We start from the raw sequence: 57,671 nt of genomic DNA on the forward strand, positions 1-57,671 counted from the left end.
GCGCTGAGAGGCTCGAACTCCCGACCTAAGCCTTGTAAGGGCTCCGCTCTACCAACTGAGCTAAGCGCCCATCTGGAACACTCCGACGTTTGTCAGTACGTCTGAAGGAGGCCGAATTATAGACGCCTCTTTTTTATTGCGCAAGATTTTTTTATGGGCCCGCCCCGCGCCTGCTCCGCATTTACTCTGAAATGCCCCATTGCGACAGCATCCAGGCCTGCAAGAATGCCGTTTCGCCGATGGCGTTGAAGCGTCCGGAGGCGCCGCCATGGCCGGCGCCCATATTGGTCTTGAGCAGCAGCGGCTGCTCGCCGGTCTTGTGCGCGCGCAGCTTGGCCACGTATTTGGCCGGCTCCCAGTACATCACCTGGCTGTCGTTCAGGCCGGTGGTCACCAGCATGGACGGGTAGGCCTTGCGCTCGATATTGTCGTAGGGCGAGTAGCTGCGCATGTAGTCGTAGGCCGCCTTCTGGTTCGGGTCGCCCCATTCCAGGTATTCGCCGGTGGTCAGCGGCAGGCTGGCGTCCATCATGGTGTTCATCACGTCCACAAAGGGCACGCCCACGTGGGCCGCGCGGAACAGGTCGGGACGCATATTCAGCACCGCGCCCATCAGCAGGCCGCCGGCGCTGCGGCCGTCGATCACCAGGCGCTCCGGACTGGTCCATTTTTCGCGCACCAGGTATTCGGCGCTGTCGATGAAGTCGGTGAAGGTGTTTTTCTTCTTCATCAACATGCCGTCCTTGTGCCACTCCTCGCCCAGGTCGTTGCCGCCGCGAATCTGCGCGCCGGCGTAGACCACGCCGCGTTCAAGCAGGCTCAGGCGAGCCAGCGAGAAGCCCGCGTCGTTCGGCACGCCATACGAGCCGTAGCCGTACAGCAGCAGCGGCGCCTTGCCGTCCAGCGGCGTGCCTTTTTTGTAGACGATCCACAGCGGCACCTGCACGCCGTCGCGCGCCGGCGCCCACAGGCGGCGGCTTTCGTACTGGCTGAAGTCGAAGCCGCCCACGATCTGCTGCTGCTTGAGCAGGGTGCGCTTGCCGCTGTCCATGTCGACGTCCAGCACTTGCGGCGGCGTGATCGGGGACTGGTAGGAAATGCGGAACTGGCGCGCGGTGAACTCCGGCGTGCCGGCATTGGTGGCGGCGTACACGGCGTCGTCGAACTGCACCGTTTTCCAGCTCTTGCTGGCGAAGCTGTACAGGCGGATGCGCGCCAGCGCGCGCGACTTTTCGTTCACCACCAGGTGCTGCTGGAACACGTCGGCCGAGTTGATCAGCACGTCCTTGTCGTGCGGCACCAGCTCGACCCAGTTCTTCTGCTGCGGCGCGGCCAGCGGGGCCACCACGATGCGGAAGTTTTTCGCGTCCTTGTCGGTGCGGATGTAGAGCATGCCGTTGCGGTGGCTCACGCTGTAGCGGTGGCCTTTCTCGCGCGGCAGCACGGCGCGGAAAGTACCGTTCGGCTTGGCCGCGTCCAGCAGGCGCACTTCGGTGGTGTCGGTGCTGCGCATGGACAGCATCAGGTGCTTGCCGTCGCGGTCGCGGTTCACCTGGATGTCGAACTGCTCCACCGGCTCGTGGTAGCGCTGCACCGGGGCGCCGCCGCCCACCGCCAGCGTGAACAGGCGGTCCGAGCGCTTGGTGGTGGCGTCTTCCTGGGTCACGAACAGGGTCTGGTTGTCGCTGGCCCAGGCGATGGATGTGGTGCGCGGCATGGTGGCCGGCAGCAGCTTGCCGGTTTTCAGGTCCTTCACATGCATTTCGTACTGGCGGAAACCGGTCACGTCCGTGGTGTAGGCCATCAGGCGCTCGTCCGGGCTGACCACCATGGCGCCCACGGCGAAGTACTTCTTGTCCTGCGCCAGCTCGTTCTGGTCCAGCAGGATTTCCTCCGGCGCCTTCTCGTCGTAGGCCAGGTCCGCGCCCGCGCGGCGGCGGCAGTTGAGCTGGTACTGCTTGCCCGCCTCGATGCGCGAATAGTAGTAGTAATTGCCGCGCCGGGTGGGCACCGACAGGTCGGCCGGCTGCATGCGGCCCTTGATTTCCGCGTACAGCTTGTCCGCCAGCGGCTTGCTGGCGGCGGTGGCCGCTTCGGTGTAGCTGTTCTCGGCGTTCAGGTAGGCGATGACGGCCGGGTCTTCCTTTTTTTGCAGCCAGCGGTAGTCGTCGGTCACGACTTCGCCGTGGCGCGTTTCCTGCCATGGGGTCTTGGCGGCCACGGGCGCCACATCGGCGGCAAAGGCCGGGACTGCGGCAAGCGCGCAGGCCGGCAGGATGCGGGACAGTTTCAAGGTCACTCCTTTATGGTTATTTGTGCAATGATTCTACACGGAGCGAGCCCTCCCGCGTAAGCGGTAAACCAGGCCCAGGCCGGCCAGCAGCATCAGCCCGGCGCCCGGCTCGGGGACCGGGCTGAGCAGCATGCCGAAGCAGCCCGCGCCCGCGCCGCAGGCGGTGCCGGTGATCTGGCCGCTGTCGTTGATGTCGTAGACCGCGCTGACGTAAAAGCCGCTATTGGCCGGCAGCAGGCTGTTCAGGTTGTAGGTGGCGCCGTCGCTGACCAGGAAGCTGAAGCTGCCGTTGCCTACTACCTGTCCGGCATTGTTGACCGCCATCGCCCAGCTGTTCAGGCCGGGCGCGAAGCTGCCCAGGGGCTGCAGGATCCCGTCCTGGAAAATGACGGCGCGGTAGTGGGCGTCCGAACCCTCGCCCACCTCGTCCGAGCCGACCACCACGCCGGCCTCGTTGATGTCGTTGGCGTCGATATAGCGGCCGTCGCTGAGGGCGCCCAGGTCCACCATGCCGCTGCCGTCGTGGCGGAACAGATGGAAGTCGCCGTTGGCAAGCTGCGCCGAGCCTGCCACCACGCCGGCCTCGTTCATGCCGCCGACGTAGCTGTGCGTGCCGCCCAGCGCGCCCAGCAGCGTGGTGACGCCGTTGACCGAGGTGTAGGCATAGCCTTCGCTGTTGATGTATTGGGTGCCCGCCACCTTGCCGGCGTTGTTGATGCCGCTCAGGTAGTTGTAGCGGTCCAGCGGCGCGATCGGCGCCGGCACCATGGTGGTGGCGCCGTTGGCGTACACCGCCGGCCGCGCCAGATAGCTTTCGGGGCTGAAGTCGATCACTTCGCCGGCGATCTTGCCGTCCGCGCTGATGGCGCCCACGCGGTTGATGGGCGTGTCGAGCATGGTGTAGACGCCGTTTTTCCACAGATAGCTGTGCAGCGTATTGTCAACCGGGTCCTGCAGCACGCCCACCACCAGGCCGTCGTTGTTGATGCGCGTGGTGCTGGTGTTGCCGCTGCCGAGCAGGGTCATTTTGTAGTGCGGCGCGGCGGCCAGCGCGGGCGCGGAAAACACAGGGCAAAGCAGTAGCAGCAGCAATCTTTTTGATAGTTGCATGGTAAGCCTCGTAGCGGATGGGGTTGGCGCCGGACGGACATCCGGCATGCCGATGCTAGACCGGAAGCCGGCACAACAGCGCCACGCTGACTTGGTGCAATATCGCGAAAATGGCGCGCGGCATGCAATCGTGTGCAATCATTGCTCATGGATAAAATCAACCCCGACACCCTGTACGGCAAGGTCAGCCTGCGCCTGCTGCCCTTCCTGTTCCTGTGCTACGTGGCCGCCTACCTGGACCGCGTCAACGTCGGCTTCGCCAAGCTGGGCATGCAGGCCGACCTGCGCTATTCGGATACCGTGTACGGCCTGGGCGCCGGCATCTTCTTCATCGGCTATTTCCTGTTCGAGGTGCCGTCCAACCTGCTGATGGCGAAGGTGGGCGCGCGCCTGTGGATCGCCCGCATCATGGCCAGCTGGGGCCTGATCTCGGCCGCGCTGATGTTCGCCACCACGCCGGCCAGCTTCTACGCGCTGCGCTTCCTGCTGGGCGTGGCCGAGGCCGGCTTCTTCCCCGGCATCATCCTCTACCTGACCTACTGGTATCCGGCCGGCCGCCGCGCGCGCATCGTGGCGCTGTTCATGAGCGGGGTGGCGGTGGCGGGCGTGGTGGGCGGGCCGCTGTCGGGCTGGATCATGCGCGCCCTGGACGGCGAACTCGGCCTGAAAGGCTGGCAGTGGCTGTTCCTGCTCGAAGGCCTGCCTTCGGTGCTGCTGGGCGTGTGGACGCTGTTCTACCTGGACGACGGCATCCGCAGCGCGCGCTGGCTCAGCGCAGACGAGAAGCGATACCTGGAAGCCGCCATCGCGGCCGACGGCGGCGGGCGGCAGCACCTGCCGCTGGGCCGGCTGTTCGCCAGCGGCGCGGTGTGGCTGCTGGCGCTGGTGTACTTTTTGTTTGTGATGGGCTTGTACGGCGTGAGCTTCTGGCTGCCGCAGCTGGTGCGCAACACCGGCGTGCAGGACGTGTTCCAGATCGGCCTGCTCACCGTCATACCCTACGGCGTGGCGGCGGTGGCCATGGTGCTGGCCGCGCGCCATTCGGACCGCAGCGGCGAACGGCGCTGGCACGCCGCCATCGCCGCCTTCCTGGGCGCGGCGGGCCTGGCGCTGTGCACCTGGTACGGCCACGACACCCTGCCGGCCATGCTGGCGCTGAGCCTGGCCACGGCCGGCATCCTGAGCACCTTCCCCATTTTCTGGAGCCTGCCCACCGGCATGCTGGGCGGCGCGGCGGCGGCGGCCGGCATCGCGCTGATCAACTCGGTGGGCAACCTGGCCGGCTTCGCCAGCCCCTACCTGGTGGGGGCGGTGAAGGACGCCACCGGCAGCCCCGCCATCGGCATCTACCTGGTGGCGGCCAGCGTGGCGGCGGGCGGCGTGCTGGTGCTGGCCTGCGGACGGCGCCCGCCCGTGGCCTGACTATTTGCGGCTGGTCTGCCGCTTTTCATCGTGGTACTGCCACAGCACGTTGATGATCTTCCATTCGCTGCGCTGGTTCTTGTACAGGTGCATATAGTCTATCCACTCGTCGGCGGTCAGCTTCACGGTGGCGACCCGCTTGTCGATGTCCAGGATCTTGATTTCCACGCGCGGCGGCTGCGGGAATTTATTGCCGTCCTTGTTGAAGGTCCGGGCCACTTTCAGCATGGTGGCGTAGTCCGTCTGCATGACGAATTCCGTCCCGTCCGCCGCCTGCCAGTAGGTGCGCTTGGCGAGCTGCTCGTCCAGGCCGCGCGCCATCAGCGCCGGGTCCGCCTTGTGCTGCGATTCGATATAGTCCAGCACCGCCCGTTCTATCGCCTGCTGGTCCGCCGCAGCGGCGGTATCGGCGGCGTGGGCAAGGAAGGGCAGCAGCGCCAGGGTCAACAACAGCAGGGTACGTTTCATATGGTCCAGCCCTTTTTGGCAAGTTGGCAAGAGAGCCCCATGAGAACACGAAGCCGGCCGCCGTGGCAATGATGTTGAATACTGTATATAATTACAGTATCGCTATATCTGTCCCGTTCCGCCATGGCCGAAACGCGCCGCATTGCCCACCTCGACATGGACGCCTTCTACGCGTCCGTGGAGCTGCTGCGCTATCCGGAACTGCGCGGGCAGGCGGTGGTGATAGGCGGCGGCGCGCGCCACCAGCCGGTGCTGCTGCCGGACGGCACGCGCCAGTTTTCGCGCCTGCGCGACTATGTGGGCCGGGGCGTGGTCACCACCTCCACCTACGAGGCGCGCGCGCTGGGCGTGTTTTCCGCCATGGGCACCATGAAGGCGGCCGCGCTGGCGCCGGACGCGGTGCTGCTGCCGACCGATTTCGATTCCTACCGCCGCCTGTCGCGCCTGTTCAAGGCCGCCGTGGCCGAGATCGCTCCCCATATCGAGGACCGGGGCATAGACGAAATCTATATCGACCTGAGCGAGCATCCGGAGGAGACGCGCGCGCTGGCGCTGCGCATCAAGCAGGCGGTGCGCGACGCCACCGGGCTGTCCTGCTCGATCGGCGTGGCGCCCAACAAGCTGCTGGCCAAGATCTGCTCCGAACTGGACAAGCCGGACGGCGTGACCATCGTGTCGCACCAAGACATCCCCAGCCGGGTCTGGCCGCTGGCGGTGCGCAAGGTGAACGGCATCGGCCCCAAGGCGGACGCCAAGCTGGCCGCGCTCGGCATCGCCACCGTGGGCCAGCTGGCCGCCGCCGACGAGGCGCTGCTGCAGGAGCACTTCGGCCTGAACTACGCCAGCTGGCTCAAGCGCGTCGCGCACGGGCAGGACGAGCGCGCCGTGGTCACCAGCCACGAACCGAAGTCCATCAGCCGCGAAACCACCTTCGAGCGCGACCTGCACGCCAAACACGACCGCGAGGCGCTGTCCGACATCTTCACCCGGCTGTGCCAGCGCCTGGGCGAGGACCTGGCGCGCAAGCGCTATGTGGGCCGCACGGTGGGCATCAAGCTGCGCTACTCGGATTTCAGCCGGGCCACGCGCGACGTGACCCTGCCCGTGCCCACGGCGGACGCGGCCGCCATCCGGCGCGCCGCCGGCGAATGCCTGCGGCGGGTGCCGCTGGACCAGCGCCTGCGCCTGCTGGGCGTGAAAATCAGCGCGCTGTCCAGCCTGGACGACCCCGGACTGGACCTATCCGCAACACCCCGGCCCAGGCAGGGCGAACTTTTCGCGGACCTGTAACGCGCGCGTGTAAAATGTCGTTCCCCCAGAATTTAGTTGAACAAAGGCAAACTCAAATATGTGGTTCAAGAATCTGCAAATCTACCGTCTGCCCGCGCCCTGGGCATTTACTCCTGAACAACTCGAAGCAGCGCTGAGCACCAACGCTTTTTCGCCGGCCAGCAGCAATGAATTGCTGCGCCAGGGCTGGGACAAGCCGCGCCCGAACGGCGGCCTGGTGCACGTGGTGAACAACCAGATGCTGATCCTGCTGGGCACCGAGAAGAAGCTGCTGCCGGCCACCGTCATCAACCAGGTGGCCAAGGCCCGCGCGGCCGAGATGGAAGAAGCGCAAGGTTTCGCTCCCGGCAAGAAAGCCATGAAGGAGCTGAAGGAACGCGTGGCCGACGAGCTGCTGCCGCGCGCCTTCTCGATCCGCGGCAATGTGTGGACCTGGATCGACCCGGTCAACGGCTGGCTGGTGGTGGACGCCGCCAGCCCGGCCAAGGCCGACGAAGTGATCAAGCTGCTGCTGAAGGCGGTCGACCGCATGCCGCTGGAAAGCCTGCGCGTGCAGCGCTCGCCGGTCGGCGTGATGACCGAATGGCTGCAGGCCGACGATTCCCCGTCCGGCTTCACGGTCGACATGGACACCGAGCTGCGCGCCACCGGCGAGAGCAAGGCCGCCGTGCGCTATGTGCGCCACACGCTGGAAGCGGACGAAGTGCGCCGCCACATCGCCGCCGGCAAGCAGTGCACCCGCCTGGCCATGACCTGGGAAAGCAAGATCTCCTTCACCCTGACCGAGTCGCTGGCGCTGAAAGGCATCAAGCCGCTGGACGTGCTGAAGGAAACCGAATCGAGCACCCGCAACGACGACGAGCGCTTCGACGGCGACTTCATGCTGATGACCGGCGAGCTGAGCAAGATGATGGCCGACGTGGTCGAAGCCCTGGGCGGCGAAGCGAAAGCCTGATACCCCGCCGCACCGAAAAACCCGCTCTCTTGAGCGGGTTTTTTTTATTGCCTAGCTGGCGATGCCCAGCGCCTTCAGGATGGGCAGGACTTGCTCGGAAAAAATGCCGGCCAGGCGCTGCAATTCGGCCGCCTGCGCTTCGCTGTCCATCACCGCCCCGTCTTTCTGGATGCGCTGGCCCTGGCTGTTGAGGATGGCGATCACGAATGCCGCCCACTCGGCAGGATGCTTGCCTTGCATCTGCGCCAGCAGGAACAGCTGGTTGAAGCGGTCCAGCTGCATGCCGCTGCCGGTCACCGGCGAGGCCAGGTAGTTCACCTCGGTGCCGGTCTGGGCGAGCTGGCACAGGTGGCGGTTCAGGCGCTCGGTCTGCGGCCGGGCGCCGGCGATGGCGTGGTCGTCCTGGACCGCGGCCAGGCTGCCGGCGCCGGCCAGCAGGAACACGGCCTGAATGATTTGCTCCGGCGCCAGGCCCTGCGGCCGGCAAGCCGCCTCGATCTCGGCGATGCTGCGGTGCTGGTGGTCGGCCAGGAAGTCCAGCACCGGCTTGTATACCGCCTCCTGCAAGGTGACGTCGCCCAGCGGGCCGGCCATCTTCAGTTCGACGCTGCTGCGGGGCAGCGTCAGAACGACTTTTTGCTTGCGCAACAGATCCTGCTGCGCCGCCGGCGCCAGGCGGCGCGGTCCGCGCACCCAGTAGTCCTTGCGGAACTGCTGGTTGACCATGAAGTCGCGCACCGTCTGGCGGAACATCGCATCCGGGATCTCTGCCACCAGCGCCTGCTGCTCGGCGGTCAGATTGACCTGGTCGATATGGTCCAGGTAGTTGGCGGAGCAGGCGAAGCTGAGCTTGGCGTCGGCCAGGTGCTCGGCCATGGCCGCGAAGGACATCGGCACCCAGTCGCGGTTGAAATATTCATGCGCCAGATAGTTGCGGTTCATGCCTTTGAGGCGCTCGATGCGGGCCCCGACGCCCGGGTTGGCCGTAACAAAGGAAGGCTTGGTGGCGAACAGCCGCTCGACGAAGGCCAGCGAGTCGTCGATGCGCGGCACGATGCCTTTGCCGGGCGCGCCCATCACCTGGCTGTGTTCGGTGAGCAGGTCGCGCACCGGCGCCATGGCGGCCCAGCCCGGCTGGGTGTTGTAGCTGATGTAGAGCACGCCGCCCGGCTTGAGCTTGCGGCGCACGAAGTCGACGATGACGGCGCGGTTGGCGTCCGAAATCCAGCTCCAGATGCCGTGCAGGCCGATGAAGTCGAAATCGGGCAGGCCGGGGCGGCTGCAGAATTCCTCGAAGGCCTGGTCGTGCAGCTGCGCATGCGCGTCCGAGGCGGTGGCCAGTTCCTGCGCGAAGGCCGCCTGCGACGGGTTGAAGTCGGTGCCGTGCCATTCCGTCACCGAGGCGGCGGCGTGCATATTGACGCTCACGCCCTGGCCGAAGCCCAGTTCGCAGGCGGTGCCCACTTCGGGGCAGGCCAGCCCGGCGTACAGGAAGGCCAGCTTGATGCGCAGCGGATTCAGTTCGGGGTACAGGCCATAGGTATAGCCGATGTCGGCTACGTAGCCGGCGGACCAGTCAGACATTGCGACTCCTTGGTGGATTATTAAGTATTTTACAGCGGCTGGAATACGCCGGCGGCACGGTTCTTCTGCACATTGTCCCAGCTGAAGATGCGGCCGTTCATGGCCACGTAGACGCCGGCCGGCAGGGTCTGCGCCACGCCGCAGGCAAAGCCCAGGTTGAACAGCGCGTCCGAGTTGGCGATTTCGTAGGGGATCATGGCGCCGGTCAGCACGATGGTCTGGTTCAAGGCGGCGGCGCCGAGCACGGCGGCGGTTTCCTTCATGGTGTCGGTGCCGTGCACGATGACGATGGCCTTTTCGGCGGCGGCGCGGCAGGACGCCAGCACGCGCGCGCGGTCGGCGTCCTGCATGTCGAGCGAGTCGAGCAGGGGCAGCTGCTCCAGGGTGGCGCCCACCGTCATGCGCGAGCGGGCGATGGCCTGCGGCAGATGGCTGTCGGCGAAGGCCAGCGTACCGTTCAGTTCGTTGTAATGCTTGTCGAAAGTGCCGCCGGTGGCGATGATGCGCAGGGTCATGATGGAGTCCAGTAAAGTGGGAGGGCGTCAAAAGCGGAAAAACGCCGAAGCAGCGCATGATAACGTGTGTCGCGCGCGGAAGGAATGGACACACTCATCTGGAAACTTCGGCATACTGCTACTACACTGGTTTCTTTTGCCCGGCCCCTACGATGAAAGCGCTCGCCCCCGGTACTGTGATTTTCCACCGCCATCGCGGCTATGGCGTGATTACGGCCGTCAATTTGCTGACCGGCTGGATTGCGGCGCGCTTCGGCAGCGAGTCGCGCACGCTGGACCTGAACCTGTCGACCGACGAAGTGCAGTTCGCCGACGGCGAAGCCATCCTGTTCCGGCGCGCGCCGCCGGACCGCATGCCGCACGCGCGGCTGATGGCGATGGTGCGCGAGCTGCACCGGGCCGGCTATCAAAAGCTGTATCTGTACGCCTGGCCCAAGCCGTCCGGGCTGCACTGGCGCTGGCATCTGTTCACCGGCCAGCGCGACTGGATGCAGCGCTCCTGGCGCGAAGGCTGGTATGGCTCGGGGGCCGACTACAACGTCAATCCGGTGATGGGCTGGGGCGACATGCCGGGCGCCGGGACGGGCGAACTGATCGACGCGCTGGCGCGTTTTGACCCGCAGGGCCTGGCGCAGGCGCTGGGCCGGGACGAGGACCACACGGCCTGGTTCGAGCAGGTCTGCGAGCAGTTGCTGCCGGGCTATATGTACAGCCTGGACATGGCGCGTCCGGACGGCGGCCCGCTGACGGACATGCCGCCGGTGCCGGTGATCCCGGTGCGCGCCACGCTGCCGCCGTACAGCGGCCCCGACCTCGCCTGGCCGCCCGGCTGGGCCGGGCTGTGGAGCAAAGTCCACGCCGCGCCTACGCCGCGCCCCAACTTCACCGGCATCCCCGAAACCTGAGCCCCGCCAGCCGTTCCCCGCGCGGCGAGCTGAGCCGCATTCGGGGTCTGACCCCGAATGCGGCTCAGCTCGCTTGGCTTGGCGGGCGGTGGTGGGCGGCGTAGCCGGGGTTGAGGATGGTCTTGCAGGCGCCTTGGGTGAAGTCCACCAGGTTTTGGAAGGCGTGCTGGAAGTACAGCTCGTAGCTGTCCTTTTCCACATAGCCCAGGTGGGGCGTGGCCAGCACGTTGGGCATGCGCAGCAGCGGGCTGTCCGGCGCCAGCGGCTCGCTGGTGAACACGTCGAGCGCGGCCGCGCCGGGCGCGCCCAGCTGCAGCGCCGCTTCCAGCGCGCCCTCGGCGATCAGCTCGGCCCGGCTGGTGTTGACCAGCAGCGCCGTCGGCTTCATGCGCGCCAGGTCGGCCGCCGTGACCACGCCGCGCGTCGCCTCGGCCAGCCGCAAATGCAGGCTGAGCACGTCCGCCTCGGCGAAGAACTGCTCGCGCGAGGCCGCCGCCGTGTAGCCGTCCGCCACCGCCGCGTCGCGGCTGGCCTGGCCGCCCCACACCATCACCTGCATGCCGAAGGCCTTGCCGTAGCCCGCGATCAGCTTGCCGATCTTGCCGTAGCTCCAGATCCCCAAGGTGCGGCCCTTGAGCACCGTGCCGACCGTGTTGTATTGCGGCAAATTGGACACCGTCTGCCACAGTCCGGCGCGCAGATTGGCCGCGTAGGGCACGAGCTTGCGCTGCGCCGCCATGATCAGCGCCCAGGTCAGCTCGGCCGGGGCGGTGGGCGAGCCCACGCCCTCGGCAATGGCAATGCCCAGCTCGGTGGCGGCCGCCACGTCGATGTGGCCGCTGACCTTGCCGGTCTGCGAAATCAGCTTCAGATTGGGCAGCCTGGCCAGCAGCGCCCGCGTGAATTCGGTGCGCTCGCGTATCAGCACCACCGCGTCGAACGGCGCCAGCCGGGCCGCCAGCTGGCCCGTGCCGCGGCTGGAATTGTTGAATATTTTGACTTCATGCCCGTCCAGCAGGCGGAAGCAATCCAGGCTGCGGGTGGCGTCCTGGTAGTCGTCCAAGATTGCTATCTTCATAAGGTACCAAGTAATTTTGACAGGGTTTCGTAGCGAAATAACGGCTTTGCTAAATCCGGAAATAGCTTACTACTTTACTCAACCAATTTTCCTACAATTTTGACGAAACGGCGGGGGCCCGGGTGTACAATCCCCAGCACTTTGAAGCCCGACAGTGGGTTTCCGCAATACGTTCCATCAGCACTGTTACATGATAGATGCTGCGCGCCCGGCCAACGGGTGCACCGACATGACCGCCGTACCGCCGAAGCATTAAAGAATGCCTTTCCGAGCGCAAGCCATAAGCTGACGACGATCTGCCGTGCCGGGACAAGACAAGAATTCTTTATTGGCATTGGAGGTAACATGAATCAGCCCGTTATGACTGGCGTTGCAGCACTGAACGTACCAGCTTACATCAAACACCAGAAACTCATCGACTGGGTGGCGGAAGTGGCCGCGCTGACCCGTCCGGCCCGCATCTACTGGTGCGACGGCTCGCAGGAAGAGTACGACCGCCTGTGCGCCGAGATGGTGGCGGCCGGCACGATGAAAAAGCTGAACCAGGACCTGCGTCCGAATTCCTACCTGGCCTGCTCGGACCCGACCGACGTGGCCCGCGTGGAGGACCGCACCTTCATCTGCTCGAAAACCAAAGAGGAAGCCGGCCCGACCAACAACTGGATGGCGCCCGCTGAAATGCGCACCACCCTGAACGGCCTGTTCGACGGCTGCATGGCCGGCCGCACCCTGTACGTGGTGCCGTTCTCGATGGGCCCGCTCGGTTCGCCGATCGCCCACATCGGCGTCGAGCTGTCCGATTCGCCTTACGTGGCCGTCAACATGCGCATCATGACGCGCATGGGCAAAGCCGTGTACGACGTGCTGGGCGCCGACGGCGACTTCGTGCCCGCCATCCACACCGTGGGCGCGCCGCTGGCCGCCGGCCAGCAGGACGTGGCCTGGCCGTGCAACGCCACCAAATACATCGTGCATTTCCCTGAAACGCGCGAAATCTGGTCCTACGGCTCCGGTTACGGCGGCAACGCGCTGTTGGGCAAAAAATGCTTCGCGCTGCGCATCGCCTCCAACATGGGCTTCCAGGAAGCGCAGTCCGGCCAGGGCGCCGGCTGGCTGGCCGAGCACATGCTGATCCTGGGCGTGGAATCGCCGGAAGGCAAGAAGCACTACGTGGCGGCCGCCTTCCCGTCGGCCTGCGGCAAGACCAACTTCGCCATGCTGATCCCGCCGAAGAGCTTCAACGGCTGGAAAGTGACCACCATCGGCGACGACATCGCCTGGATCAAGCCGGGCGCGGACGGCCGCCTGTACGCCATCAACCCGGAAGCGGGCTACTTCGGCGTGGCCCCCGGCACCAACACCAAGACCAACTCGAACTGCATGGCCTGCCTGGGCGAGAACACCATCTTCACCAACGTCGCACTGACCGACGAAGGCGACGTGTGGTGGGAAGGCCTGACCAAGGAAGCGCCCGCGCACCTGATCGACTGGCAGGGCAAGGACTGGACCCCGGCGTCCGGCACCAAGGCCGCCCATCCGAACGCGCGCTTCACCGTGGCCGCGACCCAGAATCCGGTCATCGATTCGGCCTGGGACGACCCGGCCGGCGTGCCGATCTCGGCCTTCATCTTCGGCGGCCGCCGTTCGACCACCGTGCCGCTGGTGACCGAGGCGCGCAACTGGGTGGAGGGCGTGTACATGGCCGCCACCATGGGTTCCGAAACCACCGCCGCCGCAGCCGGCCAGATGGGCGTGGTGCGCCGCGATCCGTTCGCCATGCTGCCTTTCATCGGCTACAACATGAGCGACTACTTCCAGCACTGGCTGAACCTGGGCCAGAAGATCGGCGCCGCCAACGCGCCCAAGATCTACTGCGTGAACTGGTTCCGCACCGACGCGGAAGGCAAGTTCGTCTGGCCCGGCTTCGGCGACAATATGCGCGTGCTGAAGTGGATGCTGGAGCGTATCGAAGGCGCGGCCGGCGGCGTGGAGAACGTGTTCGGCGTCACCCCAGAGTTCAAGGACCTGAACTGGGACGGCCTGGACTTCACGCCGGAGCAGTTCCAGCAGATCACCTCCATCGACAAGGCGGCCTGGAACGAAGAACTGAAGCTGCACGCCGAGCTGTTCGAGAAGCTGGCCTACCACCTGCCGCAAGAGCTGGTGGCCACCAAGGCTGAAATCGAGCAGCGCCTGGCCAACTAAGCAGGCAGCTTCCCATGAAATGGCGCGTCTCCGGACGCGCCATTTTTTTTGATGGACATTTCGCACAGGTGTGCTAAAGTGAGCGCATGGATACCCTGACCGCAAAAAGCGAAGCCACTTACGCCGCCATCATCGAGACCGCGCTGGACATGGCGTTGGCCGACGGCATCGGCAAGCTGTCGCTGGGCGAGATCGCCAAGCGGCTGGACCTGAGCAAGAGCGGCGTATTTTCCCGCGTCGGTTCGCTGGAAGCGCTGCAAGGCGCGGTGCTGGACGAGTACGACCGCCGTTTCGCGGCCGATGTGTTCCTGCCCTCGCTGCAATTGCCGCAAGGCCTGCCGCGCCTGATGGCGCAGGTGAACCGGTGGCTGCAGCGCTCCTGCACGCTGGGTCCGCGCACCGGCTGCCTGTACACGGCGGGCGCCTTCGAATACGACGACCTGGGCGACAGCCCGTTGCGCGAGCGTTTGCAGCAGGGCGTGGAACGCTGGCGCGCGTCGCTGCGCAAGACGGTGCTGCAGGCGGTGGAACTGGGCCAGCTGCGTCCCGATACCGATCCGCAGCAGCTGGTGTTCGAGATTTACTGTCTGATCGTGGGCCTGCTGCACGACGCGCGCTTCATGCGCGACCCCACCTCGGTCCAGCGCATGCAGATCGCCTTCAGCCGGCTGATTTCGACGTACAAGAGCTTTAGCTACCAGGGCTAGGGCAGTGTTGGCCGCCGCCGCGCGCGGCATTTTTTTGAAACTTATTTCGCACACCTGTGCGAAAATGACGAGGGAGATTATCATGACCAAGGCACTTTTCCTGCTGGCGCTGGCCTGCGCCCTGCTGCTCAGTCCCGGCCTGGCGCAGACGCTGCGCGCGCTGCCGGACCGCAACGACGATTTCGGCGCCATCTGAACGGAGCGCCGCCATGGACGCTATCGACTTCTATTTCGACTTCGCCTCGCCCTACGGCTACTTCGCCGCCACCTGTATCGATGAACTGGCGGCGCGCCACCGGCGCGCGGTGCGCTGGCACCCCATCATGATGGCGGCGGTGTTCCAGGAAACCGGCGGCATGCCTTTGCCCATGGTGCCCATCAAGGGCCACTATGTGCTGCACGATATAGACCGCACGGCGCGCCAGCACGGCATCGCCTACCGCCAGCCCGCCACCTTCCCGCAATTGCTGCTCGGCGCGCCGCGCGCCATGCTGTGGATACGGCAGCAGTACGGTGAAGAACAGGCAGTGCGCTATGCCAAGCGCTGCATGCACGCCTATTTCGCCGACCGCGTGGACCTGGCGGACGACGAGGTGCTGGGCGGTATCGCCGCCGGCCTGGGCATACCGGCGGAGGCCGTGCTGGCGGCCATCCGCTCGCGCGAGGTGAAGGAGCTGCTGAAGCAGGAAACCTCGGACGCCATGGCGCGCGGCGTGTTCGGTTCGCCCTTCGTGATCGCGGACAAGGAGCCGTTTTGGGGCTTCGACCGCTTCGGCCAGCTGGAAGCGTGGCTGGCCGGCGGCGGCGTGTCCTGGAGCTATTGGGCGCGCAAACCCAGGATAGTGTCCAGCCTGGGCCACCGCACTGCGCCGCGCGTGGCGGGCGCCTGAAGCGCAGGGCGCTCAGGCGTATTGCGCCGCTTCGCCCAAGATGGCTTTCGGCTCCAGGTAGCTGTCCAGCCCATACGGCCCGAACTCGCGCCCTATGCCGGATTGCTTGAAGCCGCCGAAGGGCGCGATCAGGTCGTCATGGATGCCGTTGATGTGGACGCGGCCGGCCACCAGCTGGGAGGCCACGCGGCCGGCCCGCGCCAGGTCGGTCGAGCTGACATAGGCCTGCAGGCCGTATGGCGTGTCGTTGGCCATCGCCACCGCTTGCTCCTCGGTGTCGTAGCTGAGGATGGACAGCACCGGTCCGAAGATCTCCTCGCGGGCGATGGTCATGTCCGGCGTCACATTGGCGAACACGGTGGGCTGGACAAACCAGCCTTGCTCCAGGCCCGCCGGCTGCCCCAGTCCGCCCGTCAGCAGTTCGGCGCCCTCGGCGATGCCGGTGCGGATGTAGTGCTGCACGCGCTCGAACTGCTTGCGCGTGACCATGGGACCCAGCGTGACGGACGGATCGCGCGGATCGCCCACCACCACCGCCTCGGCCGCCGCCTTGGCCAGCTGCTTCACCTGTTCCAGCCGGTGCGCAGGCACCAGCAGGCGCGAACCCGCAATGCAGGCTTGGCCGTTGTTCATATAGCAGGCCTGGATCGCCATCGGCACCGCCTTCTCGAAGTCCGCGTCGTCCAGCAGCAGGTTGGCGCTCTTGCCGCCCAGTTCCAGCGTCACGCGCTTCATGGTGTCGACCGCCGTGCGCGCAATGGCCTTGCCCACCGCCGTGGAGCCGGTGAAGGAAATCTTGCTGATGTCCGGATGCGCGCTGATCTCCGCGCCCACCACGTCGCCGCGCCCGTTGACGATGTTGAACACGCCCGGCGGCAGGCCCGCCTCGTGCAGGCACTCGGCCAGTATCTGCGTTTGCAGCGCGCTCAGTTCACTGGGCTTGATCACCAGCGTGCAGCCGGCCGCGATCGCGGTGGCGAGCTTGTTGGCCACGAACCAGGCGCTGGAATTCCACGGCGTGATGACGCCCACCACGCCCACCGGCTCCAGCACCACTTTGGATTTGCCCACGGTTTTAACGAAGGCGTGTTCCTCCATCACCTTCTTCACGTCCAGGAACATCTTCGCCGTGTACTGCGAGCGTGCAATGCTGCCGGCGTAGGTGCCGCCGTATTCCTCCATCAGCGCGGCGGCCGCTTCGCCGGCGCGCGCCAGTACCGCGTCGTGCAGGCGCTGCAAATACATGCCGCGCTGCGCGATGGTGCTGCGGGAGAAGGCGGGGAATGCCGCTTTGGCGGCGGCAATCGCGCGCCGCGTGTCCTCCACGTTGCCAAGGCGGACCTGCCCTGCGAGCTGGCCGGTGGTGGGGTTGATCAGGTCCGCCATTTCGGCGCCCTGCGGCGTGGAGAACTGGCCGTTGATGTAGATCTGGTCGATGATGCGCATGCTGTTCGCTCCTGGAATAAGGTGCAGCCATTCTAAAAAGCGCGGCGCCGCCGCGACAGATCGGTTCCTGCTCCATGTTTGCCTGATCCTGCTTGTCCGGCCAGCTTGCAATTCAAGCCCGGTTTTTTACGTTTCGTCGGAATCGCGCCCCGCCGCGCGCCGCGTTCGCATACAGTGCATGCTCAACTATCTTTATCGTTAAACCACCATGACAAAAATGACTCGCATCGGCGCCGCCAGCGCGCTGCTGTTTTCCCTGATGCTGGGCGCCGCGCACGCGCAGACCCCGGCCCCGGACCTGGAAGCCCGCCGCGCCGCCTTGAACAGCCTGATCAAGGAGCAGTGGGAGTACAGCATGCGCAACAGCCCCGAGTGGGCCTCGCTGCTGGGCGACAAGCGCTACAACGACAAGTGGTCCGATTTTTCGCAAGCGGGCATCGACGCCGACGCCAAGGCCACGCTGGAATTCCTGAAGCGCTTCGAAGCGGTCGACAGCTCGGGTTTTCCGCTGCAGGAGAAGCTGAATCATGAGTTGATGCTGCGTCAGTTGCGGGAGAGTGCCGAAGCCGCGCGCTTCAAGGACTGGGAAATGCCGCTGGCGCAGAACTCCGGCATCCATATCGACCTGCCGCAAATCGTCTCCGCGCTGCCGTTTGAAACCGTGAAGGACTACGAGGACTACATCAAGCGCCTGCACGCGCTGCCCAAGCTGTTTGACGACACCCGCGTGCAGATGGAGAACGGCGTGCGCGACGGCCTGATGCCGCCCAAATTCCTGATCCCGAAAATCGTCAAGCAGTGCGAGGACGTGGCCGCGATGAAGGCCGCCGCTTCGCCGTTTGCCGAGCCGCTGAAAAAATTCCCGAAAGAGTTCTCCAGCGCCGACAAGGCCCGCCTGAGCAAGGAGATCCTGGTCGCGATCCAGAAGGACGTGGCGCCGTCGTACAAAAAGCTGGCCGGCTACGTGAAGACCCAGTATCTGCCGCATGGCCGCAGGGACGTGGGCATGTGGTCGCTGCCGGACGGCGCCGCGCGCTACAGCTTCAAGGCCAAGTCCTCCACCACCACCGCCATGCAGCCGGAGGAGATCCATCAGCTGGGCCTGGCCGAGGTGGCGCGCATTGAAGCGCAGATGCTGGGCGTGGCGCAGAAGCAGGGCTTCCAGGACCTGAAGGCCTTCAACAAGGCGCTGGCCGCGAATCCCAAGCTGCATCCGAAATCGCGCCAGGACATCGTGGACCTGTACCAGAAGTACACGGACCAGATGTACACCCAGCTGCCGCAGCAGTTCGGCATCCTGCCCAAGGGTAAAGTCGAAATCCGCCAGGTGGAGCAGTTCCGCGAGAAGGGCGAAGCTGCCGCTTCCTATATGCAGGGTTCGCCGGACGGCAAGCGCGCCGGCCGCGTGATGGTCAACACCGGCGACTTCGCCAAGCGCTCCACCATCAGCATTGAAACCACGGCGCTGCACGAAGGCGTGCCGGGCCACCACATGCAGATCGCCATCGCGCAGGAAATCGAAGCGCTGCCGAGCTTCCGCCAGCAGGGCAACTACACCGCCTACGCCGAAGGCTGGGCGCTGTACTCGGAACGCCTGGGCGAAGAGCTGGGCTTCTTCAAGGACCCGTACAGCTACTACGGCCACCTGCAGGACGAAATGCTGCGCGCCATCCGCCTGGTGGTGGACACCGGCCTGCACTACAAGAAGTGGAACCGCCAGCAGGTGGTGGACTTCTTCCACGACCATTCCGGCATCGAGGAAGTGGACGTGCAGAGCGAGACCGACCGCTACATCGTGTGGCCGGGCCAGGCGCTGGGCTACAAGATCGGCCAGCTGAAAATCCTGTCGCTGCGCGACTACGCGAAGAAAGAGCTGGGCAGCCAGTTCGACATCCGCAAGTTCCACGACCAGGTGCTGGGCGCAGGCGCCCTGCCGATGGACGTGCTGGAGTCGCACATCAAGGAATGGGTGGAGACAGAGAAGAAGGGCGCCACCCGCGTCGCCGGCTAAACCGCCATCACACCGCCGAGCGCAGCCTCTTCACATCCTGCATCGGCGGCGCCCCGAACAGGCGCCGGTACTCGCGGCTGAACTGGGACTGGCTCTCGTAGCCCACCTGGTAAGCCGCCGTGGCGGCGTCTGTATCCCCATTGAGCAGCAAGGCGCGCGCCTGCTGCAGGCGCAGCTGCTTCTGGTACTGCATCGGGCCCATGGTGGTGACGGCCTTGAAGCGGTGGTGCAGGCTGGACACGCTCATATTGGTGGCCTGCGCCAGTTCCTCCACCAGCACCGGCTGGTTGTAGCGCTCCTTGAGCCACGCAATGGCCTTGCTGATGCCACGGTCCTGCTGGTCCAGCACCACGTTCTGATAAAGCTGGCGCCCATGCGCGCCGGTCAGCATGCGGTAGATGATTTCCCGCTTCAGGCCCACGGCCAGAAAAGCCGCCTCCTGCGGCGGCGCATCCAGCAGGCGCACCAGCTGGCACAAGGCCTCCTGCAGCGCCGCATCGGTTTCACCGACGAAGGCGCCGCGCACCGGCTGCGCGCCGTCATGCAGATCGATGCGCGCCTCCAGCACCACGGCGGCGATTTCCGCCGGGTCGAATTCAATATTCAACAACAGGTAGGGCAGCTCCGGCGTGGCGTTGACCACGTGGCCGGAAGCCGGCATGTCGACCGACACGGCCAGGTACTGGCCCGGCCCGTAGTCCAGCACGTCGCCGGCCAGGTGCACGCGCTTGTTCCCTTGCAGGATCACGCAGCATGAAGGTTTCAGCACGCCGCGCGTAATGGGCGTGGGCTGCGAGGAGCGCAGCAGCGACAGGAAGGGCACCGCCGTTTCGACGCGGCCATCGTGCGGCAGCAGTTGCCGCACGATGGCGATCATGCGGCCCAGCCGGTCCGCGTCCCTGTCCATGGCGCTTTACTTCTTCTTGGCCGGCTTGAGCAGCGGGATCAGGTATTTACCCGTCACGCTGGCCGGATTGGCCGCCACGTCTTCCGGCGAACCGGCGGCGATAATCTGGCCGCCGCCCGCGCCGCCTTCCGGCCCCAGGTCCACAATCCAGTCCGCCGTCTTGATGACGTCCAGGTTGTGTTCGATGATGGCCAGCGTGTTGCCCTGGTCGCGCAGGCGGTGGATCACCTTGAGCAGCAGGTCGATATCGTGGAAGTGCAGGCCGGTGGTCGGCTCGTCCAGGATGTACAGCGTGCGGCCGGTGTCTCGCTTGGACAGCTCCAGCGACAGCTTGACGCGCTGCGCCTCGCCGCCCGACAGCGTGGTGGCGCTTTGCCCCAGCTTGATATAGCCCAGGCCCACGTCCAGCAGCGTGTGCAGCTTGCGCGCGATGACAGGCACCGGCTTGAAGAATTCGTGCGCGTCCTCCACCGTCATGTCCAGCACTTCGGTGATGTTCTTGCCCTTGTAATGCACTTCCAGCGTTTCGCGGTTGTAGCGCTTGCCGTGGCAGACGTCGCACGGCACATACACGTCCGGCAGGAAGTGCATCTCCACCTTGATCACGCCGTCGCCCTGGCAGGCTTCGCAGCGGCCGCCCTTCACGTTGAAGGAGAAACGGCCCGCGCTGTAGCCGCGCTCCTTGGAGGTGGGCACGGTGGCGAACAGGTCGCGGATGGGCGTGAACAGGCCGGTGTAGGTGGCCGGGTTCGAGCGCGGCGTGCGGCCGATGGGCGCCTGGTCCACGGCGATCACCTTGTCGAAGTGTTCCAGGCCGCTGATGGTGTCGTGCGGCGAAGGTTCGGTCTGCGAACCGTACAGGTGGCGCGACAGGGCAGGGTAGAGCGTGTCGTTGATCAGCGAGGACTTGCCCGAGCCGGACACGCCGGTAATGCAGGTCATCAGGCCGACCGGCAGCTGCAGCGTGACGTTCTGCAGATTGTTGCCGGTGGCGCCGGTGATCACCAGCTGGCGCTCCTCGTCGAACGGGTGGCGCTTCTTGGGCACATCGATCTTCTTGGCGCCGCTCAGGTACTGCGCCGTCAGCGATTCCTTGTTCTTCAGGATGTCCTTCAGCGAGCCGGAGGCGATCACGTCGCCGCCGTGCACGCCCGCGCCCTTGCCCATGTCGACGATATAGTCGGCGGTGCGGATCGCGTCCTCGTCGTGCTCCACCACCAGCACGCTGTTGCCGATGTCGCGCAGGTGCTTCAGGGTTTCGATCAGGCGGTCATTGTCGCGCTGGTGCAGGCCGATGGACGGCTCGTCCAGCACATACATCACGCCCGTCAGGCCGGAACCGATCTGCGAAGCCAGGCGGATGCGCTGCGCCTCGCCGCCGGACAGGGTATCGGCGCTGCGGTCCAGCGACAGGTAGTCCAGGCCCACATTGTTCAGGAACTTCAGGCGCGAGATGATTTCCTTCACCACGCGGTCGGCGATCTCGCGCTTGGCGCCGGTCAGTTCCAGCGCTTCAAAATAGGCCAGCGAATCGCGCAGCGGCTTGCGCGACAGCTCGAAGATGGCGCGCTGCTGCTTGCCGTTGCCCACCTTCACATAGCGCGCTTCCGTGCGCAGGCGCGCGCCGGCGCAGGCCGGGCATTCCTTCTCGTTGATGAACTTGGCCAGCTCCTCTTTCACCGCCATCGAATCGGTTTCGCGGTAGCGGCGCGACAGGTTGTTCACCACGCCCTCGAAGGTGTGCTCCTTGACCACGGTGCGGCCGCGCTCATTGATGTAGGCGAAGGGGATGGTCTGCTTGCCCGAGCCGTGCAGCACGGCTTCCTGCGCGTTTTTCGGCAGCTGCTCGAACGGCGTGTCGAGGTCGAATTCGTAGTAGGCCGCCAGCGCGGTCAGCATCTGGAAATAGAACTGGTTGCGGCGGTCCCAGCCCTTCACGGCGCCGGAGGCCAGCGACAGGTTGGGGAAGGCCACGATGCGCTTGGGGTCGAAGAACTCGATATGGCCCAGGCCATCGCACTCGGGGCAGGCGCCCATCGGGTTGTTGAACGAGAACAGGCGCGGTTCCAGTTCCTGCAGCGAGTAGCCGCATTCGTTGCAGGCGAATTTGTTGGAGTACACATGCTCCTGCGCGGTATCCATCTCATAGGCCACGGCGCGGCCGTCGGCCAGGCGCAGCGCGGTCTCGAAGCTCTCGGCCAGGCGCTGCTTGATTTCCGGATTCACCTTCACGCGGTCGATCACCACGTCGATGGTGTGTTTCTCGGTCTTCTTCAGCTTGGGCAGGTCGTCCACTTCGTAGATTTTTGCGTCATGCGTACCGCTTTGCACGCGGAACCTCACGAAGCCCTGGGCCTGCATCTGCTCGAACAGGTCCACATGCTCGCCCTTGCGGTTGGCCACCACCGGCGCCAGAATCATCAGCTTGGTGCCCTCGGGCATGGCCAGCACCGCGTCCACCATTTGCGACACGGTCTGCGCGGCCAGCGCGTTGGTGGGGTGGTTGATGCAGTAGGGCGTGCCCACGCGGGCATACAGCAAACGCAGGTAGTCGTGGATCTCGGTCACGGTGCCCACCGTGGAGCGCGGATTGTGCGAGGTGGCCTTCTGCTCGATGGAGATGGCCGGCGACAGGCCCTCGATCAGGTCCACGTCCGGTTTTTCCATCAACTGCAGGAACTGGCGCGCATAGGCCGACAGCGATTCCACGTAGCGGCGCTGGCCCTCGGCGTACAGCGTGTCGAATGCCAGCGAGGACTTGCCGGAACCGGACAGGCCGGTAATCACGATCAGCTTGTTGCGCGGCAGATCGAGGTTGATGTTCTTGAGGTTGTGCGTACGTGCGCCGCGAATGCGGATCTGTTCCATTGTCATTGGCCTTGGATAAAGGTAGCTAACTGCAGGGGGCAAACGGGGTGAACCCGGTACTATAGCCGGGTTTAGTCCGCGCCGCCTTGCGCTGTTTGAGGCAGATCAAGGCCGCTGGACATTTATACTGTATATAATACCAGTATTCCGAAAAAATGGGCGCGGGTCGGGCCCTGCCTTGGCTTATAATCGTCGTTTAGGTCAACGTCAGCCCGCTACGTGCGGCCGCAGTTCAACAGGAGTTATACATGGCATCAGTTAACAAAGTCATCATCGTCGGCAATCTGGGCCGCGATCCGGAAATTCGCTACATGCCCAGCGGTGATGCGATCGCCAACATTGCTGTTGCGACCTCGTACAAGTCGAAGGACCGCAACACTGGCGAGCAAAAAGAGCAAACCGAGTGGCACCGCATTTCCTTCTTCGGCCGCCTGGCTGAAATCGTCGGCCAGTACCTGAAAAAGGGTTCCTCGGTCTACGTGGAAGGCCGCCTGCAGACCCGCAAGTACACCGACAAGGACGGCGTGGAGAAATACGCAACCGACATCATCGCCGAGCAGATGCAAATGCTGGGCGGCCGTCAAGGCATGGGTGACGGCGGCGGCATGGACGACGGCGGCGGCTACGAAGCCCCGGCCCCGCGCCAGGCCCCGGCTCCGCGTCCTGCGCCGGCTCCTGCGCCAGCTCCGCGTCCGGCCCCGCGCCCGGCGCCGAACTTCTCGGATATGGACGACGACATTCCGTTCTAAGCCGCATCCCGGAGCAAGTTGCAGATAAGGCCCCGTAACTCATTGCAGTTGCGGGGCTTTTTTACGTCTGAAGCATGCGCGAACTCAGTGATCAGTTCAACGTCTCCAAGCCGACGATGTCGGCGCATTTTGCCGTGCTGAAGGAGGCGGACCTGGTGCATGCGGGCCCTTGCGCTAGTCGCCACCGCCGCCCGCAAGCTGGGCTATATCGACGCCGATACGGTGACCAGGCTGGTCATCGGCAGCAACGGACTGATGATGGCCTGGTATGGCAACCGTATGCCCAAAGCCTTTGTCCCCAGCGCGGTGGCGCGCCGCGTGGTCCGGCTTGGCGGCTGGTCCACGGTGCTGAGCGGGCTGGCCTATGCCGGATTGTGGGCGTTTGCTCCCATCCAGGTGGCGGTCTGGGCGGGATGCGCCGTCGTCGCGGCGGGGATAGCGGCGACATTCGGGTATTGCCTCTTACTGCGTTCCAGGACGAAAACCGCCTGACTTGGGTTTGCCCCCCCGGGAGGCAGGCGGCAGCTTCAGGGTGTTCTCAGCACCAGCCGCGCTTCCAGGCCGCCGCCGGGGCGGGGATGTAGGGTCAGCGTGGCGTCCATGGCTTGGGCCAACTGGCGCGCGATCGCCAGGCCCAGGCCGGTGCCGCCCGTGCCCCGGTTGCGCGAGGTTTCCAGCCGCACAAAGGGCTCGAACACCGCTTCCAGCGATTCTTCCGGAATGCCGGGGCCGCGGTCGAGCACGGACACCGTTAGCGCACCGGGCTGCGCCGCCACCACGATCTCGGCCGCGCCGCCGAACTTGAGGGCGTTGTCGGTCAGGTTGCCCAGCACGCGGCGCAGCGCCTGCGGGCGCGCCATCAGCGCGCCGCCGGCCTTGCCTTGCAGGCTGACCTCGTGGCCGCCGTCGCGGTAGTCGGCCAGCATGCTGTCGAGCAGGGCGTCCGGATCGATGCGCAGCGGCGTTTCGGCCGCGCCGTGCAGCGTGCGCGCATAGGCCACGCCTTCCTTGACCAGGGTTTCCATCTCCTGCAGGTCCTGCTGCAGCTTGGCGTGCTGCGGCGTGTCGTCGTCCATCATGTCCACCCGCAGGCGCATGCGCGTGATCGGGGTCTGCAGGTCGTGCGAGATGGCGGCCAGGATCTGCAGGCGCTCGGTCATATAGCCGGCGATGCGGTCCTGCATGGCGTTGAAGGCGCGCGCCGCGCGCGCCACCTCGGACGGGCCGTCTTCGGCCAGGCGCCCGGCCTTCAGGTCCGGTCCCAGCGCGTCGGCCGCCTGGGCCAGCTGGTGCAGCGGCCGCGTGGCCTGGCGCACCGCGTACCAGCAGCAGGCCGCCAGCAGCGCCAGCTGCAGCGCCAGCAGCAAGGGCAGCCAGCGCGACAGGGGGATGCCGTGCATGGGGGTGATGTCTATGGTCAGCGGCGCGCCGTCGCTCAGGCGCAGATGCACTTGCAGCCGTTCGCGCTCGCCGGGCACGGCGTTGGCCGTCAGTTCATAGCTGGTGCCGATGCCGTCGGCGATCGAGGCCGCCACCCGGGCCGACAGCGTGGCGTCCGGCGCCACGCCGGCCACGCCGGGCTCCAGCATGAAGTGGTAGCTGCGGCGGGCCAGCCGGGGCAGCCAGGCGGGCCGCTCGGCGGCGGGCAGGCGGTCCAGCAGGGCCACCGAACTGGCCACTTCGCGCTCGATATAGCCCATCATCACATTCATGGTGGCCTGGTTGCGCTCCGTCATGGTGAGCCAGAAGGAGGTGGCGTTGGCCGCCGCCAGGCCGATGAACAGGATCAGCGCCAGGCGCGCGAACAGCGAGCGCGGCCAGCGCAGCGGGCCGGCAGCCATCAGTCGCGCCCTTCCAGCACCGTCACGGCGGACGAGAACACATAGCCTTCGCTGCGCAGCGTCTTGATATAGCGCGGCTCGCGCGCCACGTCCTTCAGCGTCTGGCGCAAGCGGCTCACCAGCAGGTCGATGGAGCGGTCGAAGGCGTCGGCCTGGCGGCCCTGGGTCAGGTTCAGCAGCTGGTCGCGCGTGAGCACCCGCTGCGGGTGGTCCAGGAAGACGCGCAGCAGCCGGTACTCGGCGCCGCTGAGCGCGACCATCGTGCCGTCGGCGTCCAGCAGGTGGCGCGCCACCGTGTCCAGCTTCCAGTCGCCGAAGCCCAGCATGTGGGCCGCTTCGGTCACCTGCATATTCTTGGGCAGCATGCGCGCGCGGCGCAGCACGGCGCGGATGCGTGCCAGCAGCTCGCGCGAGGCGAAGGGCTTGGCCAGGTAGTCGTCGGCGCCCATCTCCAGGCCGACGATGCGGTCGGCCTCCTCGGCCAGCGCGGTCAGCATCAGCACCGGCACCGTGCGGTGCTTGCCGGCGCGCAGCTCGCGGCACAGCAGCAGGCCGTCCTCGCCGGGCAGCATCAGGTCCAGCACAATCAGGTCCGGCTCGCCCTGTTCCAGCACGGCGCGCATCTGGCGTCCGTTGGCGGCCAGCGAAACGCGCATGCCGTTCTTTTCAAGGTAGGCCGCCAGCAGTTCGCGGATGCCTCGGTCGTCATCGACGATCAGTACGTGGTCGTTAGTATCCATGCAGCCATGATACCCCAGCGCATTTGCATGTTTGTATCCCCGTGTATCCCCTCGGCCGGCGTACACACTACATTGCAGCGCCGCCGCGCGGCGGACACAAGCGGGATACCTGGGCGCGGTCCAATAGCGTTTTCTATCCTGTCAGGCGGAGCGCCCCATGCACAATCTGCTCGAAACGCTGCTGGCCCTGCTGGCCGGCGTCTTCACCATCGCCTCGCCGTGCGTGCTGCCGGTGATGCCCATCCTGTTGGGCAGCGCCGCCGGCGGCGCCGGCCAGCCAGCCGGACCGGCACGCCGCCGGCCGCTGTACATCATCGCCGGCTTCATTCTCACGTTCGCCTCTTTTGCCATGTTGCTGGGCGCGGTGTCGTCCGTGGTGCAGGCGGCGCAGGAGGCGCTGCGCAATGCCGCCATTGCGCTGCTGGCGCTGTCCGGCCTGCTGCGCCTGTGGCCACGGCCCTACGACTGGCTGGTGGCCGGGGTGCAGCGGGCGCTGCCGGGCATGGGCGGCGGCCTTGGTGCGGCCGGCGCGCGCGGCGGCAGCCTGGGCGGCTTCGTGCTGGGCATGTCGCTGGGCGCGGTGTGGACGCCGTGCGCCGGCCCCGTGCTGGCCTCCATCCTGGCGCTGGTGGTGCGGGCCCAGGACCTGGGCTGGTCGGCGCTGCTGATCACGCTGTACGCCGCCGGCGCCGCCATTCCCATGCTGGCCATCCTGTATGGCGGCCAGTACGCCGGCGCGCGGGTGCGCGTGGTGGCGCGCCATGCCGGGCGCCTGCAGCAGGTGTTCGGCGTGCTCGTGATCGCCACCGCCTTCGCTATATATATGCAGTACGACATCCTGGCCTATTCCAGCCTGGCTGCCTTCTTTCCCTCCCTGAAAGGACTTTAATATGTTTTTGACACGCACAGCAGCGGCGGCCGCCGCCCTGGCCCTGGCCTCCGGCCTGGCCGCCGCCGGTCCGCTGAAGAACCCGGCCGCCGCGCCGGAGTTCGCCGGCATCGAGAAATGGCTGAACAGCGAGCCGCTCACCGTGCAGCAGCTGCGCGGCAAAGTGGTGCTGGTGGATTTCTGGACCTACACTTGCATTAATTGCATCAACGTGCTGCCGCACGTGAAGTCCTGGCACGAGAAGTACAAGGACCAGGGCCTGGTGGTGGTCGGGGTGCACACGCCCGAGTTTCCCTTCGAGCGCAGCACCACCAATGTGCAGACCGCCATCAAGCGCTTCGATATCCGCTATCCGGTGGCGCAGGACAACCGCTACGCCACCTGGAGCGCCTATCGCAACCAGTACTGGCCGGCGTTGTATTTGATCGACCGCAGCGGCAAGGTGGTCTACACCCACTTCGGCGAAGGGCAGTACGGCCAGACCGAGGCGGCGATCCAGGCGCTGCTGGCGCAAAAAGGCTGAACAGGCAAGCTTGCCTGTGTTCAGGACAAGCCCGGCCGCTGCGCCGGGCTTTTTTTCGTCCCGCAGTTCGTGAATTGATAGCAAGAAATCAGCTTGTTTGCCAGATAGGCATCCTCCTTGCCGCCCTAGAATAAAGCTTGTGTGCTTGTCTTTTCACTATGGAAAAGTTGTCGTTTACTCGAGTTGTTTGATGGCGACAGGAAATTAAATAAGTGCTGCGTGGCAAGTAAATCCGCTATACTTGCCGGTAATGTCTATGTGCCGCCTGCACTTCCGGTGGCATCACAGAAGGGAAGTAGCAGCCTCCCTATGAAATTGCCCCAAGTTAACAAGTTTACTTAATGAAAGCACCGTTGCGGTCGCTTTGTAACGAAGCGTAGTTTTGCGTTGCGGTGTTGCGCCAGTTCGATGACGGCTGATAAAAGTTGACCAGTAAGTAATATTCTTGTCACTTTTGTTTACTAAAGTTAACCGAACTGTTGACGTTAAGAATGAAAAGCGCGCCCTTTTGTAGGGCGCTGTGCCACAGATTAGCGATTGGAGCCCGGGAACAGCCCACCGGCTCCAGTTCGTGTCCAGTCAGATTCGAGTAGTGCCCCAAGGAGAATGGAAATGAGTATCGTAACCAGCTTGTCCACAGACCAAATTGCCTCACTTTCGACCGCGCAGATTGCGGGTCTGGCGACAGCTGATATCGCTGGCCTTTCCTCAGACCAGTTCCGGGCACTGACCACCGACCAGATGGGCGTGTTCACCAGCGCCCAGATCCCGTCGTTCACCACCAGCCAGCTGGCTGGCGCGCTGACCACGGACCAGACCGTTGCGCTGACCTCCGCGCAATTCGCCTCCATGACCAGCGGCCAGGTTGCCGCCCTGTCGACCGACGCGGTGAAAGCCATCGAGTCCAGCGACATCGCCGCGCTGAAGACCGCCTCCATTGCTGCACTGAAAACGAATCAAGTCGCCGTGCTGGGCTCCGACCAGATCGGCGCGCTGACCAGCGGCCAAGCCGCCGCGCTGACCACCAACGCGATCGCCGCCGGCCTGACGACTGACCAGATCGTCGCACTGGGCACCAACCACACCGCCGTGCTGAGCTCGGCCCAGGTTGCCGCCTTCAGCACCGACGGCATCGCCGCCCTGCAGACTGAAGACCTGGCCGCCCTGCGCACCGTCGCCATCGCCGGCCTGAAGTCCAACCAGCTGGCTGCGCTGACCACCGACCAGGTCGTAGGTCTGGGCACCAACCAGGTTGCAGCGCTGACCAGCGCGCAAGCTGGCGCGCTGACCACCGACGGCATCAAGGCCATGGAAACCAGTGACCTGGCCGCCCTGAAATCGTCCGCCCTCGCCGGCCTGAACACTGCCCAGATCGCTGCGCTGACCACCGACCAGATCGGCGCCATGACGACCGGCCAGTTTGCCGCCCTGAGCGTCACCCAGATCGGTTCCGGCCTGACCACCGACCAGGTCGTCGCGATGAACTCGGCGCAGATCGGCGTGCTGAGCACCGCCCAAGTCGCCGCCTTCACCACCGACGCCATCAAAGCCATTGAAACCAATGACCTGGCCGGCCTGAAGTCGAGCGTGATCGCCGCACTGAAAACCAACCAGATCGCCGCCCTGACCACCGACCAGGTAAGCAACCTGTCGAGCAGCCAGGTTGCCGCGCTGACCACCACCGCCATCGCCACCGCGCTGAGCACCGACCAGGTGGTCGCCCTGAACAGCGCGCAAGCCGCTGCCCTGAACTCGAGCCAGGTTGCCGCCTTCACCACCGACGGCATCGCCGCGTTGCAGACCGAAGACCTGGCCGCACTGAAAACCTCCGCCATCGCCGGCCTGCGCACCGCCCAAGTGGCCGCGCTGACCACCGACCAGGTAGTTGGCCTGGGCACCAACCAGGTTGCCGCGCTGACCAGCGCCCAAGCTGGCGCGCTGACCACCGACGGCATCAAGGCCATGGAGACCAACGACCTGGCCGTGCTGAAGTCGGCTGCCATCGCCGGCCTGAGCACCGCCCAGATCTCGGTGCTGACGACCGACCAGATCGGTGCCATGACCTCCGGCCAGTTTGCCGCCCTGAGCGTTACCCAGATCGGCGCCGGCCTGACCACCGACCAGATCGTGGCCATGAACTCGGCCCAGTTCGGCGCGTTCACCACCACCCAGTTCAACGCCCTGTCGACCGACTCGATCAAAGCCATCGAGACCAACGACATCGTCGGCCTGAAGTCGACCGTGATCGCCGCGCTGAAAACCAACCAGATCGCCGCCCTGACGACGGACCAGGTTAATAGCCTGACCAGCAGCCAGGTCGCCGCGCTGACCACCACCTCGATCGCCACCGCGCTGAGCACCGACCAGGTTGTGGCCCTGAACAGCCAGCAAGCCTCCGCGCTGAGCTCGCTGCAAGTGGCTGCCTTCACCACCGACGCGATCGCCGCCCTGCAGACCGAAGACCTGGCCGCGCTGAAGACTTCGGCCATCGCCGGCCTGAAGACCTCGCAAATGGCCGTGCTGACCACCGACCAGGTCGTTGGCCTGGGCACCAACCAGGTTGCCGCGCTGACCAGCGCCCAAGCTGGCGCGCTGACCACCGACGGCATCAAGGCCATGGAGACCAACGATCTGGCCGCGCTGAAATCGGCTGCCATCGCCGGCCTGCGTACCGACCAGATCTCGGTGCTGACGACCGACCAGATCGGCGCCATGACCTCCGGCCAGTTCAGCGCCCTGAGCACCACCCAGATCGCTGCCGGCTTGACCACCGACCAGATCGTGGCCATGAACTCCGCCCAGTTCGGCGCGTTCACCACCACCCAGTTCGGCGCCCTGACCACCGACGCCATCAAGGCGATCGAAACCAGCGACATCGTCGGCCTGAAATCGACCGTGATCGCTGCGCTGAAAACCAACCAGGTTGCCGCGCTGACCACCGACCAGGTCAACAACCTGACCAGCACCCAGGTTTCCGCACTGACCACCACCGCCATCGCCACCGCCCTGAGCACCGACCAGGTCGTGGCCCTGAACAGCCAGCAAGCTTCCGTCCTGAGCTCGAGCCAGGTGGCTGCCTTCACCACCGACGCGATCGCCGCGCTGCAGACCGAAGACCTGGCCGCGCTGAAGACTTCGGCCATCGCCGGCCTGAAGACCTCGCAAATGGCCGTGCTGACCACCGACCAGGTAGTTGGCCTGGGCACCAACCAGGTTGCCGCGCTGACCAGCGCCCAAGCTGGCGCGCTGACCACCGACGGCATCAAAGCCATGGAGACCAACGACCTGGCTGCGCTGAAATCGGCGGCCATCGCTGGCCTGAAAACCGACCAGATCTCGGTGCTGACGACCGACCAGATCGGCGCCATGACCTCCGGCCAGTTCAGCGCCCTGAACACCGCGCAGATCTCTGCCGGCCTGACCACCGACCAGATCGTGGCCATGAACTCCGCCCAGTTCGGCGCGTTCACCACCACCCAGTTCGGCGCCCTGTCGACCGACTCGATCAAAGCCATCGAGACCAACGACATCGTCGGCCTGAAGTCGACCGTCATCGCTGCGCTGAAAACCAACCAGGTTGCCGCGCTGACCACCGACCAGGTCAACAACCTGACCAGCACCCAGGTGTCGGCACTGACCACCACCGCCATCGCCACCGCGCTGAGCACCGACCAGGTCGTGGCCCTGAACAGCCAGCAAGCCTCGGCCCTGAGCTCGAGCCAGGTTGCTGCCTTCACCACCGACGCCATCGCCGCGCTGCAGACCGAAGACCTGGCCGCGCTGAAGACTTCGGCCATCGCCGGTCTGAAGACCTCGCAAATGGCCGTGCTGACCACCGACCAGGTAGTAGGCCTGGGCACCAACCAGGTTGCCGCGCTGACCAGCGCCCAAGCTGGCGCGCTGACCACCGACGGCATCAAAGCCATGGAGACCAACGACCTGGCCGCGCTGAAATCGGCGGCCATCGCTGGCCTGCGTACCGACCAGATCTCGGTGCTGACGACCGACCAGATCGGCGCCATGACGTCCGGCCAGTTCAGCGCCCTGAGCACCACGCAGATCTCTGCCGGCCTGAACACCGACCAGATCGTGGCCATGAACTCCGCCCAGTTCGGCGCGTTCACCACTACCCAGTTCAACGCGCTGTCGACCGACGCCATCAAAGCGATAGAGACCAACGACATCATCGGCCTGAAGTCGACCGTGATCGCTGCGCTGAAAACCAACCAGATCGCCGCGCTGAGCACTGACCAGGTCAGCAGCCTGACCAGCAGCCAGGTCGCCGCCCTGACCACCACCGCCATCGCCACCGCGCTGAGCACCGACCAGGTCGTGGCCCTGAACAGCCAGCAAGCCTCCGCGCTGAGCTCGCTGCAAGTGGCTGCCTTCACCACCGACGCGATCGCCGCGCTGCAGACCGAAGACCTGGCTGCGCTGAAGACTTCGGCCATCGCCGGCCTGAAGACCTCGCAAATGGCCGTGCTGACCACCGACCAGGTCGTAGGCCTGGGCACCAACCAGGTTGCCGCGCTGACCAGCGCCCAAGCTGGCGCGCTGACCACCGATGGCATCAAAGCCATGGAGACCAACGACCTGGCCGCGCTGAAATCGGCTGCCATCGCTGGCCTGAAAACCGACCAGATCTCGGTCCTGACGACCGACCAGATCGGCGCCATGACCTCCGGCCAGTTCAGCGCCCTGAGCACCACGCAGATCTCTGCCGGCCTGAACACCGACCAGATCGTGGCCATGAACTCCGCCCAGTTCGGCGCGTTCACCACCAGCCAGTTCAACGCGCTGTCGACCGACTCGATCAAAGCCATCGAGACCAACGACATCATCGGCCTGAAATCGACCGTGATCGCCGCGCTGAAAACCAACCAGATCGCCGCCCTGACGACTGACCAGGTTAATAGCCTGACCAGCAGCCAGGTCGCCGCCCTGACCACCACCGCCATCGCCACCGCGCTGAGCACCGACCAGGTTGTGGCCCTGAACAGCCAGCAAGCCTCCGCGCTGAGCTCGCTGCAAGTGGGTGCCTTCACCACCGACGCGATCGCCGCGCTGCAGACCGAAGACCTGGCCGCGCTGAAGACTTCGGCCATCGCCGGCCTGAAGACCTCGCAAATGGCCGTGCTGACCACCGACCAGGTAGTTGGCCTGGGCACCAACCAGGTTGCCGCGCTGACCAGCGCCCAAGCTGGCGCGCTGACCACCGATGGCATCAAAGCCATGGAGACCAACGACCTGGCCGCGCTGAAATCGGCTGCCATCGCTGGCCTGAAAACCGACCAGATCTCGGTGCTGACGACCGACCAGATCGGCGCCATGACCTCCGGCCAGTTCAGCGCCCTGAGCACCACGCAGATCTCTGCCGGCCTGAACACCGACCAGATCGTGGCCATGAACTCCGCCCAGTTCGGCGCGTTCACCACCAGCCAGTTCAACGCGCTGTCGACCGACTCGATCAAAGCGATCGAGACCAACGACATCGTCGGCCTGAAATCGACCGTGATCGCCGCGCTGAAAACCAACCAGATCGCCGCCCTGACGACGGACCAGGTCAATAGCCTGACCAGCAGCCAGGTCGCCGCTCTGACCACCACCGCCATCGCTACCGCGCTGAGCACCGACCAGGTCGTGGCCCTGAACAGCCAGCAAGCATCGGCCCTGAGCTCGAGCCAGGTGGCTGCCTTCACCACCGACGCGATCAAGGCGCTGCAGACCGAAGACCTGGCCGCGCTGAAAACCGCTGCCATCGCCGGCCTGAAGACCTCGCAAATGGCTGTGCTGACCACCGACCAGGTAGTTGGCCTGGGCACCAACCAGGTTGCCGCGCTGACCAGCGCCCAAGCTGGCGCGCTGACCACCGACGGCATCAAGGCCATGGAGACCAACGACCTGGCCGCGCTGAAATCGGCGGCCATCGCTGGCCTGAAAACCGACCAGATCTCGGTCCTGACGACCGACCAGATCGGCGCCATGACCTCCGGCCAGTTCAGCGCCCTGAGCACCACCCAGATCGCTGCCGGCCTGACCACCGACCAGATCGTGGCCATGAACTCCGCCCAGTTCGGCGCGTTCACCACCACCCAGTTCGTGGCGCTGACGACCGACTCGATCAAAGCCATCGAGACCAACGACATCGTGGCCCTGAAGTCGACCGTGATTGCCGCGCTGAAAACCAACCAGGTTGCAGCCCTGACGACTGACCAGGTCAACAACCTGACCAGCAGCCAGGTCGCCGCCCTGACCACCAGCGCCATCGCCGCCGCCCTGAGCACCGACCAGGTGGTCGCTCTGAACAGCGCGCAAGCATCGGCACTGAGCTCGAGCCAGGTGGCTGCCTTCACCACCGACGCCATCGCCGCACTGCAGACCGAAGATCTGGCTGCGCTGCGCACGGTAGCGATCGCCGGCCTGAAAACCTCGCAGATCGCTGTGCTGACCACGGATCAAGTGGTTGGCCTGAGCACCAGCCAGGTTGCCACCCTGAACAGCGCGCAAGCTGCGGCGCTGACCACGGACGGCATCAAGGCCATGGAGACCAACGACCTGGCCGCGCTGAAATCGGCTTCGATCTCCGCGCTGAACACCAGCCAGATCTCCGCCATGACGACCGACCAGCTGGTGGCGATGACCACCGGCCAGTTCAGCGCACTGCTCAGCACGCAGATCGCCGGTCTGTCGACCGACCAGGTGGCCTCGCTGGAAACGAACGACATGCGTGCCCTGCGCACCTCGGCAATCCGCGCCATGTCGACCGACCAGCTGCGCAGCCTGACGACGACCCAGGTCCACACGCTGACCAGCTCGCAAGTCTGCGCGCTGACCTCGACCCAGATCCAGGCCATGACGACGGACCAGATCAATGCCTTCGTCAGCCCGTTCTACACGCCTATCGTGCTGGATCTGGACGGCAACGGCATTGACACCCTGTCGGTTGGCGACGGCGTCAAGTTCGATGTGCTGGGCACCGGCACCGCGGTCAACACCGGCTGGGTACGCGGCAACGACGGCCTGCTGGCCCTGGACCGCAACGGCGACGGCGTGATCAACGACGGCACCGAGCTGTTCGGCGCGGGCACCACGCTGGCCAACGGCCAGAAGGCGAAGACCGGCTACGACGCGATGGCTGAACTGGACAGCAACAAGGATGGCGCACTGACCAGTGATGACAGTGCCTTCGGCGACCTGCGCGTCTGGGTGGATGGCAATGCGGACGGCGTCAGCCAGGCAAGCGAGCTGAAATCGCTGGCCGAGCTGAACATCACCAAGCTGAACCTGAACGCCAAGCAGGATGTGTCTCTGAATAACGGCAACATCGTCGGTCTGACCTCGACCTACGAAACCGCCGATGGCCAGAGCCACGCCGCAGCCGACGTCTGGTTCGCCGGCAGCAACGTGACGCCGGGTGCGGCGGATCTGCGCGGCAGCGTCAACGGCCTGGTGCAAGCGATGTCTTCCTTCAGCAGCAGCGACGCACCGGCAACGGGCGGCACGCTGAAACTGGATGGCGGCAGCCAGAACGTGGCCAGCAGCGTGGCCAACCTGGCCGACGCGCTGAAACAGTTCGACGCGACCAAGCTGAACGGAGCCGCAGGACTGGCGCCGGCTGGTGAAGATCTGCGCCTCAAAGCGCTGCACGGCACCACCCAGGGCTTCCTGGCGGCACCGAAGTAAGTAAGATCTGAGAGCGGCAAGACTTCGGTCTTGCCGCTTTTTTTTTCGCTATCCTAAAAGCAACAGGTGTTAACTAATTGCTTCTAGGCAGCAAGTAGCTCATTTATAATCATGTAACAACTGGTTTTTTTGCATAGACGTGGCCACCGCCACATATATTTTTCGAATAAAAACGCTGGTGCTGCAGGCTATGCCTTGTAAGCGCCTGTTTTTGTCTGCAGCGCAATACAAGGAGAGTGGGAATGGGCGTTATCAATCTTTTTAATACCGATCAAATCGCAGGTCTAGGCACTGATCAGATCGGCACGATCCCCTCGGAGGACATCGCCGCGCTGACTTCCGCGCAGTTCGGTGCCTTCACCTCAACCCATATCCCTTTCCTCACGACCTTGATGCTGCGTGCCCTGGGCACGACGCAGATAGCAGGGCTCAACAGCAACCAGGCGGCGGTCCTGAGTTCCGCCCAGCTTGGCGCCCTGACCACGGCCAGCGTTGCGGCACTCTCCACGGATGACGTTGCCGTATTGAAAACCAGCGCTATCCTGGGTCTGACCACCGCCCAGGTCAGTGCGCTGAAAACCCAGCAAGTGGTGGCCTTGACCACCGATGCCGCTCGTACGCTGAGCTCGGCCCAAGCCGGCGCGCTGAGCACCGCCAGCGTCGCGGCGCTGGAAACTTCCGATCTGGCCGTGCTGAGCACCGCTGCCGTGCGTGCATTCAGCAGCGCCCAGCTTGGCGCGCTGAGCACAGACCAGGTGGTGGCGCTGAGCACCACGCAAGTGGCCGCCCTGGTGAGCAGCCAGGCTGCAGGCCTGGGCACCGACGCCATCCGTGCGATTGAGACGCGCGACCTGGCCGCCATCGGCACCAACATCATCTCCAACCTGAGCTCGGTCCAGATCGCCGCATTGACGACCGACCAGGTTTCCTCGCTGCGCACGGCTGCCATTGCCGCGCTGAGCACCGCCGGCATTGCCAACGGCCTGAAGACCAACCAGATCGCGGCGTTGTCGTCCGACCAGTTCTCCGCCATGGATGCGCTGCAAGTGGCCGCGCTGAGCACCGAAGGCGTTGCCGCCATTGAGACCGCCGACCTGCGCGGCTTGAAGACCGCCGCCATCGCCGGCCTGCGCACCGCGCAAGTGGCCGCGCTGAGCACCGACCAGGTGGCCAACCTGTCGACCGCGCAAGTCGCCGCGCTGACGACGGCAGCGATTGCACAGGCACTGAAAACCAATCAGGTCGTTGCACTGACCACCGACGCTGCCGCCGCACTGAGCAGCGCCCAAGCCGCCGCGCTGAGCACCGCCAACGTCGCTGCGCTGGAAACCGCTGATCTGGCCGCCTTGAAAACGGCTTCGATCCGCGCGCTGAGCAGCGCCCAAGTCGGCGCGCTGACCACCGACCAGGTTGTTGCCCTGAGCACCACGCAAGTGGCTGCCCTGGTGAGCAGCCAGGCCGCCGGTCTGGGTACCGACGCCATCCGCGCCATTGAAACCCGTGACCTGGCCGCCATCGGCACCAGCATCATCTCCACCCTGAGCTCGACCCAGGTTGGCGCGCTGACCACCGACCAGGTAGCCTCGTTGAGCTCGGCTGCTGTCGGCGCCCTGAGCACCTCCAGCATCGCCAACGGCCTGAAGACCAACCAGGTTGTGGCGCTGGGTTCGCACCAGTTCGCCGCGCTGAGCGCGCTGCAAGTGGCTGCCCTGAGCACCGAAGGCGTGGCCGCGATCGAGACCGCAGACCTGCGCGGCTTGACCACGGCTGCCATCGCCGGCCTGCGCACCGCGCAAGTGGCTGTGCTGACCACCGACCAGGTGGCCAACCTGTCGACCGCGCAGGTCGCCGCGCTGACGACGGCAGCGATTGCACAGGCACTGAAAACCAACCAGGTCGTGGCCCTGACCACCGACGCTGCCGCCGCCCTGAGCAGCGCCCAAGCCGCCGCGCTGAGCACCGCCAACGTGGCCGCGCTGGAAACGGCCGATCTGGCCGCGCTGAAAACCGCCGCCATCCGCGCGCTGAGCAGCAGCCAGGTCGGCGCGCTGACCACCGACCAGGTTGTTGCCCTGAGCACCACGCAAGTGGCCGCCCTGGTGAGCAGCCAGGCCGCCGGTCTGGGTACCGACGCCATCCGCGCCATTGAAACGCGTGACCTGGCCGCCATCGGCACCAGCATCATCTCCACCCTGAGCTCGACCCAGGTTGGCGCGCTGACCACCGACCAGGTAGCCTCGTTGAGCTCGGCTGCTGTCGGCGCCCTGAGCACCTCCAGCATCGCCAACGGCCTGAAGACCAACCAGGTTGTGGCGCTGGGTTCGCACCAGTTCGCGGCGCTGAGCGCGCTGCAAGTCGCTGCCCTGAGCACCGAAGGCGTTGCCGCCATCGAGACCGCAGACCTGCGCGGCCTGACCACGGCTGCCATCGCCGGCCTGCGCACCGCGCAAGTGGCTGTGCTGACCACCGACCAGGTGGCCAACCTGTCGACCGCGCAAGTCGCCGCGCTGACCACGGCTGCGATTGCACAAGCCCTGAAAACCAATCAGGTCGTTGCACTGACCACTGACGCCGCTGCAGCACTGAGCAGCACGCAAGCGGCCGCGCTGAGCACCGCCAACGTGGCCGCGCTGGAAACGGCCGATCTGGCCGCGCTGAAAACCGCCGCCATCCGCGCGCTGAGCAGCAGCCAAGTCGGCGCGCTGACCACGGACCAGGTTGTCGCCCTGAGCACCACGCAAGTGGCTGCCCTGGTGAGCAGCCAGGCCGCCGGCCTGGGCACCGACGCCATCCGCGCCATCGAAACGCGTGACTTGGCCGCCATCGGCACCAGCATCATCTCCACCCTGAGCTCGACCCAGGTTGGCGCGCTGACCACCGACCAGGTAGCCTCGTTGAGCTCGGTTGCTGTCGGCGCCCTGAGCACGTCCAGCATCGCCAACGGCCTGAAGACGAATCAGGTTGTGGCGCTGGGCTCGCACCAGTTCGCCGCGCTGAGCGCGCTGCAAGTCGCTGCCCTGAGCACCGACGGCGTTGCCGCCATCGAGACCGCAGACCTGCGCGGCCTGACCACGGCCGCCATCGCCGGCCTGCGCACCGCGCAAGTGGCTGTGCTGACCACCGACCAGGTCGCCAACCTGTCGACCGCGCAAGTCGCCGCGCTGACGACGGCCGCCATTGCACAAGCCCTGAAAACCAACCAGGTCGTCGCACTGACCACCGACGCTGCCGCCGCCCTGAGCAGCGCCCAGGCCGCCGCGCTGAGCACCGCCAACGTGGCCGCGCTGGAAACCGCTGATCTGGCCGCGCTGAAAACCGCCGCCATCCGCGCGCTGAGCAGCAGCCAGGTTGGCGCGCTGACCACCGACCAGGTTGTCGCCCTGAGCACCACGCAAGTGGCTGCCCTGGTGAGCAGCCAGGCCGCCGGTCTGGGCACCGATGCCATCCGCGCCATCGAAACGCGTGACCTGGCCGCCATCGGTACCAGCATCATCTCCACGCTGAGCTCGACCCAGATCACGGCGCTGTCGACCGACCAGGTTGCTTCGCTGAACTCGGCCGCCATCGGCGCGCTGAGCACTCAGGGCATTGCAAACGGCCTGAAGACCAATCAAGTTGTCGCGCTGGGTTCGCACCAGTTCGCTGCAATGAATGCGCTGCAGGTTGCCGCGCTGAGCACCGAAGGCATTGCCGCCATTGAGACCGCAGACCTGCGCGGCTTGACCACGGCAGCCATCGCCGGCCTGCGCACCGCGCAAGTGGCCGTGCTGACCACCGACCAGGTGGCCAACCTGTCGACCGCGCAAGTCGCCGCGCTGACCACGGCTGCCGTTGCACAAGCCCTGAAAACCAACCAGGTCGTGGCGCTGACCACCGACGCCGCAGCAGCACTGAGCAGCGCGCAAGCCGCCGCGCTGAGCACCGCCAACGTGGCCGCGCTGGAAACCGCTGATCTGGCCGCGCTGAAAACCGCCGCCATCCGCGCGCTGAGCAGCAGCCAGGTTGGCGCGCTGACCACCGACCAGATTGTTGCCCTGAGCACCACGCAAGTGGCCGCGCTGGTCAGCAACCAGGCCGCCGGCCTGGGCACCGACGCCATCCGCGCCATCGAAACGCGTGACCTGGCCGCCATCGGTACCAGCATCATCTCCACGCTGAGCTCGACCCAGATCACGGCGCTGTCGACCGACCAGGTTGCTTCGCTGAACTCGGCCGCCATCGGCGCGCTGAGCACTCAGGGTATTGCCAACGGCCTGAAGACCAACCAGGTTGTGGCGCTGGGTTCGCACCAGTTCGCCGCGCTGAGCGCGCTGCAAGTGGCTGCCCTGAGCACCGAAGGCGTTGCCGCCATCGAGACCGCAGACCTGCGCGGCCTGACCACGGCTGCCATCGCCGGCCTGCGCACCGCCCAAGTGGCTGTGCTGACCACCGACCAGGTGGCCAACCTGTCGACTGCGCAAGTCGCCGCGCTGACCACGGCTGCGATTGCACAAGCCCTGAAAACCAACCAGGTCGTCGCACTGACCACCGACGCTGCCGCCGCACTGAGCAGCGCCCAAGCAGCCGCGCTGAGCACCGCCAACGTCGCTGCGCTGGAAACCGCTGATCTGGCCGCCTTGAAAACGGCTTCGATCCGCGCGCTGAGCAGCGCCCAAGTCGGCGCGCTGACCACCGACCAGGTTGTCGCCCTGAGCACCACGCAAGTGGCTGCCCTGGTGAGCAGCCAGGCCGCCGGCCTGGGTACCGACGCCATCCGCGCCATCGAAACGCGTGACCTGGCCGCCATCGGCACCAGCATCATCTCCACCCTGAGCTCGACCCAGGTTGGCGCGCTGACCACCGACCAGGTAGCCTCGTTGAGCTCGGCTGCTGTCGGCGCCCTGAGCACCTCCAGCATCGCCAACGGCCTGAAGACCAACCAGGTTGTAGCGCTGGGCTCGCACCAGTTTGCCGCGCTGAGCGCGCTGCAAGTGGCTGCCCTGAGCACCGAAGGCGTGGCCGCGATCGAGACCGCAGACCTGCGCGGCCTCACCACCGCAGCTATCGCCGGCCTGCGCACCGCCCAAGTGGCTGTGCTGACCACCGACCAGGTGGCCAACCTGTCGACCGCGCAAGTCGCCGCGCTGACGACGGCAGCGATTGCACAGGCCCTGAAAACCAACCAGGTCGTGGCCCTGACCACCGATGCCGCAGCAGCACTGAGCAGTACGCAAGCGGCCGCGCTGAGCACCGCCAACGTCGCTGCGCTGGAAACCGCTGATCTGGCCGCGCTGAAGACGGCTTCGATCCGCGCGCTGAGCAGCGCCCAAGTCGGCGCGCTGACCACCGACCAGGTTGTCGCCCTGAGCACCACGCAAGTGGCTGCCCTGGTGAGCAGCCAGGCCGCCGGCCTGGGCACCGACGCCATCCGCGCCATCGAAACGCGTGACTTGGCCGCCATCGGCACCAGCATCATCTCCACCCTGAGCTCGACCCAGGTTGGCGCGCTGACCACCGATCAGGTAGCCTCGTTGAGCTCGGCTGCTGTCGGCGCCCTGAGCACCTCCAGCATCGCCAACGGCCTGAAGACCAACCAGGTTGTGGCGCTGGGTTCGCACCAGTTCGCCGCGCTGAGCGCGCTGCAAGTCGCTGCGCTGAGCACCGACGGCGTTGCCGCCATCGAGACCGCAGACCTGCGCGGCCTGACCACGGCTGCCATCGCCGGCCTGCGCACCGCGCAAGTGGCCGTGCTGACCACCGACCAGGTGGCCAACCTGTCGACCGCGCAAGTTGCCGCGCTGACGACGGCTGCGATTGCACAGGCCCTGAAAACCAACCAGGTCGTGGCCCTGACCACCGATGCCGCCGCCGCACTGAGCAGCACGCAAGCCGCCGCGCTGAGCACCGCCAACGTGGCTGCGCTGGAAACGGCCGATCTGGCCGCGCTGAAAACGGCTTCGATCCGCGCGCTGAGCAGCAGCCAGGTCGGCGCGCTGACCACCGACCAGGTTGTCGCCCTGAGCACCACGCAAGTGGCTGCCCTGGTGAGCAGCCAGGCCGCCGGCCTGGGCACCGACGCCATCCGCGCCATCGAAACGCGTGACTTGGCCGCCATCGGCACCAGCATCATCTCCACCCTGAGCTCGACCCAGGTTGGCGCGCTGACCACCGACCAGGTAGCCTCGTTGAGCTCGGCTGCTGTCGGCGCCCTGAGCACCTCCAGCATCGCCAACGGCCTGAAGACCAACCAGGTTGTAGCGCTGGGCTCGCACCAGTTTGCCGCGCTGAGCGCGCTGCAAGTGGCTGCCCTGAGCACCGAAGGCGTTGCCGCCATCGAGACCGCAGACCTGCGCGGCCTGACCACGGCTGCCATCGCCGGCCTGCGCACCGCGCAAGTGGCCGTGCTGACCACCGACCAGGTGGCCAACCTGTCGACCGCGCAAGTCGCCGCGCTGACGACGGCTGCGATTGCACAGGCCTTGAAAACCAATCAGGTCGTGGCACTGACCACTGACGCCGCCGCAGCACTGAGCAGCACGCAAGCGGCCGCGCTGAGCACCGCCAATGTCGCTGCCCTGGAAACGGCCGATCTGGCCGCGCTGAAGACCGCGACGGTACGTGGCCTGAGCAGCAGCCAGATCGCCGCGCTGACTACCGACCAGGTGGTTGCCCTGACGACCTCGCAAGCCGCCATCCTGGGCAGCAACCAGGTCGCGGCCCTGACCACCGACGGTATCCGCGCCATGCAAACGGCGGATCTGACGGTACTGGCCAGCCTTGGCATCGCCGCGCTGGGTTCGGCGCAGGTAGGCGTGCTGACCACCGACCAGATCGTGTCGCTGAACACTTCCGCCATCTCCGCGCTGAGCACCGCCAATATCGCGGCCGGTCTGCGCACCAACCAGATCGTGGCGCTGGGCACCCACCAGATCGCCGTGCTGAACTCGGTGCAAGTGGCTGCGCTGAACACCGCCAGCATCGCTGCGCTGGAAACGTCCGATCTGCGCGCCATCGTCACCACCGGCATTGCCGGCCTGAGGACCGCGCAAGTGGCGGCCCTGACGACCGACCAGATCGCCAGCCTGACAACCACGCAAGTGGCGGCGCTGAGCACCGCTGCGCTGGCGCAAGGCTTCGGCACCGACCAGGTGCGCGCGCTGTCGACCACCGAAGTGCAGGCGCTGCGCACCAGCCAGCTGCAGGCGCTGAGCACGGCCAACATCGCGGCGATGGAAACGAGCGACCTGAACGCACTGCTGACGTCCCAGGTGGCCGGCCTGCGCACCGCGCAGATCCGCGCGCTGACGACCGACCAGATGAAGGCGATGGGCACGACCCAGCTGCACGCACTGACCACGCTGCAGATCCACGCGCTGACCAGCGACCATATCGGTGCGATGAGCGCGGGCCAGATCGCTTCGCTGATCAGCCTGACGCCAGTCGTGCTCGACCTGGACGGCAACGGCATCAAGACCCGCAGCATCACCGAAGGCGTGCAGTTCGACATGCGCGCCGACGGCAGCAAGGTCAACACGGGCTGGGTGGGCGAGGGCGACGGCCTGCTGGCACTGGACCGCAACAACGACGGCGTCATCAACGACGGCAGCGAACTGTTCGGCTCCTCGACCAAGCTGGCTGACGGCAGCACCGCCGCCAACGGCTACGCGGCGATGGCCGAGCTCGACAGCAACGGCGACGGCGTGCTCAGCAGCGCGGACAGCAGCTTCGACAAGCTGCGCGTCTGGGTCGACGGCAATGCCGACGGCGTCAGCCAGGCCGACGAACTGAAGACGCTGGCGCAGCTGCAGATCAGCAAGCTGAACCTGGACGTGGCCAAAGGCAGCGCCATCGAGCACGGCAACATCTCCGGCCTGACGTCGACCTTCGAAACCACCGACGGCCAGCAGCACCAGGCGGCCGACGTCTGGTTCCTGGCGGCCCCGGCGGCGAACCTGCGCGGCAGCGTCAACGGACTGGTGCAGGCGATGGCCGGCTACGGCGGCGAGGCGGCTCCGGCCACCGGCGGCACGCTCAAGCTGGACGACGCCGGCCAGGGCGTGGCAGCCGGCGCGGCCCAGCTGGCCGACGCGCTGAACCAGTTCGACGCTAGCAAGCTGAACGCCACTGCCGCGCAAGCGGCGCCTGCCGACGAGCTGCGCCTCAAAGCGCTGCACGGCGCGGGCAGCAACGGCGGCATCCTGGCAGCGCCGAAGTAAGCAAAACGCAGTACGGAAAGGGGAGTTCTTCCCTTTCCTCAAAATCAAAAGCGGCAAGACGACCAGTCTTGCCGCTTTTTTCTTGGCTTTGCCCTCCACTCTTTCCTCATAGAATCGGGATAACTTTTTAAACTGACTATTGAGGCGGACCTTTGGCCACTACCACTTTGCAGATCGCGGATCTGACGACGCAGCAAATCACCGCCTTGGCGGTCAGCGTGTTCGCGGCGCTCAACTCCAGCCAGGCTGCATCCATGAGTGCGCAGCAGGTCGCGGTGCTGTCCTCGGCCCAGGCCGGCGCGCTGACGGCCAGCGCCTTCGGCGCGCTGGCGCCGGAAGACATCGCCGCGCTCAGCGTGGCCGCCTTCGCCGGCATCAAACCGGCCCAGCTGGCCGCTTTGGGCGCAGGGCAGGCCGCCGCGCTCACCACCGCCCAGATGGCCGTGCTGAGCCCCATGCAGCTGGCCGGCTTGCGCGCCGAAGCCGTGGCCGCGCTGGACGCGGTGGACATCGCCGCGCTGCGCACCGCCGCCATCGCCGCCCTGAAAACCAGCCAGGCCGCCGCACTGAACGGCGGCCAGGTCGCCGCGCTGAGCACGCAGCAGGCGCGCGCGCTCAGTTCCAGCCAGCTCAATGCGCTGTCGGCCGAGGCGCTGGCCGCGCTGGAGACGGCCGACTTCGCCGCGCTGCGCAGCAACGCCATCAGCGGCCTGGGCACGCGCCAGATCGCCGCGTTGGGCCTGGCGCACGTGGCCGCGCTCAGCACCGCGCAGGCCGCCGCGCTCAACAGCCGCCAGCTCAATGCCTTCGGCCTGGATGCCATCGCCGCGCTCGACACGGCCGACCTGGCCGCGCTCAAGGCCATCGCCGTGCGCGGCCTGGACGGCGCCCACCTGGCGGCGCTGGGCACGCGCGGCGCGCAGGCGCTCACCACCGCCCAGATCGCCGCACTGACCACCGTGCAACTGGCCGGCGGCCTGGACGCCGCCCAGCTGGCCGCCTTCAATTCGCGCCAGATCGGCGCGCTGTCGAGCCAGCAGTTCGGCGCGTTGTCGCTGGCCGCCGTGGCCGCCATCGACGCGGCCGACATCGCCGGCCTGTCGACCCGCGTCATCGCCGCACTGAAGAACGAGCAGCTGGCCGCTTTCAGCACCGCGCAGCTGGCCGCGCTGACCACGGCCCAGGCCGCCGCGCTGGGCACGGCGCAGCTGTCCGGACTGTCCGCCGCCGCCATCGCCGCCCTGGAAACGGCCGACCTGGCCGCGCTGAAGGCCACGCTGCTGGCCCGCTTCAGCGCCGCGCAGATTGCCGCGCTCGGCAGCGACGGCGTGCGCGCGCTGACCCTGGCCCAGACCCAGGCGCTCACGCCGGCCCAGCTGGCCGCGTTCAGCGCCGGCCAGGCCGCCGCGTTGCGCAGCCAGCAGGCCGGCGCGCTCAGCTCCGCCCAGCTGGGTGCGCTGTCCGAGAACGCCATTGCCGCCCTCGGCACCGAGGACATCGCCGCCCTCAAGGCCTACGCGCTGGCCGGCCTGCAGACCGCGCAGCTGGCCGCGCTGAGCGCGCCGCAACTGGCCGCGCTGACCACCCAGCAGGCCGCCGCGCTGAGCAACACCCAGGTGCTGAGCCTGAGCGCAGCCGCGCTGGCGGGCCTGGAAACGGCGGACCTGGCGGTCTTGCGCAGCAGTGCCATCGCCGCCCTGTCGGCGGCCCAGCTGGCCGCCTTCGACGGTGCGCGCATGCGCGCCCTGGGCACGCAGCAGATCGCCGCGCTGACCACCGCGCAGCTGGCCGGCGCCATCAGCACCGCCCAGATCGCCGCGCTGACCTCGGCCCAGCTGGGCGCGCTCAGCGCCGTCCAGTTCGGCGCGCTGTCCGGCGAAGCGCTGGCGGCGCTGGAAACGTCGGACCTGGCCGGCCTGCGTCTGGCCATCTTCGCCAGCCTGAAAACCAACCAGCTGGCCGCGCTCTCCACGGCCCAGATCGCCAGCCTGACCGGCTCCCAGATCACCGCGCTCAACACGGCCGCGCTGAACGCGCTGGGCGACGCCCAGCTCGCCGCGCTGAGCACGCTGCAAATGGCTTACCTGAGCAATGTGCAGGTGGCCTCGCTGTCCACGGCGGCCCTGGCCGCGCTGGGCACGGACGGCTTCGGCGCGCTGCGCGCCAGCGCCGTCGCCGCCCTCAGGACGGCGCAGATCGCCGCGCTGGACACGGCCCAGGTGGTTGCGCTGAACACCCAGCAGGCCGGCGCGCTGAGCGCCGCGCAGCTGGCCGCCTTCGGCGCCGGCGCCATCGCGGCCCTGCAGACGGCCGACGTGGCCGCGCTGTCGGTGTACGCCGCCGCCGGCCTGGCCAGCAACCAGCTGGCGGCGCTGAACAGCGCCCAGGTGGCCGCGCTGAGCGCAGCCCATATCGGCCAGATCAATTCGCGCCAGCTGGCGCAAGGCTGGGGCAGCAGCCAGATCGCCGCCCTCAGCTCGCTGCAGGTGGGCGGGCTGACCAACGCGCAGCTGTCGCTGTGGTCGAGCGAGGCCATCGCCGCGATTGAAACGCGCGACATCGGCGGCCTGAAGGCGTCCGTGCTGGCCGCTTTCAGCAGCGCCCAGATCGCCATGCTGAGCGGCGGCCAGGTCGGCGCGCTCAGCCTGGGCCAGCTGGCTGCGCTGGGCAGCGACAGCATCGCCTCCCTCAGCACGGTGCAGGTCGCCGCGCTGAACAGCGCCCATGCCGCCATGCTGAGCACGGCGCAGGTGGCCGCGCTGTCGGGCGCCGCCTTTGGCGCGCTGGACGCCGAGGACGTGGCCGCGCTGAAAACCGCCGCCGTGGCCCTGCTGAAAACCGCGCAGGTCGCCGCGCTGGGCACGGCCCAGGTGGCGGCGCTGACCACGGCCCAGGCCGCGCAGCTGAGCGGGGCGCAATTGGCCGCGCTCGGCACCTCCGCCCTCGCCGGGCTGGAAGGGCAGGACGTGGCGGTGCTGGCAACGGCCTCGCTGCGCGCGCTGGGCACGGCGCAGATCCGCGCGCTGAACACGCTGCAGGTCGCCAGCCTGAACAGCGCCCAGATCTGCGCGCTGACGTCCACCCAGGTGCAGGCGCTGAGCGCCGAGCAGGTGGCCGCGCTGTCCGGCATGTACACCCCGCTGGTGCTGGACCTGGACGGCAACGGCGTGAGCACGCTGGGCCTGTCGGCCGGCGTGCGCTTCGACATGCTGGCGGCCGGCGCGCCGGTGGCCACCGGCTGGGCCGGCCCGGCCGACGGCCTGCTGGCCCTGGACCGCAACGGCGACGGCCGCATCGGCGACGGCGGCGAACTGTTCGGTTCCGGCACCACGCTGGCCAGCGGCGCCAAGGCCGGCAACGGCTACCAGGCGCTGGCCGAACTCGACAGCAACGGCGACGGCGCCATCAGCGCCGCCGACGCCGCCTTCGGCCGCCTGCGCGTGTGGGTGGATAGCAACAGCGACGGCGTCAGCGCCGCCGCCGAGCTGCACACGCTGGACGAACTGCACATCACCCGCATCGGCCTGCAGAACCAACAGGACGTGTCGCTCAACAACGGCAATATCGTCGGCCTGACGTCGAGCTACCAGACCGCCGACGGCGCCAGCCATGCGGCGGCCGACGTCTGGTTTGCCGGCAGCGCACCCAAGCCGGGCGCCGCCGATCTGCGCAGCAGCGTCAGCGGCCTGGTGCAGGCGCTGTCGTCCTACTCCCATGCCGCGCCGCCCGCCGCAGGCGGCAGCCTGGGCCTGGGCAACGGCGGCGCCGGCGGCATCGACCTGGGCGCCTGCGTGGCGCAAATGGCCGACAGTTTGCAGCGCTTCGGACTGGCCGGGCCGGGCGGCGCGGCGGCCCTGGCCGGCCCGGCCGACCTGCCGCGTCCGCCGTTCTGGCACGGCGCCGCGCAGCCGGGCTGGCTGGCCGCGGTGAAATAAACGGAAAGAAGCGAGAGAAGCGACAAAGAAGCGGAAATAAGCGTAACGCAGCCTTCCAAGCGCCCCGGAAAAGCGGCAAGATAGCCCATCTTGCCGCTGGTCTGCGGTAGAATCCCCAGACCGGGTGTATCTTGCACGGATGCAACTCGCACTTACTAGCCCAACCGAGACGATGCACGATAAATTTCCCCACACAGCCATCCAGTGCCTGACCGCGATTGCGCAGCACCATGGCTTGCAGATCAATCCCGAACGCCTGATCGACGATTACGCACTGGGGGCCGAGGAGCCGGGCGACAGCCTGCTGCTGCGCATCGCCGGCGACATCGGCCTGAAGGCCAAGGCCGGCCGCCTGGACTGGAACGGCCTGATGGCGCAGGAGGGCGTGTTCCCGCTGATGGCGCGCCTGCGCGACGGCAATATGGTGATCGCGGTGGGGGCCAAGCAGAACAGCGACGTGGCCGGCGACGGCGGCAGCATGGTGGCGGTGCTCAACCCGGCGGCCGGCGCGGCCGGCGTGGTCATGGTCAGCCAGGCCGATTTCTGCTCGCGCTGGGAAGGCGAGGTGGTGTTCCTGAAACGCCAGCACAAGCTGAGCGACCCCAACCAGCCCTTCAGCCTGCGCTGGTTCATTCCCGAAATCCTGAAGCAGAAAGCGGCCTACCGCGACATCTTCATCGCCGCCATCGCCATGCACCTGCTGGCCATGGCTTCGCCCATCTTCTTCCAGCTGGTGATCGACAAGGTGCTCACGCACCAGGCCGTCACCACGCTGTGGGTGCTGGCCGCCGGCATCGTCATCGCGCTGGTGTTCGACGCCACCTTCGGCTACCTGCGCCAGATGCTGACCCTGGCCGCCTCCAACAAGATCGACATGCGCCTGACGCGCCGCACCTTCAGCCACCTGCTGTCGCTGCCGATCGACTATTTCGAGACCCACACCGCCGGCGTGGTCACGCGCCACATGCAGCAGCTGGAAAAGATCCGCAACTTCCTCACCGGGCGCCTGTTCTTCACCGGCCTGGACCTGATTTCGCTGCTGATCTTCCTGCCCATCCTGTTCAGCTACTCGGTCAAGCTGGCCATGGTGGTGCTGGCCTTCACGGCCATGATCGCGGTCATCGTCATGGCCATGGTGCCGGCCTACCAGCGCCGCCTGAACGCGCTGTACGCGGCCGAGGGCCACCGCCAGGGCATGCTGGTGGAAACCATCCACGGCATGCGCACGGTCAAGGCGCTGGCCATCGAGCCGGCCCAGCGCCGCACCTGGGACCAGCGTTCGGCCGAAGCCATCACCATGCACTTCCGGGTCGGCCAGATTTCCATCACCGGCAACGCCATCACCGACTTCCTGGGCAAGCTGATGCCGGTGGTGCTGATCGTGCTGGGCGCGCAGGACGTGTTCAACCAGACCCTGTCGGTCGGTGCGCTGATCGCCTTCCAGATGCTGTCGCAGCGCGTCACCGGCCCGCTGATCTCCATGGTCGGCCTGGTCAACGAATACCAGGAAACCGCGCTGTCGGTGAAAATGCTGGGCGAAGTGATGAACCGCGCGCCGGAAGGCCGCGCCGGCGCCGGCGGCCTGCGCCCCGTGCTGAACGGCGAGATCAAGTTCGACGACGTCACCTTCCGCTATCCGGGCTCGCAGACCGCCGCGCTGGACCGCACCAGCTTCACCATCCAGCCCGGCACCGTGGTGGGCGTGGTGGGCCGCTCCGGCTCCGGCAAGACCACGCTGACCAAGGTGATCCAGGGCCTGTACTCGGTGCAGGAAGGCATCGTCCGCTTCGACGGCGTCGATGCGCGCGAGATCGAGCTGTCGCATCTGCGCCGCCAGATCGGCGTGGTGCTGCAGGAGAACTTCCTGTTCCGCGGCACCGTGCGCGAGAACCTCACCGTCACCAAGCCGGACGCCACCTTCGAGGAAATCGCCGAAGCGGCGGCGGCGGCCGGCGCGGACGAATTCATCGAACGCCTGCCCATGGGCTACGACACCCTGCTCGAGGAAAGCGCCAGCAATCTGTCGGGCGGCCAGAAGCAGCGCCTGTCGATCGCGCGCTCGCTGCTGGCCAAGCCGCGCATCCTGATCCTGGACGAGGCGGCCTCCGCGCTGGATCCGGAAAGCGAAGCCATCTTCATCCGCAATCTGTCCAAGATCGCGGTGGGCCGCACCGTGGTGATGATTTCGCACCGCCTGTCCACCCTGGTCAACGCCAACTCCATCCTGGTCATGCAGCGGGGCCAGCTGGTCGACGCCGGCACCCACCAGGAACTGCTTACCCGTAGCGACACTTATCAGCATTTATGGAACCAGCAAACAAGCCACCTGTAAGCCCGAAACGTCGCGGCCAGACTGAAATCGAGTTCCTGCCCGACGCCGACGCCATCGAGCGCAATCCGCTGCCGCGCTGGCTGCGCATGACCTTGCACGTGCTGCTGGGCCTGTTCGTCACCTTCATCCTGTGGGCCACCTTGTCCCAGGTGGAGACGGTGGTGATGGCGCACGGCCGCCTGGTCAACCCCAAGCCCAACATCGTGGTGCAGCCGCTCGAGACGGCGATTATCCAGACCATCGAAGTGCGCGCCGGGCAGGTGGTCAAGAAGGGCCAGCTGCTGGCCACGCTGGACCCGACCTTCACCCAGGCCGACGAGGCCCAGCTGCGCAACCGCCTGCGCAGCCTGGACACCCAGGCCGAAGGCCTGCGCGCCGAGCTGTCCGGCAAGCCCGGCGCTGCCGGCACGGGCGGGCGCGACGCCGACCAGCTGCTGCAGGCGCAGCTGTCGACCGAGCGCCAGGCCAACTACGAGGCGCAGAAGATGCGCCTGGAGCAGAACATCGCACGCCTGAAGGCCGGCATCGAGACCAACCAGCGCGACCAGCAAGTGCTGGCGCAGCGCCTCAAGTCGCTGTCCGAGATCGAGGCCATGCAGGAAAAACTGGTGGCCGAGAACTTCGGCGCCAAGATGCAGCTGCTGGAGGCGCGCGACCGCCGCCTGGAGGTCGAGCGCACCATGGTCATGGGCCGCAACAAGGACGTCGAGATGCAGCGCGAGCTGAACGCCGCCCAGGCCGAGCAGGCCGCCTTCAGCAAGAACTGGCGCCAGCGCATGATGGAAGACCTGCTGACCGCCACCCGCGACCGCGACGGCATCAACGAGCAGCTGACCAAGGCCGACCGCCGCCACAAGCTGGTGCAGCTGACCGCCCCGGCCGACGCGGTGGTGCTGGAGATCGCCAAGCTGTCGCCCGGCTCGGTGCTGCGCGAAGCGGAAACCATGTTCACCCTGGTGCCGCTGGGCGCCGACCTGGAAGCCCAGGTCGAGATCGACTCGCTCGACATCGGCCACCTCAAGCCCGGCGATCCGGCTCATATCAAGATCGACGCCTTTCCCTTCCAGCGGCACGGCATGCTGGACGGCAAGCTGCGCACCATCAGCGAAGACTCGTTCAAGCGCGAACAAGTGCTGCCGGGCCAGGGCACGGACGCCTACTACCTGGGCACGCTGAACATGGGCAGCACCAAGCTGCGCAAGCTGGAACCGACGCAGCGCCTGCTGCCCGGCATGACGCTGACGGCCGAGATCGTCGTCGGCAAGCGTTCGGTGATGTCCTACCTGCTGTGGCCATTGACCAAGGCGCTGGACGAATCGATACGCGAACCCTAAGCCGCACCCTATCCATTTACCAACAAGAACAATGGCAATTACCAAAGTACTGGTCCTGCAGGGACCGCTGCGCGCCAGCGGCATCAACCCGGTCACGCAAAACCTGAGCAAGGACATCGAGGCGCGCCGGGTGCTGAGCGTGCCCTTCGACGCCAGCCACACCATCCATGCGCTGTGTTATGTGTTCCGGGTGCAGGGCTTCAAGATCATCTACAGCGGCTGGAACGACGACGCCGAGTGGCTCAACGCCAACCGCTCGCTGTTCGACCACCTGGTGCTGTCCGACCAGAGCAATCTGAAAACGCAGGACGTGCGCGGAGACCTGGTGCTGCCGAACAGCAAGCAGAAGCTGTACTACGGCGCGCTGCGCGGCCTGGAGCTGGCCTGCGAGCACTACGGCAAGGAGGCGCTCACCTTGCGCCTGCGCAGCGACGTGTCGGTCAATTTCAACCATGTGCTGGCCGAGTTCCGCAAGCTGCTGAGCTATCCGAAATCGGTGCTGATCGAGTACATGCACATGGACAAGCCGTACAGCATGCCGGACTTTATGAACATCGGCCACAGCGCCAGCCTGCTGGCGGTGTACCGGCATTTGTTCGAGCTGTCGGCCGCCGGCCAGAGCTACCACGTGTCGTCGCACGTGGACCACAGCCTGGCCTATATGCGATTGCAGGAGCTGGGTGTGATCTCGGACCTGATCTGCATGGAACGCGCGCTGTTCGACTCCGTGGTGTGGCGTGGCGTGCCGCGCTACATGGAATCGGTGTTCCACGAGCACGCCGAGGACATGTTCTTCGGCGGCCGCGTGGAGCGCAATCCGGCCGTGTCGGTGGCCGACATCGTGGCCCGCATCCCGCCGGAATTGTCGGGACGCGACCCCGTCTGATTTACGCCGCGCGCCAGCGCTCGCGCAGGAAGTAGTCCAGGTCCTCGGGAATGCCGAGGCCGTACATGCCGGCGCGGTCGCTGCCGATGTTGTAAAACCCCAGGCGGCTGCCCCGGGCCAGCATCTCGTTGTAGGCCGGCGCCACGTAGAACTCGCCGTTCACGCGCTTGTCCTGCGCGATCATGCTGTCGGCCGCCGCCACGAAATCGGCGCCGCGGCGGAAGTTGTAGATGCCCACCGTGGCCTCGTCCGAGACCACCACTTTTTCCACCACCTCGGTAATGCGGCGCTGCGCGTCCAGGCGCACGAAGGACCATTTCGGGTCGTCCGCCGTCATGGTCATGATCAGGCCGTCCAATTGTTCCGCGTCCATGCGCGCCAGGTAGTCGTCGATGGCGATGTCCACGTACTGGTCGCAATTGGCGATCATCAGCGGCGCGTCGTTGTCGATGAAGGCGCGCGCCAGCAGCACGGTGCAGGCCGCGCCCTGCGTCACCTGGTCCACCGGCACGATGGCGCAGCCGGGCGCAATGCGCTCCAGGTGGGCCGCCAGGCCGTAGCGGTCCAGGTGCGCCTGCTGGCACACGAAGATGAAGCGGTGCGGCTGGCTGGGGCGCAGATTGTGCACCACCAGCTCCGTCATGGTCTGGCCGCCGACCGGGATCAAAGGCTTGGGCACGCTGTAGCCGGCGTTGGCGAAGCGGCTGCCGTGGCCGGCCATGGGCAGGACGATGTTCAGCATGCCGCCTCCGGTTCGCCCAGGTATTTGTCGTCCACCGCGCCCGGCACTTTCACCACCACCGTCACCGTGTCCTCCAGCACCACGAAATCGGTCGATTCCAGCGGCTGGATCAGGATGATGTCGCCGGCCGAGAATTCCCGGCCGTTCATCTGCACGCGGCCGCTCTGGATGACGGTGATTTCCTGCGCGATCTTGTGGTAGTGGCGCTCCTCGCGGGCGCCGGCGGCGTAGGTCTTGATGGCCACTTCGGCGGCGCGGGTGGCCAGCACGGTGGGCGTGAAATCGCCCACGAACCAGCCTTTGACCATGTCGGCCTGTTTGAATATTTGCATGGGATGCTCCTTAGGGCCGCAGCGAGTTTTCGTATTCTTCTATCTTCTTCGGCGTGTAGAAGGTGTGGTAGCTGCCGGGCGGCAGCGGCAGCGCCTTCAGGCGCTTGTTTTGCAGTATCAGCTCGTTCATCACCGGCGCGATGTAGAACACGCCGTCCACGCTGGCGTCCTTGGCGATGGAGCGCTGCGCCGCCAGCACGAAGTCGCTGCCGCGCGCGAAGTAGTAGAAGCCGGCGATGGCGTGGCGGCTGATGGGGTGCTTCTCGGCCGTCTCCACGATGTCGTTGCCGTTCTCCAGCCGCACATAGGACCAGCGCGGGTGCAGCGAGTCGAAGGTCAGGCAGGCCGCGTCGGCCTGCTGCGCCTCGATGTCGCGCAGCAGCGCGTTCAGGTCGGCGTCGAACAGCTGGTCGCCGTTGGCGATCAGCAGCGGCTCGTCGTTGCCGATCAGGTCGATGGCCAGCAGCGCGCTGCAGGCCGCGCCCTGGGTCGGACGCATGGTGCGGATGATCTGGCAGCCATGGCTGTGGCCGTCGCACAGCAGGCGCACCGAGCTGTCCAGGTGGTAGCGCGAGCAGTCCTCGTCGCGCAGGATGAAGATGAAGCGCTTTTCGCAGTCCAGCGTCTGCAGGTTCTCGATCACGTGCTGCACCATGGGCTTGCCGTTGATTTCGGCCAGCGGCTTGGGGTAGGGCGACGGGTCCTGCTCGAAGAACACCGACTGCGCGCCCATGGGGATCAGGATGTTAAGCATGGCCGGCCTCCAGTTCCGTCAGCATCTTGCGGATATTGCTGTAATTGACGTCGTGCACGTCGCTGACGCACATCACATGGGCGCCCGAGGCGCGCGCGGCGCGGATGCCGTTCGGGTTGTCCTCCACGATCAGGCATTGCTGCGGCGTCAGGCCGAGGCGGGCGATGGCGCTGTTGTACATGTCCGGCGCGGGCTTGGGCTGGGCCGCGTCCTCGTTGGACAGGTAGAACTGCAGCAGCGGCAGCAGGGCGGTGCGCTCCATCATCAGGCCCACCGTGCTGCGCACCGAGTTCGAGCACACGGCCAGGCGGTAGCCTTCGCTTTGCAAACGGCTCAGCGCGTACTGGTGGTGGAAGGTCGGCTTGCAGCGCGCGTGTATCAGCTCGGTGGTGTAGATCTGCTTCATGTCGTTGATGAAGCCGTGCAGGCCTTCCGGCAGGCCGCGCTCGAGCGAGAGCATGCGCAGCTTGGTCTTGGTCGGCAGGCCGTCGTAGGTGACCAGGTGGTCGTGGCGGCTGATCTCCATGCCGAACAGGCCCAGCGCGCGGTTGAGCGCGTCGTAGTGCCAGTCCTTGGCCTCCACCAGCACGCCGTCCATGTCGAAGATGATGGCCTGGATTTTGTTTTGTGTCGTCATACGGCGCGGTTCATGTGAAAAATCATGCGAAAAATTGCTCGGCGTCGAGCGGGAAATCGGTGCACAGGCTGAACAGCGGATGGCGGTGCAGCTGCCAGTCGCGCAGCTGCCGCCAGCAGGCCAGGTGCGGGCGGCCGTGCAGCTCGGGCGAGACCAGGCAGACCGGCTTGCCGCGCTCCAGCCAGGCGGCGATCAGCTCGCGCCCGTACCATTCGCCGTGGAAGCAGTCCAGCCACAGGCCGGCGGCCTGTTCCTGGTAGGGCGGCGGATTCTCGTATTCGCTGCAGCGGGTGTAGGCCGGCAGGCCGGCGCGCAGGTAGCCGAGCGCGTCCGGCACGGCCATGTCGAACACGAAAGCGCCTTCGATGGCGTGCCGCGCCAGCGCGGCGCGCACCAGCTGCTGCAGGCCGTCGGCCTTGATGTTCAGGGCCAGCGGGCGCGCTTGCGGATGGCGCGCGCACAGCGCCAGGAAGGCGTCCAGGCTCATCTCCCCGCCGCTGGGCAGGTCGTGCGCGATGACGGCGGCGCCGCCGGCGTCGCGCACATCGGTTTCAATGCCGTGGCCGCCGGCCAGCGCGCGCTCGAAGGCGGCCAGGCTGTTTTTCTCGGCCGGCTGCAGCCAGTGGCCGCGGTGGGCGCATAGCTTCATAGGCGGAACCGGTGTTGGCTGGCCTCGACAAAGGCCAGCAGGCTGGGCCGGTAAGCGGCCATGATGTGGCGCGCGCGCTCCATCTGCTCGCCGCGCGAATTGAAGGCGCGTTCGATCTCGGCCTCGCTTTCGTCGAAGGCGAAGCCGCCGGCGCCCAGTTCGGTCGCCTCGACGTCGGCGCGGGTCCACTCCCAGTCGTGGTAGCTCAGGTGCTTGAGGATGACCACGGCGCCGCACAGCACGGCCTCGCCGTTGGTGGCGCTCACCGCGTCGTAGGAATACATATAGCGGGTGCGGCGCAGATTGGCCGCCAGCTCATCACGCGTGGGCGGCCAGGTGTAGGTGATGTCGACCACGCCGGGCGGGCGCTCCAGGCAGAACTTGGCGCCCTTGCCCAGCCACAGCATGTCCTGGTCGCGCGCCGGCGCGTAGTTGGGATTGAACACGCTCAGGTCGATCGGCAGGTAGTACAGCGTATGCACGGCCTTGCTCTTGTCCATCGGGAAGGTGCGCGAGTAGTAGAGCGGGAACTCGTCGGCGGCGGTGGGCTGGTTCTCGCGCCCCAGCACGTAGCGCACCAGGCGCTTGGCGTTGAAGGGGTTGCCGATCACGCCGTCCGAGCTGATGACGATGGATTCCTCGTTGATGCGCTCCCAGTGCTCGGGGAACAGGCCGTTGATGATGGGCGTGTTGAGCGCCGGGTTGACCAGCGGCTCGCCCGGCGGACTGAGGTTGGACGTGAGCATGAGCTTGGCGTCGAAGCCCAGCCCGTTGAGCTCGTGGCACAGGTGGTGCATCACGCGCACGCCGGCGCTCACGCAATAGCTGGGCGTGAGGATGACGTAGGGCCGGGTTCTCATGCCGCCTCGTCCTCTTTGCTGGTGCTGCGCAGCAGCACGCCGGTGGCTTGCGACACCACGGACTGGATCGCCTCCAGGTCGAACTTGCTCTCCTGGATATGCTTGCGCACGCTGCCCAGGAACCAGACCATGGTGGTCAGCTTGCTGGCCAGCTGTTCCTCGGCGGCGGCGCGGTCGGGCAGGTATTCGCCGCGTTCGAGCGCGTCGGTGTACAGCTGCAGCCAGTCCAGGTTGCAGCGGATGCGGGTGCTTTCGGCGCGCTGGTCCTGGCCGCCGTGCAGGCGGAAGTAGCTCAGCGTTTCCGGCAGGTAGACCGCGTCGTGGTTGCGCAGCACGGTCAGCCAGGTGGCCACGTCGGACAGCGCCGTGTACTGGCGCCCGGCGTAGACGCCGAACTCGCGTTCCAGCGCGCTGCGGCGCACCAGCACCGTGGTCGGTTCGCCGATGAGGTTGTTGCCGTCGGTGAGCAGCATGCGGCCCAGCGAGGCGCCGGTCACGCGCGCCTCGGTCTCGAACAGGCGTTCGGTGCCGGGTATAGGCGGAATGTCGTTGCCGGCGGCGTCGATCAGCTGGCGGAAGGAGGTCACCAGGCCCAGCGTGGGATCGGTCAGCATGAAGGACATCATGCGCAGGATCTTGGCCGGGTGGAACAGGTCGTCGTCCATCAGATAGTTGATGTAGTCGCCGCGCGAATGGCGGAAGCAGTTGCGGCCGTTCTCCATCGCGCTGTAGCCCGGCACGCGGTAGTAGCGGATATTCGGGTGCTTGGCCAGGTAGGGCGCGAAGCGGGCCCGGGTCAGCTCGTCGTCGCTGTTGTCGCTGACGACGATCTCGATATGCGGATAGGTCTGCGCCAGCGCGCTTTGCAGCGCCAGTTCGGCGTAGTCCGGCCGGTTGTGGGTGGGCAGCAGGATGCTCACCAGCGGCAGGCCGTTGAGCACCGGCGCCGGCGCGGTGCGGATGGCGATGTCCTTGAAGCGCTGTTCCAGGTCGCGCACAAAGCGCTCGCTGTCGAACAGCGGCGTGGTCATGCGGTTGTCGGCCAGGCGCTGGCGCAGCTCGCCGCTGTAGGCGCGGTCGTTGCCCAGGCGGATGGCCAGCGCCTCGTAGTCCTCCATATTGTGCGTCACCAGCTCCGGCAGGCCGATGGCGTGCAGCAGGCTGCCCGCCATGCGCGAGGAGAAGGTGCGGCCGGCGCAGGTGAGCACCGGCAGGCCGGCCCACAGCGCGTCGCTGGCGGTGGTGCCGCCGCCGAAGGGGGCGGTGTCGAGGAACAGGTCGGCCACCTGGTAGCGCGCCAGGTATTCGGCCGGCACCACGCGCTCGGCGAACAGCAGCCGTTCGGTGGCGATGCCCAGCTGCTCGGCGTGGCGGCGCAGATTGGTGCGCACCACCGGGCTTTCCGCCACCAGCCACAGCACGCTGCCCGGCACCGCCTTCATGATGCGCATCCAGCTTTCAAACACGTCCGGCGTGATCTTGAAGGTGTTGTTGAAGGCGCAGAACACATAGGCGTCTTCCGGCAGGCTGCAGGAGGCGCGCGTGGGCGTGGGACCGATCTGGCGCTGGCGGTCGTTGATCTGGAAGGTGTGCGGCATGTGCAGCGGCTTTTCGGTGAAGAAAGGCTCGAGCTCGGGCGGCAGCACGAAGGGATCCGAGATCACGTAGTCGATTTCCGGCAGGCCGGTCGGGCCGGGCAGGCCCAGCCAGGTGACCTGCACCGGCGCGGGCCGGTAGGACAGGATGTTATGGCGCGCGTTCAGGGTCAGGCCGTGCAGGTCGACCAGGATGTCGATCTCGCAGGAGCGTATCAGGCGCGCGGCCTCCTCGTCGGACAGGCCGCCGATGCGGATATGGTGGTCCATGCCGGCGATCACGCGGGCGCGCAGCGGCGAGCCGTCCTCGTGGCTCCAGTCGAAGGCGAACACCTCGAACT

At 66.4% G+C, this 57,671-nt stretch carries 36 protein-coding genes (1 of these 36 running past the window's edge); 18 read left to right on the forward strand and 18 right to left on the reverse strand.

Going from position 1 to position 57,671, the window contains the following annotated elements; genetic code table 11:
* Window positions 1-181: 181 nt before the first annotated feature.
* Window positions 182-2,293: a S9 family peptidase gene (locus AC07S4_RS28355; protein ID WP_494989783.1), complete on the reverse strand. Its 2,112-nt coding sequence runs from the start codon at window positions 2,291-2,293 to the stop codon at window positions 182-184.
* Between the two features lie 33 nt (window positions 2,294-2,326).
* Window positions 2,327-3,403, reverse strand: coding sequence for a hypothetical protein (locus tag AC07S4_RS28360; protein WP_494989784.1), 1,077 nt, complete (start codon window positions 3,401-3,403; stop codon window positions 2,327-2,329).
* A 147-nt stretch (window positions 3,404-3,550) separates the two neighbouring features.
* Here AC07S4_RS28360 and AC07S4_RS28365 point away from each other — a divergent pair, with 147 nt between their 5' ends.
* Window positions 3,551-4,825 (forward strand): MFS transporter, encoded by a 1,275-nt coding sequence (locus tag AC07S4_RS28365; RefSeq protein ID WP_494989785.1) that lies wholly within the window; start codon window positions 3,551-3,553, stop codon window positions 4,823-4,825.
* On the opposite strand, the gene AC07S4_RS28370 is transcribed toward AC07S4_RS28365, so the two are convergent.
* A complete protein-coding gene (locus AC07S4_RS28370) occupies window positions 4,826-5,293 on the reverse strand; it encodes a nuclear transport factor 2 family protein (protein WP_494989786.1) in 468 nt (155 codons plus the stop codon). It abuts the gene before it with no gap.
* Window positions 5,294-5,416: 123 nt separating this feature from the next.
* Here AC07S4_RS28370 and dinB point away from each other — a divergent pair, with 123 nt between their 5' ends.
* Together dinB and AC07S4_RS28380 are read left to right on the forward strand one after the other, a co-directional pair.
* On the forward strand, window positions 5,417-6,583 hold the full coding sequence (gene dinB / locus AC07S4_RS28375; protein WP_494989787.1) for a DNA polymerase IV: 1,167 nt from the start codon (window positions 5,417-5,419) through the stop codon (window positions 6,581-6,583).
* A gap of 58 nt (window positions 6,584-6,641) precedes the next feature.
* The gene (locus tag AC07S4_RS28380) at window positions 6,642-7,538 is read left to right on the forward strand and encodes a recombination-associated protein RdgC (RefSeq protein WP_161070441.1); all 897 of its coding nucleotides are present in this window, start codon (window positions 6,642-6,644) and stop codon (window positions 7,536-7,538) included.
* Between the two features lie 51 nt (window positions 7,539-7,589).
* Here AC07S4_RS28380 and AC07S4_RS28385 read toward each other — a convergent pair whose 3' ends face one another.
* Together AC07S4_RS28385 and AC07S4_RS28390 are read right to left on the reverse strand one after the other, a co-directional pair.
* Entirely contained in the window at window positions 7,590-9,122 is a 1,533-nt protein-coding gene (locus AC07S4_RS28385; protein ID WP_494989788.1) for a class I SAM-dependent methyltransferase, read from the reverse strand.
* 29 nt (window positions 9,123-9,151) lie between these two features.
* Window positions 9,152-9,637, reverse strand: coding sequence for an asparaginase domain-containing protein (locus tag AC07S4_RS28390; protein ID WP_494989789.1), 486 nt, complete (start codon window positions 9,635-9,637; stop codon window positions 9,152-9,154).
* 152 nt (window positions 9,638-9,789) lie between these two features.
* On the opposite strand from AC07S4_RS28390, the gene AC07S4_RS28395 reads away from it, so the two are divergent.
* On the forward strand, window positions 9,790-10,542 hold the full coding sequence (locus AC07S4_RS28395; RefSeq protein WP_494989790.1) for an L-asparaginase: 753 nt from the start codon (window positions 9,790-9,792) through the stop codon (window positions 10,540-10,542).
* 64 nt (window positions 10,543-10,606) lie between these two features.
* On the opposite strand, the gene AC07S4_RS28400 is transcribed toward AC07S4_RS28395, so the two are convergent.
* Window positions 10,607-11,620: a D-2-hydroxyacid dehydrogenase family protein gene (locus AC07S4_RS28400; protein ID WP_494989791.1), complete on the reverse strand. Its 1,014-nt coding sequence runs from the start codon at window positions 11,618-11,620 to the stop codon at window positions 10,607-10,609.
* A 345-nt stretch (window positions 11,621-11,965) separates the two neighbouring features.
* Here AC07S4_RS28400 and AC07S4_RS28405 point away from each other — a divergent pair, with 345 nt between their 5' ends.
* The 3 genes from AC07S4_RS28405 to AC07S4_RS28415 all read left to right on the forward strand — a co-directional run bounded on the left by AC07S4_RS28405 (window position 11,966) and on the right by AC07S4_RS28415 (window position 15,422).
* A complete protein-coding gene (locus tag AC07S4_RS28405) occupies window positions 11,966-13,825 on the forward strand; it encodes a phosphoenolpyruvate carboxykinase (GTP) (RefSeq protein WP_494989792.1) in 1,860 nt (619 codons plus the stop codon).
* An 86-nt stretch (window positions 13,826-13,911) separates the two neighbouring features.
* Complete coding sequence (locus tag AC07S4_RS28410; protein ID WP_494989793.1) at window positions 13,912-14,532, forward strand: TetR/AcrR family transcriptional regulator; 621 nt, start codon at window positions 13,912-13,914, stop codon at window positions 14,530-14,532.
* Between the two features lie 209 nt (window positions 14,533-14,741).
* Window positions 14,742-15,422: a 2-hydroxychromene-2-carboxylate isomerase gene (locus AC07S4_RS28415; RefSeq protein WP_494989794.1), complete on the forward strand. Its 681-nt coding sequence runs from the start codon at window positions 14,742-14,744 to the stop codon at window positions 15,420-15,422.
* A 12-nt stretch (window positions 15,423-15,434) separates the two neighbouring features.
* Here the strand turns inward: AC07S4_RS28415 and AC07S4_RS28420 are convergent, their stop codons facing one another.
* Window positions 15,435-16,868: an aldehyde dehydrogenase family protein gene (locus tag AC07S4_RS28420; RefSeq protein WP_494989795.1), complete on the reverse strand. Its 1,434-nt coding sequence runs from the start codon at window positions 16,866-16,868 to the stop codon at window positions 15,435-15,437.
* A 208-nt stretch (window positions 16,869-17,076) separates the two neighbouring features.
* On the opposite strand from AC07S4_RS28420, the gene AC07S4_RS28425 reads away from it, so the two are divergent.
* Window positions 17,077-18,879: a DUF885 domain-containing protein gene (locus tag AC07S4_RS28425; RefSeq protein ID WP_494989796.1), complete on the forward strand. Its 1,803-nt coding sequence runs from the start codon at window positions 17,077-17,079 to the stop codon at window positions 18,877-18,879.
* A gap of 7 nt (window positions 18,880-18,886) precedes the next feature.
* On the opposite strand, the gene AC07S4_RS28430 is transcribed toward AC07S4_RS28425, so the two are convergent.
* Window positions 18,887-19,786 carry an AraC family transcriptional regulator gene (locus tag AC07S4_RS28430; protein WP_494989797.1) on the reverse strand — a complete coding sequence of 300 codons (900 nt, stop codon included), beginning with the start codon at window positions 19,784-19,786 and terminating at the stop codon, window positions 18,887-18,889.
* Between the two features lie 6 nt (window positions 19,787-19,792).
* On the reverse strand, window positions 19,793-22,654 hold the full coding sequence (gene uvrA / locus AC07S4_RS28435) for an excinuclease ABC subunit UvrA (RefSeq protein WP_494989798.1): 2,862 nt from the start codon (window positions 22,652-22,654) through the stop codon (window positions 19,793-19,795).
* A 248-nt stretch (window positions 22,655-22,902) separates the two neighbouring features.
* On the opposite strand from uvrA, the gene ssb reads away from it, so the two are divergent.
* Window positions 22,903-23,403, forward strand: coding sequence for a single-stranded DNA-binding protein (ssb, locus tag AC07S4_RS28440; RefSeq protein ID WP_494989799.1), 501 nt, complete (start codon window positions 22,903-22,905; stop codon window positions 23,401-23,403).
* Window positions 23,404-23,562: 159 nt separating this feature from the next.
* Entirely contained in the window at window positions 23,563-23,895 is a 333-nt protein-coding gene (locus AC07S4_RS28445) for a hypothetical protein (protein ID WP_494989876.1), read from the forward strand.
* A gap of 35 nt (window positions 23,896-23,930) precedes the next feature.
* Here the strand turns inward: AC07S4_RS28445 and AC07S4_RS28450 are convergent, their stop codons facing one another.
* Entirely contained in the window at window positions 23,931-25,244 is a 1,314-nt protein-coding gene (locus AC07S4_RS28450; RefSeq protein WP_494989800.1) for an ATP-binding protein, read from the reverse strand.
* On the reverse strand, window positions 25,244-25,984 hold the full coding sequence (locus AC07S4_RS28455; protein WP_161070457.1) for a response regulator: 741 nt from the start codon (window positions 25,982-25,984) through the stop codon (window positions 25,244-25,246). The genes AC07S4_RS28450 and AC07S4_RS28455 overlap by 1 nt, the downstream gene beginning before the upstream one ends.
* A gap of 157 nt (window positions 25,985-26,141) precedes the next feature.
* Here AC07S4_RS28455 and AC07S4_RS28460 point away from each other — a divergent pair, with 157 nt between their 5' ends.
* The 8 genes from AC07S4_RS28460 (at window position 26,142) to AC07S4_RS28495 (ending at window position 51,761) form a co-directional block, all read left to right on the forward strand.
* The gene (locus tag AC07S4_RS28460; protein WP_494989801.1) at window positions 26,142-26,873 is read left to right on the forward strand and encodes a cytochrome c biogenesis CcdA family protein; all 732 of its coding nucleotides are present in this window, start codon (window positions 26,142-26,144) and stop codon (window positions 26,871-26,873) included.
* A gap of 1 nt (window position 26,874) precedes the next feature.
* Complete coding sequence (locus AC07S4_RS28465) at window positions 26,875-27,396, forward strand: thioredoxin family protein (protein ID WP_494989802.1); 522 nt, start codon at window positions 26,875-26,877, stop codon at window positions 27,394-27,396.
* 612 nt (window positions 27,397-28,008) lie between these two features.
* Window positions 28,009-35,079, forward strand: a complete 7,071-nt coding sequence (locus tag AC07S4_RS28470; protein ID WP_494989803.1) for an SPM autocatalytic domain-containing protein — start codon at window positions 28,009-28,011, stop codon at window positions 35,077-35,079.
* A 392-nt stretch (window positions 35,080-35,471) separates the two neighbouring features.
* A complete protein-coding gene (locus AC07S4_RS28475) occupies window positions 35,472-43,274 on the forward strand; it encodes an SPM autocatalytic domain-containing protein (protein ID WP_494989804.1) in 7,803 nt (2,600 codons plus the stop codon).
* A 152-nt stretch (window positions 43,275-43,426) separates the two neighbouring features.
* Complete coding sequence (locus AC07S4_RS28480) at window positions 43,427-47,209, forward strand: SPM autocatalytic domain-containing protein (protein WP_494989805.1); 3,783 nt, start codon at window positions 43,427-43,429, stop codon at window positions 47,207-47,209.
* 172 nt (window positions 47,210-47,381) lie between these two features.
* Window positions 47,382-49,541 (forward strand): peptidase domain-containing ABC transporter, encoded by a 2,160-nt coding sequence (locus tag AC07S4_RS28485; protein WP_494989806.1) that lies wholly within the window; start codon window positions 47,382-47,384, stop codon window positions 49,539-49,541.
* Window positions 49,514-50,875 (forward strand): HlyD family type I secretion periplasmic adaptor subunit, encoded by a 1,362-nt coding sequence (locus tag AC07S4_RS28490; RefSeq protein WP_494989807.1) that lies wholly within the window; start codon window positions 49,514-49,516, stop codon window positions 50,873-50,875. The genes AC07S4_RS28485 and AC07S4_RS28490 overlap by 28 nt, the downstream gene beginning before the upstream one ends.
* A 31-nt stretch (window positions 50,876-50,906) precedes the next feature.
* On the forward strand, window positions 50,907-51,761 hold the full coding sequence (locus AC07S4_RS28495; RefSeq protein ID WP_494989808.1) for a hypothetical protein: 855 nt from the start codon (window positions 50,907-50,909) through the stop codon (window positions 51,759-51,761).
* 1 nt (window position 51,762) lies between these two features.
* On the opposite strand, the gene AC07S4_RS28500 is transcribed toward AC07S4_RS28495, so the two are convergent.
* The 7 genes in view from AC07S4_RS28500 to AC07S4_RS28530 are tightly spaced (at most 22 nt apart) and all read right to left on the reverse strand, a layout consistent with a single transcriptional unit that may run on beyond the window.
* Window positions 51,763-52,503, reverse strand: a complete 741-nt coding sequence (locus AC07S4_RS28500) for a glycosyltransferase family 2 protein (protein WP_494989809.1) — start codon at window positions 52,501-52,503, stop codon at window positions 51,763-51,765.
* On the reverse strand, window positions 52,497-52,835 hold the full coding sequence (locus AC07S4_RS28505; RefSeq protein WP_161074325.1) for a cupin domain-containing protein: 339 nt from the start codon (window positions 52,833-52,835) through the stop codon (window positions 52,497-52,499). Before AC07S4_RS28505 ends, AC07S4_RS28500 begins: the two co-directional genes overlap by 7 nt.
* Window positions 52,836-52,845: 10 nt before the next feature.
* A complete protein-coding gene (locus AC07S4_RS28510; protein ID WP_494989810.1) occupies window positions 52,846-53,589 on the reverse strand; it encodes a glycosyltransferase family 2 protein in 744 nt (247 codons plus the stop codon).
* The gene (locus tag AC07S4_RS28515) at window positions 53,582-54,226 is read right to left on the reverse strand and encodes an HAD family hydrolase (protein WP_494989811.1); all 645 of its coding nucleotides are present in this window, start codon (window positions 54,224-54,226) and stop codon (window positions 53,582-53,584) included. The genes AC07S4_RS28510 and AC07S4_RS28515 overlap by 8 nt, the downstream gene beginning before the upstream one ends.
* Before the next feature lie 22 nt (window positions 54,227-54,248).
* Complete coding sequence (locus AC07S4_RS28520; RefSeq protein ID WP_494989812.1) at window positions 54,249-54,875, reverse strand: PI-PLC domain-containing protein; 627 nt, start codon at window positions 54,873-54,875, stop codon at window positions 54,249-54,251.
* Complete coding sequence (locus AC07S4_RS28525; RefSeq protein ID WP_494989813.1) at window positions 54,872-55,735, reverse strand: hypothetical protein; 864 nt, start codon at window positions 55,733-55,735, stop codon at window positions 54,872-54,874. The genes AC07S4_RS28520 and AC07S4_RS28525 overlap by 4 nt, the downstream gene beginning before the upstream one ends.
* Window positions 55,732-57,671, reverse strand: partial view of an O-linked N-acetylglucosamine transferase family protein gene (locus tag AC07S4_RS28530; RefSeq protein ID WP_494989814.1) — the 3' portion only. It continues 847 nt past the right edge of the window; only the last 1,940 of its 2,787 coding nucleotides appear in the window; its start codon lies off the right edge, out of view; its stop codon occupies window positions 55,732-55,734. The genes AC07S4_RS28525 and AC07S4_RS28530 overlap by 4 nt, the downstream gene beginning before the upstream one ends.

Source organism: Pseudoduganella sp. GW821-FHT05F09, from assembly GCF_059419605.1.

Excerpts from the sequence above, each read along its gene's own strand:
- AC07S4_RS28360 (WP_494989784.1), bottom strand. The coding sequence starts at position 3,403 with ATGCAACTATCAAAAAGATTGCTGCTGCTACTGCTTTGCCCTGTGTTT.
- AC07S4_RS28365 (WP_494989785.1), top strand. The coding sequence starts at position 3,551 with ATGGATAAAATCAACCCCGACACCCTGTACGGCAAGGTCAGCCTGCGC.
- AC07S4_RS28370 (WP_494989786.1), bottom strand. The coding sequence starts at position 5,293 with ATGAAACGTACCCTGCTGTTGTTGACCCTGGCGCTGCTGCCCTTCCTT.
- dinB (WP_494989787.1), top strand. The coding sequence starts at position 5,417 with ATGGCCGAAACGCGCCGCATTGCCCACCTCGACATGGACGCCTTCTAC.
- AC07S4_RS28380 (WP_161070441.1), top strand. The coding sequence starts at position 6,642 with ATGTGGTTCAAGAATCTGCAAATCTACCGTCTGCCCGCGCCCTGGGCA.
- AC07S4_RS28385 (WP_494989788.1), bottom strand. The coding sequence starts at position 9,122 with ATGTCTGACTGGTCCGCCGGCTACGTAGCCGACATCGGCTATACCTAT.
- AC07S4_RS28390 (WP_494989789.1), bottom strand. The coding sequence starts at position 9,637 with ATGACCCTGCGCATCATCGCCACCGGCGGCACTTTCGACAAGCATTAC.
- AC07S4_RS28395 (WP_494989790.1), top strand. The coding sequence starts at position 9,790 with ATGAAAGCGCTCGCCCCCGGTACTGTGATTTTCCACCGCCATCGCGGC.
- AC07S4_RS28400 (WP_494989791.1), bottom strand. The coding sequence starts at position 11,620 with ATGAAGATAGCAATCTTGGACGACTACCAGGACGCCACCCGCAGCCTG.
- AC07S4_RS28405 (WP_494989792.1), top strand. The coding sequence starts at position 11,966 with ATGAATCAGCCCGTTATGACTGGCGTTGCAGCACTGAACGTACCAGCT.
- AC07S4_RS28410 (WP_494989793.1), top strand. The coding sequence starts at position 13,912 with ATGGATACCCTGACCGCAAAAAGCGAAGCCACTTACGCCGCCATCATC.
- AC07S4_RS28415 (WP_494989794.1), top strand. The coding sequence starts at position 14,742 with ATGGACGCTATCGACTTCTATTTCGACTTCGCCTCGCCCTACGGCTAC.
- AC07S4_RS28420 (WP_494989795.1), bottom strand. The coding sequence starts at position 16,868 with ATGCGCATCATCGACCAGATCTACATCAACGGCCAGTTCTCCACGCCG.
- AC07S4_RS28425 (WP_494989796.1), top strand. The coding sequence starts at position 17,077 with ATGACAAAAATGACTCGCATCGGCGCCGCCAGCGCGCTGCTGTTTTCC.
- AC07S4_RS28430 (WP_494989797.1), bottom strand. The coding sequence starts at position 19,786 with ATGGACAGGGACGCGGACCGGCTGGGCCGCATGATCGCCATCGTGCGG.
- uvrA (WP_494989798.1), bottom strand. The coding sequence starts at position 22,654 with ATGGAACAGATCCGCATTCGCGGCGCACGTACGCACAACCTCAAGAAC.
- ssb (WP_494989799.1), top strand. The coding sequence starts at position 22,903 with ATGGCATCAGTTAACAAAGTCATCATCGTCGGCAATCTGGGCCGCGAT.
- AC07S4_RS28445 (WP_494989876.1), top strand. The coding sequence starts at position 23,563 with ATGCGGGCCCTTGCGCTAGTCGCCACCGCCGCCCGCAAGCTGGGCTAT.
- AC07S4_RS28450 (WP_494989800.1), bottom strand. The coding sequence starts at position 25,244 with ATGGCTGCCGGCCCGCTGCGCTGGCCGCGCTCGCTGTTCGCGCGCCTG.
- AC07S4_RS28455 (WP_161070457.1), bottom strand. The coding sequence starts at position 25,984 with ATGGATACTAACGACCACGTACTGATCGTCGATGACGACCGAGGCATC.
- AC07S4_RS28460 (WP_494989801.1), top strand. The coding sequence starts at position 26,142 with ATGCACAATCTGCTCGAAACGCTGCTGGCCCTGCTGGCCGGCGTCTTC.
- AC07S4_RS28465 (WP_494989802.1), top strand. The coding sequence starts at position 26,875 with ATGTTTTTGACACGCACAGCAGCGGCGGCCGCCGCCCTGGCCCTGGCC.
- AC07S4_RS28470 (WP_494989803.1), top strand. The coding sequence starts at position 28,009 with ATGAGTATCGTAACCAGCTTGTCCACAGACCAAATTGCCTCACTTTCG.
- AC07S4_RS28475 (WP_494989804.1), top strand. The coding sequence starts at position 35,472 with ATGCTGCGTGCCCTGGGCACGACGCAGATAGCAGGGCTCAACAGCAAC.
- AC07S4_RS28485 (WP_494989806.1), top strand. The coding sequence starts at position 47,382 with ATGCACGATAAATTTCCCCACACAGCCATCCAGTGCCTGACCGCGATT.
- AC07S4_RS28490 (WP_494989807.1), top strand. The coding sequence starts at position 49,514 with ATGGAACCAGCAAACAAGCCACCTGTAAGCCCGAAACGTCGCGGCCAG.
- AC07S4_RS28495 (WP_494989808.1), top strand. The coding sequence starts at position 50,907 with ATGGCAATTACCAAAGTACTGGTCCTGCAGGGACCGCTGCGCGCCAGC.
- AC07S4_RS28500 (WP_494989809.1), bottom strand. The coding sequence starts at position 52,503 with ATGCTGAACATCGTCCTGCCCATGGCCGGCCACGGCAGCCGCTTCGCC.
- AC07S4_RS28505 (WP_161074325.1), bottom strand. The coding sequence starts at position 52,835 with ATGCAAATATTCAAACAGGCCGACATGGTCAAAGGCTGGTTCGTGGGC.
- AC07S4_RS28510 (WP_494989810.1), bottom strand. The coding sequence starts at position 53,589 with ATGCTTAACATCCTGATCCCCATGGGCGCGCAGTCGGTGTTCTTCGAG.
- AC07S4_RS28515 (WP_494989811.1), bottom strand. The coding sequence starts at position 54,226 with ATGACGACACAAAACAAAATCCAGGCCATCATCTTCGACATGGACGGC.
- AC07S4_RS28520 (WP_494989812.1), bottom strand. The coding sequence starts at position 54,875 with ATGAAGCTATGCGCCCACCGCGGCCACTGGCTGCAGCCGGCCGAGAAA.
- AC07S4_RS28525 (WP_494989813.1), bottom strand. The coding sequence starts at position 55,735 with ATGAGAACCCGGCCCTACGTCATCCTCACGCCCAGCTATTGCGTGAGC.